Below are 57,671 nucleotides of genomic sequence, written 5' to 3'. Positions count from 1 at the left end.
CTGCAAGTTCCTCACGGAGCTTGTCCAGACGCTCCTTCGACGCGATGTCAGTTTCCTTCTCCAGGGCCATTTCCTCGATTTCGAGGCGGCGCACAATACGTTCCGCGGAGTCGATTTCCTCCGGCGAGGAGTCAATCTCCATACGCAAACGCGATGCGGCCTCATCCACCAGGTCGATAGCCTTATCCGGCAGGAAGCGGGATGTGATGTAGCGATCCGACAGCGTTGCTGCCGCGACTAGCGCGGAGTCCTGGATACGAACACCGTGGTGGACCTCGTAGCGTTCCTTCAGGCCACGCAGAATGCCAATGGCGTCCTCAACGCTCGGCTCACCGACAAAGACCTGCTGGAAACGACGCTCCAGCGCAGCATCCTTCTCGATGTACTTGCGGTACTCATCCAGAGTCGTCGCACCGACCAGGCGCAACTCACCACGAGCCAGCATCGGCTTAATCATATTGCCCGCATCCATCGAGCCATCACCTGTGGCACCAGCGCCAACGATGGTGTGAATCTCGTCAATGAAGGTAATAATCTGACCGTCGGATTCCTTAATCTCGTCCAGAACCGCCTTCAGGCGCTCCTCGAACTCACCGCGGTACTTCGCACCGGCGACCATGGAACCTAGATCCAGGCTCATCAGCGTCTTGCCCTTCAGGGATTCCGGCACGTCACCTGCAACAATGCGGCGTGCGAGCCCTTCTACAATGGCCGTCTTACCAACGCCCGGCTCACCAATGAGCACAGGGTTGTTCTTGGTGCGACGACTTAGGACCTGAACCACGCGACGAATCTCCGCATCGCGGCCAATAACTGGGTCAATCTTGCCCTCACGTGCCCGCGCGGTTAAGTCCGTCGCATACTTTTCCAGAGCCTGGTACTGCTCTTCTGGATTTTCCGTTGTAACCTTCCTCGATCCACGCACGCTAGTCAGCGCGCCCTTTAATGCCTCGGCAGTAGCGCCCGCCGACTGCAGCACAGTTGCCGCCTCCGACTGGCCAGTTGCTACACCGATAAGCAGAATTTCCGTGGAGACATACTCGTCTCCAAGCTCGCCCGCCAGCTCCTCGGCAGCGTTCAGTGCATTAACGGCATCCCTATTAAACTGCGGGTTCGCCATATTCGCCCCGCTTGCCGACGGGTACCCCGCGACCAGCTCCTTAGCGCGGGTCAAAACCCCGGAAGGATTAACACCCGCTGCCTCAAGCAGCGGAGCCGCAATACCCTCCTTTTGCTCCAGCAGCGCTACCAGAATGTGCCCAGGCCGAATATCCGGGTTACCCGCACTGGTCGCGGCCTTCATAGCTTCCTGGAGAACTTCTCCAGTCTTAGTTGTTGGTGTAAAACTCATAACTTGCGCCCCTTTGACTCAACTTTGTCATTCACTACCCATAACGTATTTAGCCTTGAGTCTGTTCCACTCAACTTCAAATTTTACAATTTCATACTGTGATTCACGCCACATCCACAGCGAAAAGGATTGCGCTCGGCAGCGTCGTTAAGCGCAGTAGCGCACCGGAAAGCACTAGAAAACATTGGAGAGCTCCAGAAACCACGCGCGGACGCACTCCAATACACCGTCCGACGCCCTCACCAGCGCACTCCCGCCTGCTTCGACTTCCCCCATGTGAGTGATGGGCGGGCAGCGCACTCATACTGTTTTGGTTACCCTGGTAGATGACATTCCTTCATTCTCACGAAAGGACTCGAATGAACATCGAGCAGGCACGTCAGATGACTGAGGGCAAGGGCTTCATCGCCGCTCTCGACCAGTCCGGTGGATCCACCCCGAAGGCTCTGCGCCTGTACGGCATCAACGAGGATCAGTACTCGAACGAAGATGAAATGTTCGACCTGGTTCACGAGATGCGTACCCGCATCATCACTTCCCCGTCCTTCAACTCTGAGCAGATTATTGGCGCGATTCTCTTCGAGCAGACCATGGATCGCGACATTGAGGGAATCCCGACCGCTCAGTACCTGTGGGAAAAGAAGGGCATTGTCCCGTTCCTGAAGACTGACAAGGGTCTCGCCGACAAGGAGAACGGCGTTCAGCTTATGAAGCCGTGCCCGGGTCTGGATGAGCTGCTGGAGCGCGGTGTCGCTAAGGGCATCTTCGGCACCAAGATGCGTTCCTTCATTGCTGAGGCAAACGAAGAGGGCATCAAGGCCAACATTGCTCAGCAGTTCGAGTTCGGCAAGCAGGTTCTGTCCCACGGTCTGGTTCCGATTCTGGAGCCGGAGGTCGACATCAACGCTGCTGACAAGGCAGAGGCTGAGGACATTGTCCTGCGCGAGCTGCTCGCCGGCCTGGATGACCTGGCTGATGACCAGAAGGTCATGATCAAGGTTTCCATCCCCACCAAGGATGACCTGTACAAGCCACTGATTGAGCACCCGAAGGTCATGCGCGTCGTTGCCCTGTCCGGTGGCTACGAGCGCGAGGACGCCAACGAGCGCCTGTCCCGCAACCACGGCATGATTGCTTCCTTCTCCCGTGCACTGTCTGAGGGCCTGTCTGCTCAGCAGTCCGACGAAGACTTCAACGCAACCATGGCTGAGTCCGTCAAGGGCATCTACGAGGCTTCGATTTCCTAATCGTCCGCTGTGCATTTGCGCTTCGCTGTGCATCTGCGCTTGTGGGCGCCTCTAGGTAGCCGCTAGCGCAACTAAAAACTCCCGCACCAGGTTTTCTTGGTGCGGGAGTTTTTTTTTAATCGCGCCCCTGGTAGTCAAATACCGGCAGCGACCAGCCACGCCACAGCGCCGCTAGTCGAATGAACAGCGCCGACAGTACAGCGCAGATAATGTTGATGCTCTCGTGCAGGCCAACCATGTCGAGCACGTAGTAAAGCGTCGCCGCGACGACTGCGATGGAGGCATAGAGCTCCTTTTGGAACACCAGTGGGACGCGGTCACACATCAGGTCGCGGAGCACACCTCCAAACGCACCGGTAAGAACGGCGCCGACAATAGCGATGATGACACCGTGCCCCATCTCCATGGCCACGCGGGCACCGATGATGGAAAACGCCGACAAACCGATCGCGTCAGCGACCAAGAACACGACTCGGAAGTGCTTCATCAGGAAGTCGGCCAACAGCACCGTGATCAGTGCGGCACCGACGATAACCAGCAAATATTGTGGGCTTGCAACCCACACCAACGGATAGTGGCCGAGAATGACATCTCGCAGGGTGCCACCGCCGATGGCAGTCATGCACGCAATTGTTGAAACCCCAAAGAGATCCATGCGCATTCGACCGGCCGCTAGTGCGCCGGTGACGCCTTCGGCCGTAATTCCAATGACCCAGAGGATGTGGAGCAGCATGATAAGAAATATAAAGGACTTCGCCCGAATCGGTAGAACTGTCGGCTAAATACCCGCTGTCTTCGCTCCCCCACTCCTGCTTTCAGCTCGGCTCGGCCCTCTTCATTGCTTCCCAGCTAGCCCTGATCGCGAATCTCCAGCACCGGAATCGAGCGGCGAATCCGCTCCACCTCCGCCACATCCGCATCAGCCACGAGTAGCTGCGGACCGTAGCCCGCCGATGCAATAACCCCGCCGTCCGCATTGACCAGCATGGAGTGCCCCGCACCGGTAGGCCCCTCATCCTTACCCGCGGCCTTAGCCCCACCAGGCCGCGCCGCATCAACGGCCGCGATCACGCAAGTGCTGTCCAAGGCACGTGCCGAGACCAGAGTCTGCCACTGCGTCACCTTGCCCGGACCATCATTCCACGATGCAGGCAGCGCGATGACCTCCGCGCCCAGGATGGCCAGTTGAATGAATTGCTCCGGAAACCTGATGTCAAAGCATGTCGCAAGGCCGAGGGCGACCGACGATCCGTCGGCAAGCGGGACATCACACACCACGTGCGCGTTGCCCGGCGCGACGGTATCGGATTCGCGAAACCCGAAAGCGTCGAAGAGGTGGAGCTTGTCGTAGAACTCGACACCGGGGCCGTCCTCATCACGCCAAGCCAGGAGCAGCGAATTGAAGACGCGGTGCATCGTCTTACCGTCGCGCTCCACTTCATCTGCCGGGCGGAACATGCCGACTACCACGCTGATTCCGGCATCGTGAGCGGCCTGCGAGACCTCTGCTACAAACTTATCGCTGCTGGACTCCGCCACCACGTCAAGACGACCGGAATTGAACGCCTTCATCGTGGCCTCGGGGAAGACTACCAAATCGGCATTTTCCTGTACCGCCCGCGCGATGGTCTCCTTCACTGCGTCTAGATTTTCTTCAACCGATGCTGACAATTCTAACTGAGCCAGTGCAATACGCATGCCTAAATGCTACCGACTACCCCGGATTGACTGTCCTGAAGTTATCCACAGGACGTCGCCGTGCGTTGCTATCGCTCAGAGTTATCCACAGTTCGCTGAAGATGCTCTTCCGCTGCCTTTCGCCACCCAGCAGAATCAAAAACATGGCCGAACACATCACAGTCAATCCAGCTCAACTATCCGCCTTAAGCCGCTCTTACCAGCAGATTTCCACTCGTATTGATGGTCTTTCCACCATCGTCGCAGCTGCCCCGGGAAGTGCCGACCTCACCTCTGCCTTGCCCGGCTCACGGATTGTCCCCGCTGCCTCCACTACTTGTGGGAAGTGGTCGGAATCATTGCTTGCCGCGTGCACAAACATCGACGTTATTGCGCAGGCTGCCGATGCCCTCGCGGTCAGCGCTCTCGCGCACGAGCATGACCAGTCCGCCGCCTTGGAAAAGCCGTCATGGTCACGGTAGGCGAAGCGCTGCTGTGGCGTGTGGATTCGCTGGAGATCCTCGCCCGGGCGCTGCGTTCCGGGGCGCGCGCCCTCACCGATTCCGCCGACAGTTCCCAGGGCGCACTCAACGCGCTTTCAGAGGATGACTTCGCCGGCGACAACCGCAGCGCCGCCGAGGCTTCTGTCACCCGCAGCTCCACGCGTCTGCGCCGGAGCAGCGTAGCGCTCGAACGTCTCGCCGCCTGCTGCAGCGATACCGCCGCCATGCTTAACGACGTCATCCGCGAACTTACCGACGCGGTAAACCAGGCAACCAACCTGGGGTTTCAGGTGAATCTGGTTTCTGGTGCGGTGACTCCGCCGGAGGGCATGCTGTCTACGATTGCGCGCAGCCTCGTTCATCCCAAAATTCCTTCCGGGCCTTTCACCATGGCCGAATGGCGTGCAACCTCGCAGCTTCGGATTCAGTCGGCCTTGGCTGAACTCAACCGACTCGATGAGAAGGCGGCGGACGCAATCTCAGCTCTTTCACCACTGGTGGCAAGCGGAGCTAGTGGCTCGGGTAGATTGCAGCGATCGCAGGCTGGTAGTGGTACTGGCATCACTAGCGACAAAGGGATTGACGGTGGTTGGGACTTGGAAGTTGGGAGCGGATTGGCTGGGGCGTATTCGAGTAGCCCGCTATCAGAGATAGATGCCGCCATGTCCACTCGCGCCCGGGCTTTGGGGCTGCCTCCTGGACAACTATTGGAGTCCTCGCCTGGACATTCTGCGATTGCGTTCGGTGACGTTGAGCGAGCATCGACTGTGATCACTCTCGTCCCCGGTACCAGCTCTAGCGCGGAGGACGCTAGCAGGCAGTTCGAGCGTGTAGCCGCGACCTTCCACGCCGCCGGTGGAGATCCGGAGGATGTGGCGGTGGTGTTGTTTTCCTATGACGCGCCACCCAACCTCCGTGAGGCCATACGCACCGAGTATCACAATTTTGCTGCAGAGCGGCTGCAGCACTTGCAAGCCGGTTTGATTGAGCGTTCCGGTGGTGTCGATAGCGGTGACACTGCAATTGCCGGCGGCACTACCGCCCATGCCCAGTCTCCTACTCAGCGGCACGTTGTCGCCGGCTATAGCTATGGGGCGACGGTGGTCTCGCAGGCCTCTCTTGGTAGTGGCCTCTACGCGGATAGGGTGCTGCTCATAGCTCCGCCAGGTGTTGGCCCTGGACTGGAGCGTGCAAACGACATGAAACTGCTCAAGCCGGACGGTACAGCCCGACCCGAATATGAAAATAGCCACCGTGTGGCGGTGGCGACGTCCCCGATGGACCCCATTCGTATTCCTGCCGAACTGGGGATTCATGGGAAAAACCCGGCGGATAAAGACTTCGGCGCATACACACTCAACCTGAGTGAGCGTGGCCTGTCCATGCGAGACTTGGCCGAATTCATGGTCACTCCCGTGCAGGATATTCCTCAAAAGTATCGGCACGTTCAGGGCAACCCACACATCGAACACTACTTTGACGATGAAGTTTTCACCCGCGAGACCAACCGGTGGCTAACTGATAGCTGACCGGCGTCTCAGATCAACAGTTGCTTATCCGCGGCCCAAATTAACAAGCCAAGAGAAAACGGACTAAGCAGCCGACGCTGCTTAGTCCGTTCAATCACCCGTGTGGGTTATCCTCCCCAACACGATCACCTCTGCGCCCGCGCCGCGTGCGCGGCTCCCACATCACCACGGCCGTAGAGCGTGGGACGTGAACCAGTTCGCCACGCGAGCGGCGAGCCTGTGCCTTTGCCTGGTAGAGCTGCTCTCTCAGTTCTGCATTTTCCTGCTCAAGCGAATCCACCCTCTCAGTCAGGTCGATGATGGCCTTAATACCGGCCAGGTTGACGCCGTCTTCCTGACTCAGACGCTGAATCTCACGCAGCAGCGCCACATCGCGTTTAGTGTAGCGCCGACCTCCGCCGGAGGTGCGCTGCGGAGTTACTAACCCGAGTCGGTCATAATTACGCAGCGTTTGCGCATGCATGCCGGCGAGATTCGCAGCTACGGAAATGACATAGACCTCAGTGTTGTCGGACATTACTTCGCACCTGCCCAACCCTCACGAGGATTGAACCCGCTAGCACGCTCCGCTTCGACGTAGGAGCGCAATGTCGAAGTGGCATTGTCATCCAAATTGGTCGGTACCTTCACGCGCACGGTCACTAGCAGATCACCCGGAGTGCCATTGCGCTTTGGGATACCCCGACCGCGCACACGCAGTGTTCGGCCATCGGCTGTGCCAGCCGGCACACGCACGCGAATCTTGTCACCCAACGTCGGCACAGTAATGGTGCCGCCGAGTGCGAGTTCGCCGAAGCTCACCGGCACCGTGACCTCAAGGTCATTGCCGCTGCGGGTGAAGACTTCATCCGGGCGAACATGAACGGTGACAAAGAGGTCACCGGCCGGACGCCCTCGCAGTCCCGCTTCACCTTGGCCAGCAAGACGAACCTTCTGGCCGTCCACCACCCCTGCGGGGACGCGAACGGTGATGGTACGACGGCGGGTGGTCACACCGGTGCCGTTACACTGCGAGCAGGGATTCTCAATGCGAGTGCCCTGGCCACCACAGTCCGCACACGGACTGGAGAAGCCGAAGGCCCCCTTTTGCTCCTTGACATACCCCGAACCGTGACAGGTCGTGCACGTCACCGGCGAGGTTCCCGGCGCTGCACCCGAACCATTGCAGTTCGTGCATGGCGACGGGTTGGTGAGCTGCAGCGGGATGGTGACACCTTGGGCGGCCTCGCGGAAATCGAGCGTAATCTCTGTCTCCACATCCGCACCACGGCGGGCCTTCTGCCGCCCGGCAGCACCAGCGCCACCATTGCGGTTTACGAAGCCGCCCAGGAAATCACCTAGGCCACCTGCACCACCAGCATTGCCACCGAATCCGGCACCTCCGCCGAAGAGATCCGACACGTCGAAGTCGAATCCACGTCCACCGGCAGCACCGGCTCCGCCGGCACCTGCGGCACCGGGGAATCGGAAACCACCTGCGAGCGCTGCACGCAGCTCATCGTATTCGCGGCGCTTGTCCTCGTCACCGACCACCGAGTATGCCTCGGAGATTCGCTTGAACTTATCTTCAGCAGCCTTGTTGCCCGGGTTCTTATCCGGGTGGTTCTCCCGGGCTAACTTGCGGTAGGCCTTTTTAATCTCGTCGAGTGACGCAGACTTAGAGACGCCCAAGTCAGCGTAATAGTCCTTATCTGCCCATTCCCGTTGAGTCATGGTGCATCTCCTCCTTTCAAAAAACTAATTCAAAGAAATCTGCGTCACTTGTGTCTCCGCTACTGCGGATCGCCGATGATTACCATCGCCGTACGGATGACACGGTCATTAATGCGGTAGCCCTTGCGCAGCACATTGGCTAGAACCTTGTCATCCCCCTCGGAGAGATCCTGGACAGCCTCGTGGATGTCCGGGTCGAATTCCTCTCCTGCAGCACCAAACTCCTCAACACCCTGTGCGGTCAGCACGCCGCGGAACTTATCCGCGAAAGCCTTCAGCGGGGTGCCGTCTGCCAAGTCGCCGTGCTCTTCAGCCCGGTCGAGGTCATCAGCCAAAACCAGCAGTTCTCCAGCCAGCTTTGCCTTTGCCTGTACGCGCTCGGCCTCACGGTCTCGGTCAACTCGACGACGGTAGTTTGCGAACTCCGCCGACAGGCGCTGCAGGTCCTCCGTACGCTCATCCAACTCACGCTGGATGGCTGCGACTGGGTCTGCAGCTTCCTCCGCGGCGGTGTCGCCGGCGGCATTTTCGGTCGCCGGCTCCACGTCGTCGTCAAGCTTGGCCTGCTCGAAGACCTCGTTGACCTGATCGGCCAGGTTGGCCGGCTCCTCCGGGGTGGGCTGGTTTCCCTGATCCTGGTCAGTCATTCTTACTTGTCCTTCTCATCCTCGTCGACGACCTCAGCGTCAACGACGTTGTCGTCAGCGTCAGCGGCCTCAGCACCCTCGGCTGCGGTTGCACCCTCAGCTGCCTGAGCCTCGTAGATAGCCTTACCCATCTCCTGGCTCTCAGTGGACAGCTTCTCGACGGCGGACTTGATGGCCTCGATGTCGGAGCCCTTCAGAGCCTCGTCGACTTCCTTGGCAGCCTCTTCAACGCGGTCGCGGATGTCCTGGGAGACCTTGTCCTCGTTCTCCGATGCGAACTTGCGGGTCTGGTAAGCCATGGACTCAGCCGAGTTGCGGACTTCCTGCTCCTCGCGGCGCTTCTTGTCCTCGTCAGCGTGCTTCTCAGCGTCCTTGATCATCTGGTCGATCTCCTCCTTGGAGAGGCCGGAGCCGTCCTGGATGGTGATCGTGTTTTCCTTACCAGTGCCCTTGTCCTTAGCGGTGACGTGGACAATGCCGTTGGCGTCGATGTCGAAGGTGACCTCAATCTGCGGGACACCACGCGGTGCCGGAGCGATTCCGCCCAGCTCGAAAGAGCCCAGCAGCTTGTTGGCAGCAGCCATCTCACGCTCACCCTGGAAGACCTGAATCTGAACGCTCGGCTGGTTGTCTTCAGCAGTGGTGAAGGTCTCCGAACGCTTGGTCGGGATAGTGGTGTTGCGCTCGATCAGCTTGGTCATGACACCGCCCTTGGTCTCAATACCCAGCGACAGCGGGGTAACGTCGAGCAGCAGCACGTCCTTGACCTCACCGCGCAGAACGCCGGCCTGCAGAGCAGCACCAACTGCGACAACCTCGTCCGGGTTAACGCCCTTGTTCGGCTCACGACCACCGGTCAGTTCCTTGACCAGCTCAGAGACTGCCGGCATACGGGTGGAGCCACCGACCAGCACAACGTGGTCAATGTCGGAAACCGCAACATCAGCATCAGCAATGACCTGCTGGAACGGCTTACGAGTGCGGTCAAGCAAATCGGAGGTGATGCGCTGGAACTCAGTACGGGACAGGGTCTCGTCCAGGAACAGCGGGTTCTTGTCAGCATCAACGGTGATGTACGGCAGGTTGATAGATGCCTGCTGCGAGGAGGACAGCTCAATCTTGGCCTTCTCAGCAGCCTCGCGCAGACGCTGCAGAGCCATCTTGTCCTTGGTCAGGTCAATGCCGTTGCTGGACTGGAACTTCTCAACCAACCAGTCAACGATGCGCTGATCCCAGTCATCGCCACCGAGCTTGTTGTCACCAGCAGTTGCGCGAACCTCAACAACACCATCGCCAATCTCCAGCAGGGAGACGTCGAAGGTACCGCCACCGAGGTCGAAGACCAGAATGGTCTGCTCCTTGTCGGACTTCTCCAGACCGTAAGCGAGTGCAGCAGCAGTCGGCTCATTAACAATGCGCAGGACGTTCAGGCCAGCAATCTGACCTGCTTCCTTGGTTGCCTGACGCTCAGCGTCGTTGAAGTAAGCCGGAACGGTAATAACCGCATCAGTGACGTCATCACCCAGGTAAGACTCAGCGTCGCGCTTCAGCTTCATCAGCGTACGAGCGGAAATCTCCTGCGGAGTGTACTTCTTGTCATCAATCTCGATGTTCCAGTCAGTACCCATATGGCGCTTGACCGAACGAATAGTGCGATCAACGTTGGTGACAGCCTGGTTCTTAGCGGACTGGCCAACCAGGACCTCACCATTCTTTGCAAATGCAACCACCGACGGAGTGGTGCGCGAACCCTCAGCGTTCGCAATCACCTGAGCCTCGCCGCCCTCGAGGACGGAGACACAGGAGTTCGTCGTACCCAAGTCAATACCAACAGCGCGTCCCATGATGAACACCTTTCTAGAAGAGTAAAAGAATTGCCCTTAAGTCTTACGCGCTCAAGTCTGCATTGCCGTAGAAAATCTGTCAAGCAAACTTGAGTGTGTCCGACTCAATGTTTGTCATGCTATGCAACGGACTATGGGGCAAAGTTATTCCTACCCGACTCAACTTTCCTAGAATAATTCGCATTAATGCAGGTCAGCGCGATAAAAAATTTTTTCAAACCATGTCCGAAAATCATCCACGGTGTCTGACAGCAAAAATTTTCCATGCAAAATCCCACCTCTGGCCTCCAGGGGGGGGAATTCCTTAGCACTAGCCCTGGGAACTTTCCTGCAAAGCGAACCGACTAATCCCCTGACGTGTTTTGCGGCCACCGGCTCATCAACAGGCCATGTCGTTGTTAACCCCATGGCCTGACACCGAATCAGCTCTGGCGGCTCCACTAATACATGTCCAACTTCTCCCCACCTACGGGGCGATTGAGCCAAGAATTCATCCCACTTATTCAGGAGTTTTTCGTGCCTCAGAATGCACAGCGACACCATTTCCCCTTTTCCCGTGGGCTCGCAGTAGCGTCGGCAAGCGCCGCACTAACCCTCACCTTCCCCGCCATTGCATCCGCACACGTGCATGCAACCCCGTCGTCTGCCCCGATTGGCGGCTACACGGATCTAGCTTTCGGGGTCGGTCATGGCTGCGACGGTTCGCCGACGACGAAGGTCGAGTTCACCATCCCGGAGGAGTTCGAAAAGGTCACGCCGAACATGAACGCGAACTGGGATGTCACGAAGGAGTCGACTGGTTCCGATGAAAATGAAAAGGTGCAGAAGGTCATCTACACCGCAAAGACGCCACTGCCGTCCGACCTGAAGGATTCACTGACACTCAGCGTGAAGGTGGCTGATGACGCGAAGCCGTCGACGGTTGAGGTGCCAACGCTGCAGACCTGTGAAAAGGGGTCGATGAACTGGGCCGAAAAGGATCACGATAGCGATTACCCAGTTCCAACCGTGGAGCTGATTGAGAAGTCTGCAGACGATGAACATAGCCACGGTCACGACCACAGCCACAACCATGGCACCAGCGAAACAGACCACGGCGATAACCACTCGGACGACGTAGAGCATTCCGCAGCTGCCACCAGCGAAGATTCGAGCAACACGCTTGGCGGCTGGGGCCTGGGACTCGGCCTTGTGGGCGCGCTCACCGGCATTGCCGCATTGGTGATTTCACTGCGCAAGCGAGGTTAAGACCACAGGCGGATTGCCACTCGGGAATCCGCCTTCACCGCGGCGCTGCCGTCCATGCCTTCACAGAGCTTACCCCATGCGAGCACATAGAGCCGGCCGATCTTGACCATGCACGCCGGAGGATAATCCGTACTGTCGGCTCGTCATTTCGGTCAACGTAGTGAACGGACAAAGCAAAGCCCTCTGCAATGACGGCTGAATCACGCGTCTAGGCTCGGATTGAGTTAGGCGATGCTTTATGGCGTTTCGATAACCGCTCGAAAGCGCCCCCGCACACATAAATATAAAAGCCGAACTAGCACTTCAGATGAACGTAGAAAACTGGATGCCGATAAGGCTGGAACAGCCCCCCCCCCAAAAAAAAGTGATACCTCAAGGCAGTGGGAGATTATGCTGGCAAAACTGCAAAAACTCTAGCCGGGAAGCCTGTCCCATCCTTTGGCTTCGGCCAGGATGCAACGACGAGAGCCCCTGTTTCTGGCACCTGGTCGAGTCCTGCCAGCAGCTCAATCTGCCAGCGGTCACGCCCTAATAGATAGAGCTCCGTCGGCAAGCTTCCACCGTGAGCCACGATGCCAGGGTCCGTATCAGTGGTCTCATGCCCAATCGCCACAATGCCACGGTTGTCTATCAACCATTCGACAACCTCAACGTTCCATCCTGGATAATGGGTCACGCCCTCTTCATCCGCATTGGCCATTGCCTCAGCGTCAGGCCATCGCTTTGACCAATCACTGCGAAATGCGACGAACGCACCGTCCGGGATAGAGCCATTGCGCTCCTCCCACGCTTCCACATCAGCAATCGAAGGAGAGAAATCATTATCCCGAGCGACTTCAGTAGTGAAATCTAGGACGACCAAAGGCAGAATCATCTGCTCGACGCCAATATTGTCAAGAGTTCTCGTCTCTTGGACGAAATGCACAGGCGGATCCACATGCGTACCCCACTGGCCAACAAATTGGTATTGGTCGATTTCAAATCCATGCTCAGCAACGGTGAAAAGCCGTGTTCGCTGTTCGTCGGGAAGCGCCGGGAATTTCGGCTGACCGGCGTGAAACGCGTGCGTCAAATCAACATAGGTGTGGTTTTCCCGAAGCTTGCGAGCAATGTTCCATAGTTCGTGCGTATTTGCGATGTTCTCGTTTGACATAAGGCAAAGTATATAGACAAAGCTGTCTAGTTGGCCAACATAACTACCGACACATCGAGCACCAAAAGACACCAACTCGCCCCACACGGCATCCATCAGCCCAAACAGCCTGACGACACCCGCCACCCCAGGTACCCTCGCACACAGGAAAGACTTTCCAATCCGCAGCCAAATTCTTCAGATTATGAAGTGCTGGGCTACGCATCCGGCTTTCACCAAAAATTAAGCCATCACGAAGGAGCATTTGATGACCACCTACGAAAACATCCTTACCGAAACCCGCGGTCGCGTCGGCATTATTACCCTGAACCGCCCGAAGGCGCTGAACGCCCTCAATCACAAGACCATGGAAGAGATCGGTGCAGCAGCCACCGCTTTCGACAGCGATGCAGGCATTGGCGCGATTATCATCACCGGCTCCGAGAAGGCGTTTGCCGCAGGTGCGGACATTAAGGAGATGGCGGACAAGTCCGGAACCGAGATGTACATCTCCGATTGGTTCGCACGTTGGGATGTTCTGACTTCCGTCCGCACTCCAGTTATCGCCGCCGTTAACGGCTACGCCCTGGGCGGTGGCTGCGAGGTCGCCATGATGGCGGACTTCATCATCGCTGGCGCTAAAGCCAAGTTCGGTCAGCCTGAGGTTAACCTCGGCATCTCTCCGGGTATGGGCGGCTCGCAGCGTCTCACCCGCGCAATCGGCAAGGCTAAGGCAATGGAGATGTGCCTCACCGGCCGCATGATGGGCGCCGAAGAAGCCGAGTGCGCAGGCCTGGTCGCCCGCGTCGTCGAGCCGGAGGCGCTTCTCGACGAGGCCCTGAAGGTCGCCGACACCATTGCGTCGAAGTCACTGGTTGCCACTACCCAGATTAAGGAACAGATTAACCAGGCCTACGAAATGACGCTGTCGCAGGGACTGCTCTTTGAGCGTCGCACCTTCCACTCCCTATTCTCCTCCAATGACCAGAAGGAAGGCATGGCCGCTTTCACCGAAAAGCGTGAGGCAAACTTCACTAATTCCTAAGAGTGCGCGGGGCGCGGGGGCGCAGGCGTGTGCGTGCAGGAGGTGCGGGGTGCGGGGCGTGTGCGTGCAGGAGGTGCGGGGTGCGGGGCGTGTGCGCGGTAAATGTCGGCGCGAACGCCCACCAGCGCACCACACGCACGTTTTTGCCAGCTTTTTGTAGGAAGTAGCGCCGAATTCGCGGTTACTTCCTACAAAAAGCTGGCAAAAACATTTCAGGGGGGGAGGCAAGGCCGCACCGGGGCCAAGACCGCCCAGGGAGGGGCCGACGCTGACCGCCGACCTCCCGCCTACCGCCCTACCCCTTCAGACCGGGGAAGTCAGTGTCCGCGTACTCGGTCGAGGCCTTGGACTCGCCGCCATCACTGGCGTGGATCTCACCTTCGCGTTTACGCAGGTCAACACGGCGAATTTTGCCGGACACCGTCTTCGGCAGTTCGTAGAACTCAAGGCGGCAAATCCTCTTGTACGGCGCCAGATTGTCGTGGCAGTACTTGAGGATCGACTCCGCCACCTCAGCGGACGGCTCGGCGGACGCCACCAACGCAACATATGCCTTAGGCACTGCCAGACGAATCGGGTCCGGCGACGGCACTACCGCCACCTCCGCCACCAAGGGATGCTCGATCACCACGGATTCGAGCTCAAACGGCGATAATCGATAGTCCGACGCCTTGAAGACGTCGTCGGCACGCCCAATGTAGGAGATGTACCCGTCGGCGTCGCGCTCGGCGATATCGCCCGAGTGGTAGTAGCCATCGGCGAAGACTTCGTCATTCTTCTCCGGCGCTCCGTAGTAACCCGGCGTGAGGCCCACGGGCCGGGGGCGAGGTTCAGGCAGATCTCGCCGGTGTCTCCGATTTCGCCGGTCGCGGGGTCAATCAGAACCACATCCATGCCTGGCAGCGGGCGACCCATCGACCCCGGCTTGACCTTCTGGCCCGGCGTGTTGGCAATCTGAACGCTGGATTCCGTCTGCCCGAAACCATCGCGAATGGAGGTCTTCCACGCCTGCTCCACAATGTTGATGAGCTCAGGATTCAGCGGCTCACCTGCAGCAACGAGCTTCTTCGGCGGGGTCTTGAGCCGGGTCAGGTCCGCCTGTACCAGCATTCGCCACACGGTCGGCGGGGCGCAGAAGCTGGTGACGCCCTCCTCGGCCATCTTGTCCATGAGCGCGGCGGCGTCGAAACGCGTGTAGTTGTACAGGAAGATTGTCGCCCCCGCAATCCACGGCGCGAAGAAGTTCGACCAGGCGTGCTTCGCCCAGCCGGGCGCGGCTACGTTGAGGTGCACATCGCCGGGCTCCAGGCCAATCCAGTACATGGTGGACAGGTGCCCCACTGGGTAGGAGGTGTGCGCGTGTTCGACAAGCTTCGCCTTGGATGTCGTGCCGGAGGTGAAGTACAGCAGCAGCGTATCGTCGGCCGCGGTCTCCTGCTGCGAGGTGAAGCCCTCCGGTGCGGTGTGCGATTCACGGTAGAAGACGGTCGGGTGCGCGCCTTGCGCCAGCTTCGCTTCCGAGCCGACCTGAATGACGGTGATGTCTGCGTCGACGCCGTCGAACTTCGTGGCATCGTCCGGGTTGACCACCACCCAGCGCACCTCGGCGCGCTCCACGCGATTTTGCAGGTCCGCTGTGCCGAGCATTGCGGTCGCAGGGTTGAGCACCAGCCCCGCCTTGATGCAGGCGAGCATTGATTCCCAGAGTTCGACCTGGTTGTTCAGCATCAACATGACGCAGTCGCCACGGCGGGCGCCGAGCCCGAGCAGCCAGTTCGCCAGCTGGTCGGAGCGCCGTGACAGTTCCGCGAAGGTGCGCCGAGTAGCACCGCCGTCGATTTCGGTGATAACCAACGCTTCCTTGTCCGCAGTCGCGGGGTCGGCGCCGAGATGGTCGAACCAGTCAAGCGCGAAGTTGAAGTGGCTAAAGCGGGGCCACTCGAAGTTTGCTCGGGCACTTTCGTAGTCCTCCCGGTGCTTAACTAGCAGGTCTCGGGCGGCGCGGAATTGCTCGGTTACCGTTGTCATCCTGGGATTCCTTAACTGTGGTGCGACAGGTGATTTCCAGGGCCGTATCCGGCGGCGCCACGCCTCATCGCGACACCAAGAACTAGCCAAATATGACCCAGCTCTCATTTTCATGCTAGCCGTTCATTTCTTCGCCAAAACCATCTATCGACCGCAATTTCCCCCGCTTGTCGACGCCCCCAACATCTCGGCCGCCAGGCGACCAAAGGGGCAACTGTACGATTACGTGCTAAAACGTACACTCGGCCACCAACGCACGTCGCCACCGCCGACACCCCGAAGAGCCCTCGAATTTTCATTTTGGGGGGGGGTAAACAAATGGGGGGGGAGAAAAAGGCACACACAGGTCGCCGCTACGTGCCCCGGGGAGGCAATACCGCCCCGAAGCCAGGCCGAAACCACCCCACCGGACATTCAGACCATCGGCATCGTAGGCGTCGGCAAGCTGGGCTCCGCGCTCGGCCAGGTCGCCGCCGCGGCCGGCTTCAAAATTCTCGCCACCTCCCGCCCAGGCCCCATGCGCGAGGCAATCATCTCCACCGTGCTGCCCACCACCACCGTCGTCGACTATGAAGAGCTAGCTTCGCTTGCCGATGTCGTCATCTTCGCGGTCCCGAATACAGAGGTGGCAAACTTCGACCTCTCCAAAGTGCGCGGAACAATTATCGACGCCACCAACCCCTGGGAGGCCACCGGAACCAACTCCGCAGAGTCCGTAACAACGGCGGACCTCGCCAAGCGATCCCCAGGGGCCCACATCGCCAAGACGCTAAACCACGTCTCCTATGAAGAACTGATTAGCGACTACCGAACCCCGGAAGAGATCGCCGAGGGCGCACCGCGCCGAGCAATCGCGGTCATGTCGACTGACCCGGCGGCCCTCGAGGCCGCACGAGCAACAGTCGAAGCCTTCGGATTTGAACCCGTGCCCGTTGACGTGAGCGTCGGCAAGCGATTTAGGCCCGACGGCGACCTTTTCGGAGCGTGTCTATCTGCAGATCAGATGAGGCAGGCGGTCGAGGAATAGAAGCGCCAACTAACTCCTGGGGCTAGTAGCGAATGGCCATGCGACCATCGATCTTGCCCTGGCGCATCAGCTCGAAGACGTCATTAATCTCATGCAGCGAGCACTCCTTAACGGTCGGCTTGACCAGCCCGCGGGCGTAGAAGTCGAGAGCCTCGGCCATATCCTGGCGCGTGCCGACAAGTGAACCACGAATAGTGAGATTGCGGAAGACAATGTCGAACACACTCGCCGGGAACTCCCCCGGCGGAAGGCCATTGAAGACAATGGTTCCATCGCGGCGCGCCATACCAAGAGCCTGGCCGAACGCATCCCTATGGACAGCAGTGACCAGAATGCCGTGAGCTCCACCATCAGTATAGGCCTGAACCGCCTGGACCGGATCCTCATCCTTGGCGTTTACCACGAACTCGGCACCCCACTCCTTTGCGTGGTCGAGTTTGTCTTCCGCGATATCCACGGCGATTACACGCATACCCATCGCCTTGGCGTACTGGATCGCCAAATGCCCCAATCCACCGACGCCGGAGACCACCATAAACTGACCCGGCTTCGTCTCGGAAACCTTGAGGCCCTTATATACAGTCACGCCGGCGCAGAGAATCGGCGCAGCCTCCAGGTAGTCCACGCCCTCCGGTATGCGAGCGGCATACCGCGTGTCGACCAGCATGTACTCGCCAAAGGAACCGTCCTGGGTATAGCCGCCATACTCGGCGTCGTTGCACTGAGTCTCACGACCGGTCCGGCAGTACTCACAGTCACCACACGCGGACCACAGCCATGCATTGCCGACAATGTCACCCACGCTGACCGAATGCTTTCCAGGACCGAGCTCGATCACCTCACCGATTCCCTCATGCCCCGGAATGAAGGGCGGCTCCGGCTTCACCGGCCAGTCCCCCTCTGTCGCATGCAAGTCAGTGTGGCAGACGCCGGAGGCAATCAATTTCACGAGCGCCTGATTCAGCCCCGGCTTTGGCAGATCGACGTCGCGAACATTGAGGTTTGACCCGAATTCATCAACAACTGCGGCAGTGAACTGGGAGGACTGCCCAGAACGGACACGGTCTGGCTGCACGGAGGTCATAATCAATCAACTCCTTGACTGGTCGGAAAACAACTGACGTGCAACCCCACGCTTTTTGAAAACGGTTTGCATTAGAATATTTCGTTTCGTTTGTAAAACTATGGGGCGCAAAAGTCAGCATACAGTGACGCACGCCACGCTGTACACCCTTATTTTTCTAATGGAACATATTTAGAGCATGATCAGCGGACGGAATTAAGAAACCCATTCGTTGCGAAAATCGCCGAAAACGCGCAGGTTACACCGCATAGCCATGATTTCAGCACTAATTACGGCGTTAGTTATGTACACGTCCATGGCTCGTGATACAACTCACAAGAGAACTATTTTCACTCAGCCATCACCCTGGCTGAGCCAGCCCAGAAGGAACATCATGAGCGTGCTCAACCTCGCCGAGGCGGCGACTGAGACGGCAATGATTCCGGAATCTACCGGTTTCACCATCGCGGTCGGCGTCATTGGCGTCCTCTTGTCCCTGCCCTGCTGGTTCGTCTTCATCAAGGGCTTCACCCATATGGTGAAGACCATCATGGTGGGCCAGAAGACCTACGGTCACACCGGTGACTGGGGATCACGAATCTGGACCACGATCCGCGAGATCGTTGGCCACACCAAGATGAGCAAGAAGCCGGGCGTAGCCGTGGCCCACTGGTTCGTCATGGTCGGATTCCTCCTCGGATCACTGGTCTGGTTCGAGGCATACATCCAGACCTTCTGGCCTGCCGGCGGCTGGCCAATCCTGAAGGATCTGACGCTGTGGCATTTCGTCGATGAAATCCTGGGTGTCGGTACGACCCTGGGCATCCTGACACTGATCCTCGTCCGCCAGACCAACCTGGGCAAGGAGCGCCTGAGCCGCTTCTACGGCTCCAACGCCAAGGCTGCCTACTTCGTAGAGGCTGTCGTCCTCATCGAGGGCCTGGGCATGATGTTCGTCAAGGCTGCCAAGCTGGCTACCTACGGCGACCACGGTCACACTGGCGCCGAGGTCTGGAACTGGGCGAACTTCGTCACCGGTGGTATCGCACAGATTCTGCCGGCCTCCGAAGTCATGGTGTCCATCTTCGCGCTGATTAAGCTGCTGTCCGGTATGGTCTGGCTCTTCGTTGTTGGCCGCAACCTGACTTGGGGTGTCGCATGGCACCGCTTCCTGGCATTCGCCAACATCCTGCTCAAGCGCAACGCTGATGGCTACAACGCCCTCGCTGGCGCTAAGCCGATGACCTCTAACGGCGAGATTTTGAACCTGGAAGAAGCTGACCCAGAAGTTGACTCCATGGGTACCGGTGTGGTCACCGACCACTCCTGGAAGGCTCTGCTGGACTTCACCTCTTGTACTGAGTGTGGTCGCTGCCAGGAGCAGTGCCCGGCATGGAACACTTCCAAGCCACTGTCCCCGAAGCTGCTGGTTAACCAGCTGCGTGACCACGCTTACGCTTCCGCCCCGTACCTGCTGGCTGGCGAGACCATCGAAACCGCTCGCGAGGGCGAAGGCGCTGGCGCCGCACTGCTGACCAAGCCGCTGGTTGGCGACGGCGACGAGGGCATCATCGACCAGGATGTCCTGTGGTCCTGTACCAACTGTGGTGCCTGTGTCGAGCAGTGCCCGGTTGACATTGAGCACATCGACCACATCGTTGATATGCGCCGCTACCAGGTTCTGGTTGAGTCGGACTTCCCGACCGAGCTGGCTGGCCTGTTCAAGAACCTCGAGACCAAGGGCAACCCGTGGGGCCAGAACGCTTCCACTCGTGCCGACTGGATCAACGAGGTCCGCAAGGAAGGCGTCGTCGTCCCGATTTGGGGCGAGGATGTCGAGAGCTTCGACGACACCGAGTACCTGTTCTGGGTCGGTTGTGCCGGTGCTTACGACGACAATGCGAAGAAGACCACCAAGGCTGTTGCGGAGATGCTTTACACCGCCGGTGTGAAGTACGCTGTGCTCTCCCAGGCTGAGGGTTGTACTGGTGATTCCGCTCGCCGCGCTGGTAACGAGTTCCTCTTCCAGATGCTGGCTGAGCAGAACATCGAACAGCTCGATGAGGTCTTCGACGGTGTCCCACCGAAGCAGCGCAAGATTGTCGTCACCTGTGCGCACTGCTTCAACACCTTCAAGAACGAGTACCCAGAGCTGGGCGGGCAGTACGAAGTTGTCCACCACACCCAGCTGCTAAATAAGCTGGTTCGCGCTAACCGTCTGCAGCCGGTTGCTTCCGGCCAGGGCCGCCAGGTCACCTACCACGACCCATGCTTCCTGGGCCGCCACAACAAGGTATTCGAGGCTCCGCGTGAGCTGATTGGCGCGTCCGGCGCTAACCTCGTCGAAATGCCTCGTAATAAGAACACCGGCTTCTGCTGTGGTGCTGGTGGCGCGCGTATGTGGATGGAAGAGACCATCGGTCAGCGCATCAACGTGAACCGCACCGAAGAGGCTGTCGGAACCGGTGCTGAGGCAATTGCCATCGGCTGCCCGTTCTGTAAGACGATGATGAACGATGGCGTCAACAACGTCATCGAGGACGACGAGAAGAAGCCGGAGGTCCTGGACATCGCCCAGATGCTCCGTGACTCCGTGAAGGTCGACGGCGAGCTGCCGCAGGCACGCGAACCGGAGTGGATTGAGCAGCCAGAGCGTGGCTGGGTCGATCCGAAGAAGGCTGAAGAGGAAGAGCGCCTGCGCCTCGAGGAAGAGGACGCTAAGCGCAAGAAGGCTGAGGCTGCCGAGAAGAAGAAGGCAGAGAAGGCTGCTGCCGGCGCTGGTGCCGCAGCTGCTGGTGCTGCTGCAGGCGCTGCCACCAAGGGCGGCGCTCCGACTCCGGGTGGTGCCAAGAAGGGCGCTCCATCTCCAGGTGGAGCTCCAAAGCCTGGCGGCGCTAAGGCCGGTGCTCCAACTCCGGGCAGCGCCAAGAAGGGTGCCCCGACCCCAGGTGGCGCCAAGTCCGGTGCCCCGACCCCAGGTGGCGCGAAGAAGGGCGCCCCGACCCCAGGTGGCGCGAAGAAGGGTGCTCCGGTTCCGGGCGGCGCCAAGGCTGCTAAGCCGGCCACGCAGGCAGAGCCAGCAGCTGCGGAAACCGAAGCTCCGGCTGAGACCCCGAAGGCAACCAAGGGCGCACCGATTCCGGGTGGCGCACGCAAGGGCGCCCCTGTCCCAGGTGGCGCTAAGAAGGCAGCTCCAGCCGCCAAGCCGAAGGCCGAGGAAGCTACTCCTGCCGAGGACACCGCTGCCGAGGTAGCGGCCACCGAGTCCAAGCAGCCAGCAGCTGAGCAGCCGAAGACCGCATCCGGTGCTCCGGTTCCGGGTGGCGCACGTAAGGGTGCTCCGATTCCGGGTGGCGCACGCAAGGCCAAGCCAGTCGCTAGCGCCCCTGCCCCGGCAGTCAAGGAAACCGAGGCTCAGGAAGCATCTGCCCAGCCAGAGGCGGAGCAGGCTCCGGAACAGCCAAAGGTTACCGAAGAGCAGGCGACGGAAGAAGCCACCTCCACCGAGCAGGCTGCTGATGCTCCTACCGAGGAGACGCAGGCACCGTCGGCAAGCGCAAAGAACCTTCCGCGCAACCAGCACGGAGTTCCGCTGCCAGGATCGGCGCGACGTAAGTAACACTCGCTAAGTAAGCAAGGATCCGCCCGAGAGATTATTCTCTTCGGGCGGATTTTTTGTGCTTTACGACGACCCCTGCGCCGCGGCATTAATCATGCAAATGGCACTCTCAATCGTGCTGACAATATATTGGTTACTGATTCTCGACAGAGGTGACCGCGTTGTGGTGTGGAAAGGGGTCTTGGCGTCGTGATTAAAAAATCGCTGTCACAGATAAGAGACTTTCTGAGGACTCCGGGGTCATTGGAGATGGTCATTGCGCTGGTCCTCACCGCGCTCGATGCACTGGTTTTCCGCGAGAGCAACTCTGACCTATTGTTGTCGTCCATTATCGGCGGCCTGCAGGTCATTCTCGTTGCAGTAGCGACGTATTTGCCTCTCTTTGCCATGGTGGTCGTCCCAGCGAATTTCTTGGCACTGGCTTTCCTTCCTACGGAGCAAGCGCCAATGCAGATTTTCTGTGCGCTTCTCATCGTGGAAGTATTGCGTGCTAACAACAACAAGACGCCGGCGAAAATTACTGTGCTACTGCTGTTGGTGATTTCAAATTACGACGTAAACACAAATACTTTCGCACGCGATCATGTCGCGACCTTCGTAACAACGCTGCTTTTTGTAATTGCCTACGCCATCGGCATGATGCGCAGTCGCTACAAAGAGCAACGCCAGCAGGCAAGGATTGAATCTAACCGCGCTCTGGAAGAGCAACGCCTCGAGTTGGCGACCGTACTGCACGACTCCACCGCCAAGTCTTTTACTCGCGTAACCATGCTCGCGCAGGCGCTCGCCATCGAGCGGGAAGGAACAGATGAAAAACTTGAAGAATCCCTGGAGGACATTGCAGCGACCTCCCGTGAAGGGCTACTGCAGCTGCGTCAGCTGCTTTCACTGTTAAAGTCCGCCGACGAAGAGAGTTCTTTGACATCTGCGATCGGCCAGGATGAGCGAGTTCCCAGCATGAACAGGGTGCTCCAACAGGCCAAGGATGAACTGCAGGAGGCTGGGTTTAACGTTTCGCTGGCCACGAGGATTGAAACCGAACCCTCGTTGGCGCAGATTTCAGAAGTTATCTCACCGGCGCTTTCAGAGTTCTGCACAAACATTCAAAAGTACGGCGAACCACAAACGAACGTACACATTCTGGCGCTGGGCAATGTGGAGGATGGCTTCACGCTCGACATCAGCAATCAGATATCTAAAGCGCTACCGCATTTTCTACCACGGGCGATGCTCTCGAGTGGCTTGGGGCTTTCCTCACTGCATCATCGAGTGCGGCCGTGGGACGGTTCAATCACGACAGAACGAGAAGGAAATGTGTGGAATACCAAACTCCACATGCCACTTACCAACCAGTAGGTTACGCTAGCGTAGGATTGATACTGTAGCTCATTGTGGCGAATATGACTCTCGAAAAGTCCTGGTTAGCGTAGTACTATCGCACGAAGACAGATATTGTTCGGTTTTTATGAAATCACTGAAAGGTTCGCGGATGTCTGACATTAAGGTTCTCATTGTCGATGACGACCCACTCGTACTCTCGACGCTGCGAACCTACTTCAAGAAGGCACCGCACATTACCGTGGTCGATGAAGCCTGCGATGGACACGAGGCCCTCAACATCATTGCCCGCGGTGGCATTGACGTAGTTTTGACCGATATTCATATGCCCAACATGGACGGCGTTGAGCTGCTTGAGCGCATTAAGAAGGTGGAGAATCCGCCAAAATTCATCGCTATCACCTCATTTGATACCGATGAAACAATGCTGAAAATCTTGAGCCTCGGCGGAAATGGCTACATCCTCAAGACCGCCCGCCCGGAGTCAGTCATCGGCACCGTCGAAGATGTCTTCCAGGGCGGTACCGTCATCTCGCCAATTTCTGCGACTCGACTGATTAAAACCCTGCCGTCCCGCAATATCTCCTCGTACAAGATCACTCACGCCGAAAGAGAGGTTCTCGGCCTGATCTGTCGCGGAAAGTCGAACCACGACATCGCCAAGGAACTGGGCAAGTCGCCGGGCACCATCAAGAAGCATCTCTCCAGCATGTTCAATAAGTTTGGGGCTACCTCGCGGCTGGACTTGGCCCTGAAAGCAATAGACGCAGGCTTCCAGCCGCCGGCATCCGCCGCCGCGCAGTAGCAAAACAGCGGGTAGCAAAACAGCGGGTAGCAAAAAGGGGCCTATTCACTTTCGTGAATAGGCCCCTTTCACCCGTGCTGTGTGTGGAGAGAGAACTGTGTAACTACTGAATGGTCACCTCGACATGTCGCTCACGGGGAGCCACGCCGAAGTAGCTGCGACCAGTGGGCTGCCACGTCTTCGAGTTGGCGTTGCAGCGGACTGTCTGTCCGGCGAACTCGTCAACCAGGAATCCCCAGCTCAGACGACCAGTTTCACCCTTGCGTACTTCGTATGGTCCGATCTTCTGCCCGAGGCTCCAAACCATCTCTCGGGAGTATTCCCAGGAGTATTTGCGGTTAAGCTCCTTGCTGACCTTCACACTGACGGAGATGTTGGTCCACCACTTCTTGGTCTTAGACTCCTTGATGGTCTGAGTCAGCGGAATCGGCTCATCGCCGATGTCATTTTTCGTAGAAACAACGCCCTCAACGTCGTAGCGTGAGCCGGTGATTTCCACGAACTCGGCCACCGAACCCGGCGCTTCACAAGTGGTTCCCGGCGCCGGACCGCGGTCAACTGCCGCTGGCTTGGGCACAGGCACCCACTCCTCCGGAGCAAACGGCTCGCCAGCTCCTGGATTCGGGGCGGCCACTGCTGTCGGAGCGCCAAGTCCGAGCGCAAAGACCGTCGTCAAGCACATGGCGACAACACTCTTTTTCATAACTGCTCCTAGTCGTTGATCGTGGCGGATGCCGGGCCGCCGTCACCTGAGTTACCGCTGACAGGCGCCCACTGCTGACGGTGCTCGCCCTCCTTGGTGGTCTTGTGCCAGACCACGAAGCGAGTCGACGGACCCTTGCCGTTGTACTCACCGAAGTAGGGCTCGCCGCGCCACAGGCCGGTCTTCTGATCGCAGGTGCGGACGCGGCCGATGAAGGACTTCATATGCACGCCGTAATCTGCGCGAACGGTCTCACCGGGGTTGACGGTCACCGGGCCCAGCTTGTCGCCAACAGACCACTGACTGACCTCGACGATGCCGTACTTGTTCTTCACCCCGTGGAGGAACACGTCCCACATATTTCCGGAGCTCATTGCCTTCACGGACTCGTTGACTCCCTCAGTCACCTCGAGGGTGTACTGGATCGGACGGTCGGTGCGGTTGGTGAATGAGTTAGTGCCGTTGTAGCGGTCCCATTCGTCGGTAATCCACTGCTCCCAAGGGTGACGCTTGGCATCGTTGACCGGGTCACACTTATCGGTGTTGATGAAACCGGTGTGGTGCTCATCTTGGTCGGGGGTCTGGGTCAGCGGGGTCGCAGCGACCTGTCCGACGATGCCTGGTGCAAGAAGACTTGCACCCATCACCGCGCAGGCCAGGGCCTTCTTTTTCAGGCTCAACATGGAGAAACTTCCTTCTACTTCGAGGTCTTAAAGAGGCTCAGCCCGTCTTAGACGGCGTACTCCTTGACCTGCGGAGCAGCACCGTCCACGGAGCGATCAGCTTCGTTGGCGCGCATGGAAACGCGAATGTGGCGCTCCTTCGGGATGGTGCCCCAGTACGGACGACCTGCGTCAATCCACTTTCCGCCCTTGCAGGTCAGGTGAGTACCTTCGAAGGACTGGTTCAGGAAGCCATACTCCAGAACACCGGTGTAGCCAGGCTTGACCGGGTACGGGCCGAGGGTCTGGCCAACTTCCCAGGTCTGAGTGGACTGGTAGCCGGCGCTGAAGGTGACATGGAAGAGCTTGAGCAGGTCGAAGTCGACCGAACCGCCGACGTTCCAGGACTTGGTCTTGCCCTCCTTGAGGGTCTGGGTCAGCGGCAGGTCGGTATCGCCGTAGTTAGCGACGGTGGCGGTACCTTCGACCTCGAACTTCGAGCCGGTGATCTTCAGGGACTGGCCGGACTGGCCTTCAACGGAGCAGGTGCCACCGACGGTGCCCGGGGTGGGGGCTGGGGCAGCTTCGGCCATCGGGGCGACAGCCAGCGAGGACATGGTAACCAGGGCTGCAATGGAGCCGGAGAGCAGGGTCTTCTTCACGGCGAAATCCTTTCAGGGCGTGACGAACAACTCGTAAGGAAATACTTGAACTAACACCTGCTAAGGTAAGTCGAAATTCAGCCTTTTGTAATGGAAAATTTTCGACTCTCTTTACGACGGCCACAGCGATTATCCACATAGTAAAAATGGAATCTCACAGATTTCTGCCTTGCGAAAATACGGTATATTACAGCGTGTGACCAGCGATTATGAGCGCCACAATAAAATTTCAGCGATTAATTTAATCGCATTAGAACTACGCCTTTTGAACCAATTCAAAAATGCCTTGGTCAGCCACTTGGTATTAGGCAATCAACATTTCGGCCACTAACCTACCTACATAAAGACACCAGAGAGTAGCCGAGTGGCCACCCCCAGCCGCGGGCAGACGAAGGGTCCCTCACGCTTCACACTCTTGATTAAATAGTTATGATTTCTTTATTAATCACTGGCGAAGTCCGGCAGTCCACAAAGCCCTGACACTTTGCCGAGGCAGATATCTTTCGGAGTACTACCTAATGTTTCGACGCACTTCTGTTCTTGCTACCACCATTGCATCCGCAGCACTTTCCCTAGGCGCGCTGACCGGCACCCCGGCCGCTGCCGCAGCACCGACAGCTACAACCGGCAGCGACGACCTACAGGTTAAGGAATACGCTCTTTCCGATACCTTCTCTTGCGACTACTACAACCTTCCGTGGTGCCGCTAATAGAGCGCCGGTCTCTCCCCTGCCCTCCCCTTCACGCGAGAGCGCGGCTACTTCGCGGTGCCGTCGAGCCCCTCTAGCAGTGTGGCAAAATCCGTGACGTTAGCATCCACCTGCGTGTTCGTACTGCGCCGATGGTTCGGCGCACCAACACCTTGATTGCCCTCACTGACCCCGTCTGCTGAATGTGCTGCACCCTTTTCTTCAGCTTCGTTCCCAAAATCTGGACCAAAACCGACTACGGCCGAGCGAACACCGACAAGGTACTCGGCAAGCTCACGAGCTGCACGCACGACGCGATTACTCATCTCCGCGCCGGATACTCCGCCGGTGCCATCGCCGGCACCATCGCCAGCGCCAAAGTCCTCGGTCGCTGCAAATACAGCAGTCGGCATAACGGTCGCACGAAAGTAGCTAAACAGCGGACGCATCGCATACTCCAGCACCAAAGAATGACGCGCCGTGCCAGCAGTCGCAGCAATGATGACCGGCATGGAGGTCAACGCATCCTTATCCAGGGCATCGAAGAACATCTTGAACAGTCCCGAGTAGGACGCTGCGAACACTGGAGTCGCGGCAATCAATCCATCAGCACCGCTGACAGTATCGAGGGCAGTGCGCAATTTTTCGTCGTAAAGCCCTGTGGACATCCCAGCGCCAAGGCTGACAGCGAGTTCGCGCAGCTCAACCTACTCGATTTCGAGACCTTCGCCACGCTTGGAAACCTGCACGTCGACGGCTTCCGCGATGCGATCAGCGAGAATGCGCGTGGTTGATGGGGCAGAAACGCCGGCACTTACAACGACGAGGTTTTTCACCGCTGATTCCTTTCAGCCGGGCGGACGAGAAGGTGCGGGGAATCTGCACCCTCGGCAGCCAGCGAGGCATGCGTCGGCGGGTCGGAAGGCACGTGCGCCGGACGGCGGCGCTCGAACTCTTCACGCAAGACCGGAACGATTTCGGTTCCCAGGATTTCAACCTGCTCCAACGCCATCTCCAGCGGCAGGCCGGCGTGATCGATGAGGAATAGCTGGCGCTGGTAGTCACCAACGGCATCTGCATAGCCCAGGTAACGTTCGATGATTTGCTCAGGCGTGCCGACGGTCAGCGGTGTAATGTGCTCGAATTCTTCCAATGATGGCCCATGTCCATAGACCGGCGCATTGTCGAAGTACGGGCGGAAAACTTCCTTGGCCTTCTTCTCCGTCTCAGCGGCGAAGACCTGCCCGCCAAGCCCGACGATCGCCTGGTCAGCAGCGCCGTGGCCGTAGTGCTCAAAGCGCTGGCGGTAGAGATTGACCATGGCTGTGGTGTGCTCGATATTCCAGAAAATGTGATTGTGGAAGAAGCCGTCACCATAGAAGGCGGCCTGCTCGGCAATCTCGGTGGACCGAATGGAGCCGTGCCACACGAAAGGCGCTACACCGTCGAGCGGACGCGGGGTGGACGTAAAGGACTGCAGCGGAGTGCGGAATTGACCTTGCCAATCCACATTCTCTTCACGCCAGAGGGTGCGCAGCAGGTGGTAATTCTCAATAGCCAGCGGAATCCCTTTACGGATATCCTTGCCAAACCACGGATAAACCGGCCCAGTGTTGCCACGGCCCATCATAAGATCCATGCGTCCTTCGGAAAGGTGCTGGAGGTAGGCGTAATCCTCGGCGATGCGCACGGGGTCGGTGGTGGTAATCAGCGTTGTCGAGGTCGACAGAATCAGATTTTCGGTCTGTGCTGCAAGGTTCGCTAACAGAATCGGCGGGTTCGCCGGCGCCACAAACGGTGGATTGTGGTGCTGGCCGGTCGCAAAGACATCGAGGCCAACCTCTTCGGCCTTCTTCGCTAGTGCGACAGTTGCCTTAATTCGCTCATGTTCAGTAGGGATTTGTCCGGTCGTGGGGTCTTTTGTGACGTCGCCAATTGTAAAAATTCCGAATTGCATGGCTCCATGTTAAGACCTTTTTGTTGACACGTCATCTCCCTCGGGCTTATAGTTGACACGTCACCACCGGAAGTTGGTTCCGGCGGACAAAAATACTTCGAAACATTCGAGATACTTTTAACTTTTAGGAGATTCGCTATGACTCTTCAGTCTGGTAACTACGTTCTTGATGCACAGCACTCCACTGTTGGATTTACCGTTCGCCACGCAATGATTACTAAGGTCCACGGTCAGTTCACTGAGTTTGAGTCCGTTATTAATTTTGATGCCGACAAGCCGGAGAATTCCACGGCCAAGGCAACCATTCAGGCAGACTCCATCAACACCAACAATGAAGAGCGCGACAACCACCTACGCTCGAAGGACTTCTTCGGCACCGACGAAAACCCGACCTTCGAGTTTGCCTCCACCGCTATCGAGCTCCAGAGCGAAGAAAAGGCCACCGTTACCGGCGACCTGACCATTAACGGCATTACCAAGCCGGTCACCCTGGATGTCGACATTTTCGGCTCCGCTGAAGACCCATGGGGTCAGACTCGCGTTGGTTTCGAGGCAGCTACCAAGATTGACCGCACCGATTTCGGTATCGACTACAACGCTCCTATTAAGACTGGCGGCCTGCTCCTTGGCAATGAGATTTCCCTGCAGATCGACGGCTCCGCAGTTAAGCAGTAACTAGCGCAGCTAACGGTTAAGAAAACCTGATACTAAGCGCCTTGCATGGACATGCAGGGCGCTTTTTCGCACTAAATGGGCAGTTAATCTGCCCCCAATGAAAGAAAAAGCATGGTGTGAGCGCAAAAAGGTGGCATGCTTAGACAGGTGAGTTCCAGTAAAGATACTTCCCAGGGCACCGAAACCACCAACGAGCCAACACAGGACGCACAGGCTGCGCAGGCCGCTCAGGCCGAGCAGTCCCGTGCCGCCCGCGTTGCCGCCCGTCGTGGAAACATCAGGGCGCCTCGCCGCACTCCGCTGAAGACACTGGACCAATCCTCCAAGCTGCAGAATGTCCTCTACGACATCCGCGGTCCGGTGACTACTCTCGCAGAGCAGATGGAGGCCGACGGCCACCGCATTATGATGCTCAACACCGGAAACCCGGCAAAGTTCGGTTTTGATGCACCCGACACCATCGTGCAGGACATGGTCCGCGCCCTTCCTCATGCACAGGGCTACTCCGAGTCCAAGGGCATTTACTCCGCACGCCGTGCCGTCGTCACGCGCTATGAAATGGATCCTGAGTTCCCACGTTTCGACGTCGACGACGTCTGGCTGGGCAACGGCGTCTCCGAGCTGATTTCCATCACTACGCAGGCGCTGCTCAACGAAGGTGACGAAGTCCTCATTCCCGCTCCGGATTACCCGTTGTGGACTGCGGCCACCACCCTCGCCGGCGGCAAGGCCGTCCACTACACGTGCGATGAGGAGAATAACTGGGCGCCGGACGTCGAAGACATTCGTTCGAAGGTGACCGATCGCACGAAGGCGATTGTCATCATCAACCCAAATAACCCGACTGGCGCCGTCTACTCGCGTCAGACACTCGAGGCCATCGTCGAAATCGCTCGCGAGCACTCGTTGCTGCTGCTTTCCGACGAAATCTACGACCGTATCCTCTACGATGATGCACAGCATATTTCCACTGCTTCGCTGGCTCCGGATCTGCTCTGCATCACCTTCAACGGTCTGTCCAAGACCTACCGCGTGGCCGGTTACCGCGCGGGCTGGATGGTGCTGACTGGCCCGAAGCGCCACGCAGAGGGTTTCATCGAGGGCATCAACCTGCTGGCCAGTACTCGTCTGTGCCCGAATGTTCCTGCTCAGCACGGCATTCAGGTCGCGCTTGGCGGCTACCAGTCCATCAACGACCTCGTCCTGCCGGGCGGTCGCCTACTGGAGCAGCGCAATGTCGCCTACGAGGGGCTGACCTCAATTCCGGGTGTGAGCTGCGTGAAGCCGATGGGCGCGATGTACGCATTCCCGAAGCTGGATCCAAACGTCTACGAAATCCACGACGACGAAAAGCTGATGCTCGACATCCTGCGTGAAGAGAAGATTCTGATGGTCGGCGGCTCTGGCTTCAACTACCCGACCCCGGATCACTTCCGCATTGTTACGCTGCCCTGGGCACGCGACCTGAAGGAAGCCATCGAGCGCCTGGGTAACTTCCTGGCCAGCTACAAGCAGTAGCAGGACTTAAGGTTGCGCACGCTGCTGGTTCTGCCCTTCTCACATATCGATGCGCTATTCACTTATGGCCACACTGGAGCGCATCGATGAGTGAGTATTGCATCGATAGGTGGGCCATAGCGCTGATAGCCCCGGCTCGGCGCGCCGGAATGGCGGTACGCCTTCCGGTGCTGGCACAGCGATTAGGTTATTAAGAGTGGGCAGGCATTCAAAAGATTCAATGAACTCTGGTAACCAGCAACCTTTTCGCGTTTCGGCGGGTTCCGACATAGGTGCGCATCTCGACGTACTGAAGAACTCGAACAGCGGCTCCCCTACCGGCCGGTTCCGGGCTGTCAATGCCGCGAATCAACCCAACTCTGAAACCTCGGCTGCCCCAGCACGACATGCGGAACCTGCCGCACATTCAAAACCAGCACCGGCACCGCAAACCGCACCTGCACAAGCCGAATCAAAACTGACGAAACCACGACACAACCCCACAAGAGCACGTCGCTTGCTGGCCACAGTTCTTACAGTTGCTGGCATTGCGACTTTCCTCGCAGTGATTGGGCTCTGGCCATCGGGCGAGGCTCCGAGTCCGGGGCCGGGATTCCTACAGTCACAGACGTCAGCTGCAGAGACGGTCAAAGGATCCGTCGTAAAGCACAGCGTCGGTGCGTGCAATTCGCCTGACAACGGTCGTGTCTTCGACGACCAGCCGCGACCAGGGCTGACGGCTTCCCTCAACGACTCAGCTGCGCCGAAGTGCCAGCTCTCGGTCATTGAACTGACCTCGGGCCCGGACGAGGGCAAGAAGACGCTGCTGGAGGCATCCGGCTTGCCCGGCGAGATTGAGCTGAAGGAGGGCGACAAGGTCGTCCTGGCAATTCACCGTCCGAACGCGGCTGGTACCGGAGCTTTTGACAATGGTGTTGTGCCGGATCCTGGGTTGATGGCGCCACCTCCCGGCATTGTTCCCGCGCCTGCCCCTGAGGGCGCAGAGGATGCGCCTGCACCAGCCCCAGAGACTCCCGCACCGGCTCCGGAACATGCTCCCGAAGCACCACCGGCTCCAGCACCCGAGCAGGAACCAGCGCCTGAGCCCGGTGCAGACACCCCCGCTGCCCCTGCTGCTCCCGTTGCCGACACCAACATCGTCGACCTCGCACCTCATCAGGTTGCCGACACCGCTGACATCGGCAACACTTACACTTTCCTAGACATGGACCGCACCACGACGATCTGGTTGTGGCTCGGCGCGGCGGTGCTGCTCATCGTCCTAGTCGGCATGACCCGCGGTGTCTTGAGCCTCCTCGGTCTCGGCATCACACTGGCCGCAGTGATGGGATTCCTCGTTCCGGCATTGCTACGCGGCGGCGACCCGGTGGCCTTGGCTATCACGACGGGCGCGGCGATTCTCTTCCCGGTGCTCTTCCTCGTGCATGGCATCAATTGGAAGTCAGCTTCCGCGCTGGCGGGGACGCTCACCACGATGGTGCTGGCGGCGGGCTTGGCCAACCTCGCGATCTCGACGTCGCAGCTGCGTGGTCTCGGCAATGAGGACAACCTGCTCATTCAGCTCTACCTGCCTGACGTCTCCGTCACGGGCTTGCTTCTGGCGGGCTTCATCATTGGCGCGTTGGGTGTGCTTAACGACGTCACCATCGCCCAGGCCTCGACCGTCCAGGAGCTCTACGAAGCAGCTCCGCGGTCGCGGCCTATGGAGGTCTTCCGCTCGGCAATGCGCGTCGGCCGCGACCACATCGCGTCGATGGTCTACACGCTGGTACTGGCGTACCTCGGCACCGCACTGCCGCTGTCGATTTTGTTAAGCGTCTCCGACCGGCCGCTAATGCAGTCGTTGACCTCCGACGTGGTGGCCACTGAGCTGCTGCGTTCCATCATCGGTGCGGTGGCCTTGGTACTCGCGGTGCCGATTACCACCCTCATCGCCGCCTATACCGTGGCGCCGGAGGGCATGAAGTTCCCGAAGCGCTCAAGAGAGGCAAGCATTTAGCCGCGACCGAGGCAGGTGACATCCCAGCCTGCGGCACGCCACTTGTCGGCTGGCAGGCAGTTGCGGCCATCGAGAACCGCTGCGCGCTTGACCAGCTTCTTCGCAGCTACCGGGTCGATCTCGCGGAACTGCTGCCACTCGGTGGCGACGACGACCATCTCCGAGCCTTCCAGGGCCGCTTCGATGCTCGGCGCGTACTCCAAGGTTGGGAAATTCTTCTTGGCATTCTCCATGGCCTGCGGGTCATAAACACTCACCGAAGCGCCCGCCAGAGACAGCGAACCGGCAATCGACAGCGCCGGAGAGTCACGCACATCGTCGGAGTTTGGCTTAAAGGCCGCACCCAACACAGTCACAGTGTGACCGAGCAGCGAGCCGCCGAAGCTGCCACGCACCAGGTCAACGGTCTTTTCACGGCGACGCATGTTAATTGCATCGACCTCGCGCAGGAAGGTCAACGCCTGGTCAACGCCCAGCTCACCGGCGCGGGCCATGAATGCGCGGATATCCTTCGGCAGGCAACCACCACCGAAGCCCAGTCCCGCATTGAGGAAGCGCCGGCCAATTCGGGCGTCCATACCGATGGCGTCGGCAAGCGTAGTGATATCCGCACCTGTGACCTCACAGATTTCGGAGACCGCGTTGATGAAGGAAATCTTGGTGGCGAGGAATGCGTTCGCCGACACCTTCACCAGCTCTGCGGTGGCCGTGTCCGCGACGATGAACGGTGTCTCGCGCTCGATGATGGGGCCGAAGCACTCGCGCAGGCCGTCCTCTCCGATGGATTCAACTTCCTGACCTGCACCATTGAGGATCATGCCCGGCTTCTGCACACCCAGTACCACACGGTCCGGCTCCAGGGTGTCCTTTACCGCGAAGCCCTCACGCAGGAACTCCGGGTTCCAGGCGATCTCGAGGCTGGTGTTCTTCAACTGCTCATCACCAGATGCGGCGCGCTCGCTGATTATCTCCGCAGCCAGTTCCTGCAGGCGCGGCGCGGTACCGACGGGCACGGTGGACTTACCAAACACCAAGTGCTTGCCGACGACGCGCTTAGCCAATTCGGTTACAGCGGCGTCCACATAGCGAACGTCAGCAGCGTAAGAGCCCTTAATCTGCGGAGTTCCCACGCCTACAAAGTGGACGTTCGCGAATTCAACGGCCTCGTCGTAGTCAGTGGTGAAACGTAGACGCCCCGACTCAACGTGCTTCTTCAGCAGTTCGGGCAAACCAGGCTCGAAGAAAGGAACTTGACCTGCGGACAATGCCTCAATCTTGGCGGGATCAACATCTACGCCGAGAACCTCGTGCCCCAACTCCGCCATTGCTGCGGCGTGAGTGGCACCAAGGTAACCCGTACCAATAACCGTAATACGCATGAGGGCTATTATTTATCGAAAGATAAAAGGCCTTCAAGCCGATTTAACCCTTAAATGGTGTGAACTAAAGGCTCATCTTTAGGCTTTCCACCTGCGAAAACTCTTTATCGAACAATTGTTTCCGTTTCTTCACCGAGAATTCACTCGGGGCTATTCGCAATTCATTTATGTCCCGAGGTCCCGAAGTCTTATTCCTCATCACGGAAGTTGAGGTACGCACGCGACGGCGTCGGACCGCGCTGCCCCTGGTACTTCGAACCGAGCTTGCCGGAACCGTAAGGCACCTCCGCCGGCGAGGACATCTTGAACAACGCCAGCTGGCCGACCTTCATGTTCGGCCACAGTGCAATGGGCAAGTTTGCGACGTTGGACAGCTCCAGCGTGATGTGGCCAGAAAATCCTGGGTCAATAAAGCCGGCTGTCGAGTGCGTTGCCAAGCCCAGACGCCCCAGCGAGGACTTACCCTCCAGACGGCCTGCCAAATTCGGCGGAATGGTGAAGTACTCCAAGGTCGATGCCAGGACGAACTCGCCCGGGTGAAGAATGAAGGGCTGCCCTTCGGGAACCTCGTGTGGGGATGTCAGCTCTTCCTGTGGCAGCTTCGGATCGATGTGCGTGTATTGGGAGTTGTTGAAGACTCGGAAGAACTTATCCAGGCGCACGTCGATAGACGAAGGCTGAATCATCTTCGGGTCGAAAGGATCAATGCCGAGATGGTCGGAGCCTTCGGCATCGATAGCGGCACGAATATCACGATCTGAGAGCAACACATAGACCAGCTTAACCGCTCTGTAATGCACAGCGTGTGTCGGTTGCAGGATAAACCCCACTAAATTCAGTGGAACGGCTGCCAACCAATTTTTTCGACGCGAATCGAGAGTGCTACATTGAAGTTACAGAGGGCGACTGATTGCCTGCATGTCACATCTACTGTGCCAATCTCGTGGCGTGCTTTTAATCATTCCGCCTACTGTGTGCCGATGTAGTTCAATGGTAGAACTCCTGCTTCCCAAGCAGGCGGCGCGGGTTCGATTCCCGTCATCGGCTCCACTATGACGTCGAAAATGATAAGTAGGCGTTTGCGTTAGCAGGCGTTGATTTGGTCGAGGCGGACGCTATGGTCGGCGACCTCGGTAACGAGTTCAGCGTCGTGGGTGATGACAATGACGACGGCACCAGTGTCAGCGAGTTTACGCATTACCCGGGAAATCGCGACAAGGTGCTTGTAGCCAACACCGGACGTGGGCTCGTCGAAGATGTAAACTTTCTTGTTCGCAGCAAGCGCTGTAGCAATAACCAGGCGTTGGCGTTGCCCGCCAGAGAGTGCTTGGGGATGATCAGCCTCGTGGTCGGCAAGGTCGAGTTCTTCAAGGATCGCGTGGGCATCGATGCGTTGCTTTTCGGCTTTGGTCGTGCCGAGCGTGACTTCGTCAATGACTGTGTCCGAGAACAACTGTCGGGTAGGGTCTTGCATCACAAGGTAGGAGTCACGGCTGGTGAATTTCTGTCCATTGAGTGTGATGGATGTATGCTTGGCCTTTTCAAGTCCGCAGACGATCCGTGCCAGTGTTGATTTGCCCGACCCGCACGGGCCCAACAGTGCAGTGATTTTCCCTTCCGGGAAGAGCACATGGTCGATGTTGAGGACTGTGTTTCCGTGGCGGTAGGCGAAGGTGAGGTTGTCGATCGTGAGCCCATCTCCTGCCGGTTGCGGTAGCTGCGGCATGGGCACGGGCACAAGGGATCGCAGTCCAAGCTGTTTGCGCTCCTCATCCGAGGTAGCGTAGAACTCTTCGCCGGTTGCGGTGAGGGCGATATTGCCTTTGTCGAAGCAGTAGACGCGGTCGACAATCCCGGCGAGGAAACTCAGCCGGTGTTCAGCGATGATGATGGTGTGCCCGTCTTTTTTGAGCCGGGCGATGAGCGTGGCGAGTTGGTCGATAACGTCAGCGGACAAGTTCGCGGTCGGCTCGTCAAAGACGATCAGCGACGTGTTGTTGCACATGGCGACGGCGCAGGCCACGCGTTGCATCTGCCCACCCGACAGTTGTGTGACGCGGGATTCCAACTGGTCGGCGATACCTAACTCGGCGGCAACCTCGTCAATGCGGGCACTAATCTCCTGCGGGTCGCGGCCGAGATTTTCTGGGCCGAAGGCGAGTTCTTGGCGCACGTGAGTGGTGTAGAACTGGGTGCGCGGGTTTTGAAACACTGTCGAACAGTGGTGGGCAAGCTCTGATAGATCTACTCGTGCCACGTCAATGTCGTCGACTGTGACGCTTCCGGTAAGGTCGCCGTCGTGGAAGTGCGGGATCAGCCCGTTAAACAGCCGTAGCGCGGTAGTTTTCCCTGACCCAGACGCGCCGCACAGCAAGGTGACGGTTCCAGGTGTGATGGTGATGGTTGCGTCTGTGATTGAGGGGTGGTCTGCTCCCCGATAGGTGAAGGTGACGCCGGTGGCTTGGGCTGTTGTCATAGGGTGATTCTCCATATCGCGAAGCCGATAACGATGAGCAGAATGACCGCGTCGACCACCCGGAATTTCACGACCGTGACTGAGGTAGGCTTTGCGGTTCCGCCCAGTCCGCGTACAAGGGCAGCAGATGCCAGTTCGTCCCCGCTTCGCACCACGGTCGATAGCAGCGGGATCGTGAAGTACTGGGCCGCGCGCAGGGAAAGCGCGGACATCCCGCGAAGCTTCATCGCATCTGAGATCGCTTTAACCTCGTGGCCGATCACGGGCAGCACCCGTAACGCGACTGAGATAGGGATCGTCAAACAAGTCGGGATTCGTGAGCTGGCTAGTGCTTTTTGCAAGGTGGCAGGTCGGATTACACCGATCGCGTATGCGCCCATGCCTGCGCTGACGCTGAATCGCCACATCCACTGCAGAAACAGCACGAGGAATGCGCTGGCTGTTGATTTCCAGACCAGGGGTATCACATAAACGAGCCCACCGAGGACCGCAAACGTGGCCAGGTAGACGGCCACCCAGCTCGGGCGCACGAGCGTGTTGGGGTTGATCGAGGCGCTCGCCAGCATCACGGCAGCGAATCCGCCCAGAGCACACACGAACCACGGCGAGTAGGAACTGTAGATCGTGGTGGAGACGATGACGAGCGCTACGATAATCGTGCGCGGGTCGGGAAGTTTAGACAAGACCGGCCCGTTCAAAGTGTTTGCGCGCGACCCTGGTTCCCAACAGACCAGCAAGCCAGCCAACGATGAGCATCACGACGAAGAAGCCCAACAGAATCGGGATAGTGACAACCTGGGCCATCTTCGCGGCATACTCGGCGCCCATTTGTTCGGCGATCTGCGACATATATGCCTCTTGGTTCATAAATAGCGGCATCCACGGTGACACGTAGATCGGCAGAATAAACAGTGCGTATGCCAGCGGAACGCGAACCTTCACGCTCTTCGGCCCCTTGGTGATGACTAGGTCGGCGAGCAGGCCGAATACAGCGGCGATCGCGATGCCGCCCACCCAGTGGCCGGTCACGAAGAAGAGGATTTCGATGAGGATCAGCATGATGGTCAATGCCCCCATCTTCGGAGTGCGTGCTGTGAACAGCGCAAAGACGATGCCGTTAACGAGGATAGAAAGCAAGAAGCCGGCATACATGGCGACGGGGATGAACCCGAGCATTCCGAATGCAAACACGATGACGAACATCAAGGCAGTGAAGACGCCGATGTTGATGAAGTCGCGCGTGTTGAGGCGCGAGGATGTGCGTGTGGACATAGTTTTTCCTTTTATGTGCTGATATGCGCTGTGTTTAGACGAGTTGCCATCCGCCTGCGTTGATGCGCTCTTGCCAGAAATCGCGGTATTGACCCGGCTGGTTGACCAGCTCGTCGTGAGGCCCGCGCTGGGCGATACGCCCACCGTGGGAGAGCACAATAATTTGGTCAGCTTGGCGAATGGTTTCCAGTTTGTGGGCGATCACGATCAGCGTGGAGTGCTTGCGTAGCTCGTTCATCGCCGCAACAATGTTGGCTTCATTTTCCGCGTCCAATGCGCTGGTGGCCTCATCGAACAGCACGATCGGGGCCTTCTTCACCAAGGCGCGAGCGATGGACACTCGTTGGCGTTCCCCACCTGACAGTGCACGCCCGCCAGCGCCCGCCAATGAATTCCAGCCATCTGGGAGGCGGTTGACGATTTCCGTCACGCCCGACAGGTCAGCGGCCCACCTGATTTCTTCATCGGTAGCTTCTGGGTTGCCAAGGCGAATGTTGGCCTCAAGCGTGTCATTGAATAAGTAGACGTCTTGGAAGACCAGGGATATCTGGCGCATCAAATCTTCGGTGGTCTGCTCACGCACATCAACCCCGCCAACGCGCACGCTGCCGGACTGCACATCCCAGAAACGTGCAACCAACCGGGCGATCGTCGTCTTCCCGCACCCAGATGGACCAACCAGGGCACACATGCCGCCTTGCGGGACATGGAAGGAAAAATCACGGAGAACCGGGGTGTCCGGATCGTAGCCGAAGGTCACATCATCGAAGCGAACATCACCAGGAGCGCTCACCGGTGTGGAGGTGACAGGTTCGGACAGTTCGGGAGCGTCCATGACCTTGTCGACGTGGTTCATCTGCTGGCGGCGTTCTTCCAGCCCAGATATATTTCCGCCAATGTCTTGGAGCATGGTGGTGAACCGCAGGCACATGCCGATTGTCACCAAGGCGTTCAGCGCATTCATCTGCCCGCCGAGGGTGAGTTGGGCGGTGAGCCAGATCATCACCACAATGAGCGCTTGGACGAACATCCCATTAATCAGGTTCGCTAGTGTTTCGAACCACAATGCTTTGCGGCCCTTGCGGTCAGCCTGGTCGAAAGCCTGATCAAGGGCCGGGTAGTCGTCGGCGACGTGACAGGAACGCAATGCACCTTGGCAGGTGGCGAATTCGACCATGCGAGCCGCCAACTCTGACTCGGCTGGTTCGGAAACCTTCTTGCCCTTATCGAGAAGCACACGGGAGATATGGAGGAAGGCAAGCATGATCGGGAACGCGATCGTCAAGGTCAGTCCCAGCCGCCAATCCCAGAACCAGGTTCCCACAGTGACTACGAGCACGGCTGAGAGTTTTTGGACGAGGGAGAAAATGAAATGTGCCGCCGACTCGCCCAAGTCCATCATTTCCTTGGTGACCATGCGCGACAGTCGGCCAGAGCTACCCGAATCGAACACTCCCAGTGGTAGGCGGGCTACTTTGTTACCTACTGCCTGGTGGACGTCGTGAATGAATCCAAGCGCGCCGATATAGCCGGTGCGCATGCCATAAAACTCCGTGCCCACGCCCAGCACCGCGAACACCGCCAAGGCGATGAGCCAGCCCCAAAACGACAGCCCCCACACCGGCATTCCGGTCGCCAAGGCGCTTGCTGCAGGGAGTAGCGCGAGCAGGGCAAAGCCGTGACACAGTCCTGAGACCGCACCCCACGCTTGACCGACCGAGAGGTCTCGCCACGAGGTGGGTTCCATCAAACGCTTAAAGCGTGGCAGCAATAGTTGATTCATCGTTTCATCTCCTCGCATGCACCTTGGGCAAGAAGTGCCTGATAGTGCGCATTACCCAACAGCTCGTCGTGTTTACCGACCACAGCAATGCCCCCGCGTTCCATGACGACAATTTGGTCTGCCCCTCTGATCGAGGCCAGTCGGTGGGCGATCACAATCACGGTTCTGCCTTTGGCAAGAGTCGAGAGAGCTTGTTGGATTTTCGATTCCGATTCCGGGTCCGCCATCGCCGTCGCCTCGTCCAGCACCAACACTGGGGCATCAACCATGAGCGCCCGGGCGATCGCGATACGGGCTGCCTGCCCGCCCGAAACGTGGGTGTCCTCCCCCAACACAGTGTCGTAACCATCGGGCAGGCTCATGATGAACTCGTCGATCTGCGCTGCTCTCGCTGCCTGCCGCACCTGCTCCAAGGTTGCGTCTCGCGCGCCCAGGGCAATGTTGTTGTGGATGGTGTCGCGAATAAGCTGTGCATCTTGCAGGACGAATGCGACCGTCGAATACAACACATCCTGGGAAATGCTCTTTAGATCAACCCCGCCGATGGTGATCGTGCCAGCGTCCGGGTCATCGAAGCGGGCAATTAAACTCGCCAACGTCGACTTCCCCGCACCCGACGGGCCAACCAGCGCGGTCACCGTGCCTGCCGGAATGCTCAGGCTCACCTCGTCTAATGCCTGGGTGTCGTCATAGGCATACGACACACCCCGAATCTCGATATCATGACCGTGTGGTGTCTGTGGCGCATCGGGCTGACTCAACGCCGGTAGCTCCATGACATTCACCAGCCGTACTGCCGCTGAACCTGCGAGCTGATAAGACCAGGCGATGGTTGCGACTGCCATCAACGCTCCCGGCAGCACCAAGGCGATCAACGTCGTCGTTATCACCTCGTAGATGCTCACCCAACCGGCGTTCATCATCAACGCGCCACCGCCAAGGTTCACGATCAACAGCACCGGGATCGACACCCACGAAAATGAGGCGACCGACATCGACACCAGCGGCATACACCACGCCCGGTAGAACTTAGAAAACTCGTTAGCTGCATCTAAATAGGCTTTATGTGCTTGGCCGACCTTGCCGAACGCTTTCACCACTGAGATACCGGCAACGAACTCGGCCATCGTTGCCGAAACCTGAGCGAGCTTGGTGTCCATTTCCGCGGTCTTCTCATTCATCCCTCGCATCGACATGCCATACATGCCCACATAAACCGGAATCGTTGCAATCGACAGCAGAGCGAGCCGCCAATCCACCACGAACGCATAGGCCAACAAGGCGAGCGGGGAGACGATTGCGTTCAGTTTCTCGATCGGCCCGTGTGCGATCACTGTGTGCACCGTGGCCGTATCATCCTGAATGGTCTTGCGGATCTTCCCTTCGCCCTCGCGGGTAAACCACGACAGCGGAGCAGTCGACATTCGGGCGGCAATTTGCCGACGCATCTGATTACGCAACGACAGGTCAATAAAATGCGTCACGCCCAACGCAACAAAATACAAAGTCAACCGCGCCATGTAAGCAGAAACAAGGAGCATCACGATCCAGTTCACCCGCGCCGGGTCCACCCGGTCTTGCATCAGCGCAGCTCCCAGCTCCACCAAAGCCACATAGGGTGCGATAGCCAACACCCCAGAGGCGAACGTTAAGGCCTGCGCGATAAACAGTTTGCCTTTCACCGGCTGCGATAGCTGACGGATCGCGTTCTGGCCAGCGACTGATTTTTCCTTCGCCGACCCATACTCGCCTTCAACAACCTGATCCGTTGCACTTTCGTTCACGTAAGCACCATCCTTCTTAGGCATGCCTAACCTTACTATATTTCTGGGAGGTGTGTCTACTGTGCACGTCAACTGATACGAACATCACCCTTTCAGGGCAATCCTCACCTGTTCACCGGTGCGGAACACGAACCGGATCGCGTCCTCGGTGACAATGGCGTGGTCGATAAGTGCGGTCCATTGTGCGGGGTGAAACTCGCTCACAGGTTCCCCTGTCAGATCATTCAGGGTTGTGGTGATGGCGGCGTGCTTGGCGGTGTTCGCTGCGATATCTTTTTCCAGGCTTGTTCTACGTGCGAGCGTCTTACGGTAGGTAGTATCGAGTTCGGCGTACGCGGATTGGCAGGCGTCCTGGTCGAGCGCACACCGCTGGTTTTCCGCAATCAGCGCTTCGATCTGCTCGTCTTTCACCGTCGCGCTGCTGCAGGGATGTTCGTCTGTGTATTTATGGTTGCATTGCCAAACTGCGTCTTTGCATTTCGTGTTCGACGCCCACGTTTTACGCCCATACCACGCCCCACACCGAGCACATTCCAGCCGGGTGGAGAACAACCCGACTTTCGCTGACTATATGTTGCCATGCCTGGTGGCGAGTTCGTATTGCATCTGATCCCAGATACGCGGTTCGGTAATCGGCTCATGATTACCTGATACATAGTATTGGGGTACTTCGCCTTCGTTGACCTTCATCTTCTTAGTAAGGAAATCGGTGGTGAACGTCTTTTGCAGCAGGGCGTCGTCCTTGTATTTTTCGTTGGACAGGATGGAGCACACTGTCGAGGTTGACCACACTTCTTTCCCGCGCGGGGTGAGAATCTTGCGGGCAGCGAGCTCGGTTTTAATCTCACTGATCGCTATCCCATCAAGGAACAGCTGGTAGATCAACCGCACGGTCGGAGCCTGCGTCTCGTCGATGACGAGGCTTCCACCCTCGCCTTTCTTATATCCGAGTAGCACCAATTACCCATAATCCCCACGCCGACTCCCGTTTCGGAGGAGTTGGCGTGGGGCTTTTACGTGGTCGCGGTTTACGAGGATGGCGACGGCGCGGTGTACCTCAGCCACCGCAACACGGCTTTGACACGACGGTTTGTATCTTCCGGTTGGAAACCCAGCTTCAAGAACACATTTGCCACATGTTTACTCACAGCGCCTGCGGTTAGTACCAGGCGTTTTTCTATTTCCTTATTACTGAGCCCCTGCGCCATCAGATTGAGCACTTCGCGCTCACGCGGAGTCAGCGTGGCGATACCGTACTGCTTTGCAGTAAGCAGCGTCGCGACCACTTCAGGATCAACCACGGTACCGCCACTTCGTACCTCTTCCAGTGCTGAGACAAAGTGCTCGACATCCGAGACACGTTCTTTCAGCAAGTACCCAAAGCCACCATGCTGCAGCAGGCGATCCAGGTAACTGGCCGCCACGTATTGGCTGAGCACGACAACTGGCTGGTTGGGGTTGCTCTGACGCAATGTGGATACCGCGACCAGGCCGTCGTCACGCATGCTCGGCGGCATCCGAACGTCAGTAACGATGACATCGAACACCTGCCCTTCAGCAGCGGCGAGCAGCTGATCTGCATCGCCGACGGCGACGACCTCGTGCCCCAACGCCCGCAGCAGGCCGGTCAGCCCCTCGCGCAGGAGCACGGAATCCTCGGCCAGCAGTACTTTCATCGTGTCCTTCCTTGACGAACGGGCAGTTCCAACCGCAATTCAGCACCGCCGTCGGCGTTGGCGAGCGACACGGTTCCGCCAAGCGCTGCCGCCCGTTCGCGCAGGCCCGCAATGCCGGTGCCCCGACCATGCTTTACGACGTCTACAGCGCCCGCACTCGTTGGTTCTTCGAGCCCTACGCCATCGTCGCGCACAGTGACCATAAGCGTACCGAGATGCGACACGAGCGCCTTCTTCGGAGTCTGAACCGCGAGAGTGATGTCAGCCCGATGGGCATGGCCATGTTTAGTGGCATTGGTCAGTCCTTCCGCTACACAGTGGTACGCGAGCAACGCTGTGGTCTCATCGAGCGGACCGAAGTCTGAGACACCGTCCTCACGGACAGAAACCTCCATGCCAGAGTGCGCTGCCAGCTCCCTCACGGCAGCGACCAGTCCATTTTCAAACAGTACCGGCGGGGCAATGCCAAGCACCACGGAGCGCAGCTGTGCAAGCGCCTGCGTTGCATTGTTATCGGCGGCGGTGAGCGCCTCGGCTACCTCTTCTTCAGTCTTACCCATGCGAGCAGCGGCAATGTTGAGTTTCAAGGCGGTCAGGTGTTGCTGAGGGCCGTCGTGAAGCTCGCGTTCGATGCGGCGGCGCTCACCGGAGAAGGAGTCAATGAGCACATCACGAGACTGAGTGACTTCCTCACTGGAGGGTGCGAGGATGGCGTGGGAGAGCCAGATGGACAGTAAGCCGGCACCGAGGTTGATGGCAATGGTCAGCACCAAAAAGAGGATTGCGAAAACCCAGCCAACAGTGATCTTCTGCGCGGGATCCGTCAGAGTCCAGCTGAAAAACTCCAGTTCGTCAACCAGGAAAGGTGCAGCGAAGAGCACTCCGACAGTAAAACCACCGCCGACCCAGGCTGTGAAGGTGACGAACCCAATGACCAACTGGACGAGCAGGTTGACGAAGTTGCGGATGTCGAACCAGCGATTGGTCACGCGCTTGGGGATTGGGGTGCCCGACCACGATGCTGCCCAGCGGGAAAGCCAGTCGGCACCGCGGCTGGTGAGCGGAATCCACGGCAGAAGAACGACGGAGACGATCAATCCCGGAATGAACAGCAGGCCGAGGATAAAACTCCAGGCCAGCGCGATTAAATTCTTTTTCTTTGTCATAGTTTCAAAGCTAAATTGGCTCGCGCCTAAAAACAGTGGAGCTAACTCCCCTATATTCAGTCGAGCTGAATGCGCCCCGACTTCTTTTCTCCGATACCACGGTCGGCCAATTCGTCATCGATGAACGTTGGCCGACCGATAATCAGTCCAAGCACTGCAAGCACGACGGTGGTGCCAAGCAGCACAATCAGAATGGGGGTCCATGTTTCCGCGGTTCCGGCGGCCACGCCCACCAGGAATGGCCCGACTGCGGAGAAAATGTAGCCGATTGGCTGCACGAAGCCGGACAACCGCGCGGTCAGCTCATGGCTTCGAGTGCGAGCTGGAATCAGCGCGATAGCCATGGGGAAACAAAAACCCCCCACACCCAGCAGGAACGCAGCGCCGATAGCGTATCCCGCACCAGTTGCTGCCGCTCCTCGCTGGTCGATAAGAATCATCAACAGATAGCCGAGGAAGAAAAGACAGCCGAGACTAAAAGCGACGTAGGACATGGTACGAAGCCGTGCAATCAGCGGCGGCATCAGCAGACCACCGATGATGCCCAACCCTTGGACGAGCATGGATGCTGCGGTGGCTACGCTGACGCTGATGCCAGCGTCGATAAGCATTTTCGGCATCCAGCCCATGAGAACGTAGGCGTTCATAGACTGCACGCCGAAGAAGACCGCCAGTGCAATGGCTGTCGGCGACTTCCAGATTGGTGTATTTGCCGAAGAGCTGACCGGCGCCTTCGGGTAGTCGAATCCAATGCGCGCACGCAGCGGACCCCACACGACGAGCTGCACCAGGGCGGTAATCGCCCATGCGGCAATCGCCCAGCGCCACATGTCGATACTGCCTGCGGACGCTTCGGGTGAATCGCTAATCAAAAACGCCGTCGCCGGCCCCAGGCCGCCACCGAGGGCGAGCATGCTGGAATACAGCATCATCAGCACGACCGTATGACGGCCGCCGTGCACCTTAATCCACGCAGGTAGCAGCACATTTCCCAGCGCGATACCAGCAACTGACAGCGCAGTGAACAGTAGGAATAGCCAGATACTGCTCACCCACGGTCGCACCGCAAGGCCGACGAATAGCAACGCCGCTGACAGTGTGAGCGCGCCGCTTAGCCCCATGCGCTTGCCGACGGACACCGCAGACAACCCAATCGCGAAAAACGCGAGCCCCGGAATGGCCGTAATCAGACCACCAAAGGCGGAGGATGCACCGAGGGTGGAAAGGAGCTGATCGAGCACCGGGCCGATCGACGCGATACTCGGGCGCAAGTTCAGCGCCGCAACGATTACTGCTATGACGAGGATGGGAACGCCGAGTGTAATGGCATTCTTCGAGGTACCAGTAGCTTTTGGTTGTGGTTGCCCCGGTTTTTCTTCTATTGCCATAACAGTGGACGTTACCGCTTCCTGTTAATGCCTCTCTAGCCGGCTACGACTCCCCCGGTCGATTTATCGTTTCCACTTGAATAGGGGATAATTTTCGGTAGTGAAACGGCATTGCCCTCACGCCCCTACCCCTGGCCAGCAGGCAGGTTGGCCGCCCCTCAAGGAGATTGATGAAGTATGTGTCGACCCGTTGAATGCAATGTTTGCCACAAGACGACCTGGGCTGGCTGCGGGCAGCACATCGACCAGGTAAAGGCAACTGTTCCGGCAGATCAGTGGTGCGGCGGAAAGCACACCGATGAAGAAATTAAGGCGGCTGGTGCAAACCGCGGTTTCCTCGGACGCCTGTTCGGCTAGTTCAGTGCTTCTGCCACCAATGGCCGGGAGTAGCCTGAAAAATTGACGTACTCGATGTCGCTGTTGCCCTATCCTGGACTACAGCGACATCTCTTTTTCTGTATCTATTGACAGTCTTCCAGCTATCTCTGACGTAAGGATCGAACTGAAAATGGTTGAACCGATTTCTGATTCCATGCTCATTGCCTACGACGGCTCCGACGAAGCCAAGCGGGCACTGGCCTACGCCGGAAAGTTGCTGCGCGTCAAAACTGCCTACATTCTGACTGTTTGGGAGCCCCTGCAGCGCGCTGCAGCTCGTACCGCTGGCGCCTCAGGCATGATGCAACCTGATTGGGATGCCACTACTGAAGACGGCGATCCGGCTCACGACGAGGCTGTACGCATTTGCCGTGAGGGCGTGCAAATTGCCGCTGAGGCCGGCTTCGTCGCGGAGCCATACCTGGTAGAGACCGAAACTACTATCTGGTCGGCTATCGTCGACGCAGCTCACGACCTCAATGCGGGTGTGATTATCTCCGGTACTCGTGGCGTCACTGGTCTGCGCGGACTATTTACTGCCTCCACCTCCGACGCATTGCTCAAGAATGCTGGTCGCCCAGTCCTCGTAGTTCCAGGGGAAAAGGAATAAATTTCTAGAAAATTTTCAAAAACTTACTTAGCTGATAGAAAATGGTATAACCTCTCAACTAAGAAAACTCAATGACCACTGAAGCCACTCAAAATTCAAGGCAGGGAAAGATTCCCAGCTGTTCCACTGGTTTACAGAAGTCACAGAGTGTAGTTTTATAAACAGTATTGACTTAATGCACACGAGGAGTCCTCAACATGGCATACGAAACTGATTCCGAGCAGCGTCGTAGCGTTGGCCCCGCCCTGGCCTCGGCGCTTATTGGTGCCCTTCTCGGTGGTGCCGCAATTTTCGGCATCGGCCAGGCTCTGACCGAAGACCGAATTCCGGAAGCACAGGCTGTTTCCACCGATGACGCTCTGCTTGGCGGTGTCGAATACGGTCAGCGTTAACCCTTTAACGCTAGCCCTCCTTTAAAGCTATGCCCACCTTTGTTCGAGCGCGTAAGCGCGTGCTTGTACCCTGGTGGGCTTTGCTGTGCCTGCTGGCATTCATTCAGTCCCCCGGCAAAACTGTCGCTGACACCAAGCACGACCTGACGGAAAACCCCATCGGGTTTTTGTCCGCATCGCTTAACATGTGGTCAGACACCATGCCGCTGGGACAGCTCCAGAACCAGGCCTATGGTTACCTCTTTCCGCAGGGCGCATTCTTCGCCCTGTTCAGTTTGCTGCCCGACGTATTAGCGCCCAGTTGGATTATCCAGGCGCTGTGGTGGAGTCTCACTCTCTGCTTGGCTTTTACCGGCGCATATCGTGTGGCCGAAGCTATCGGCGTCGGCACGCATACCTCGCGCGTGCTGGCGGCATTGTTGTACGCATTGTCGCCGCGCGTAATTACGACGTTGGGCGCGATTTCGTCCGAGACCTGGCCTGTGGCGCTAGCGCCATGGATCCTCCTTCCATTACTGCGGGTTGCCGCCCGGCGCGAAGAGCTGCCCTGGCGTGCGACCACCCGCGCTGTGTTGCTTTCCGGTCTAGCTGTACTGTGCACTGGCGCAGTCAACGCCGTCAGTACGGCTGCGGCCTGCATCCCTGCCGGACTGATGCTGCTCTTCTTCGCTTTTACGGGATCCCGCCGTGGGCGCGCATGGGCGATGCTCGGCGGTTGGCTGGCTGCGTGCGCGGCGGTCAGCATGTGGTGGATCGTGCCGCTGCTACTGCTGGGCAAGTACTCACCACCGTTTACGGACTACATTGAGTCCTCCGGTGTGACCACTCGCTGGCTGAGCCTCGGCGAGACGCTGCGCGGCGCTACCTCGTGGACGCCGTTTGTCTCTTTTGAGCGCGTGGGCGGAAATGCGCTGGTCGCGGAGCCAATTCTGATCTACGCCACGATGGCTGTCGCAGCAATCGGACTGCTTGGCCTGGTCATGCGTTCACTGCCGCTGCGCCGGATGTGGCTGCTGATGATGCTCATCGGGCTTGTCATCATGGCGGCCTGGACGGAGCCATTCGGACTGGTGTGGGAATCGGCTCGAGAGATGCTCGATTCCACGCTCGCAGCGGTACGCAACCTGCACAAATTCGACACTATTGTGCGCCTGCCGCTCGTTATCGGTTTCGCTCATGCGACAGCGCAGCTGCCATGGCCGTGGCGGGAACCTGCGATTGACCGTGCGGAGAAGGCGAGTGCTGATGCTGACGCCGAAAACACCGATGCCAAGGTTCCAGCCGTAGCTCAAGCGACCACCGGCTGGCAGCAGTGGCTGCACCCGGAGAAGCACCCGCGCGCTATCGCATCGATGCTGGTTCTGGTGGTTCTCGCTAGCGCCACCGCACCTGCGTGGAGTGCTCGCTTAGCTCCGGCAGGAGGTTTTTCCGAGGTTCCGGGCTACTGGCACGAGGCCGCCGATTGGCTGAACAAGCAGGGCGAGGACACCCGCACGCTGGTCGTACCGTCATCACCGTTTGCCGATCAGACGTGGGGCAATACTCGTGACGAACCACTCCAGCCGCTTGCCGACGTCCCCTGGGCCGTCCGCGATACCGTGCCATTGGCGCCTCCAGAGGCGATTCGCGGCCTCGATGGTCTGCGCAATTCGCTGACTCGTGGGCGTGAAGTACCGGCGCTGGACGCCACACTGCGCAACAATGGCATCGGCTATGTACTGGTCCGCCACGACCTGCGAGTGGCATCAAGAGGCGATTCACTGCGCGCCATTACCTCCACGCTGCAGGACTCCCCGACCATGGAAAAGGTGGCAGAGTTTGCGGACGAGGACGGCCATACTGCTATCCAGATCTGGGGTGCAGGACCGAAGGAACTGCGCAATCACGCTCTGTCACCGCGCTTGGTGGACACCGCGCAGGTGCCGCTGGTCGCCGGTGGTCCCGAGGTGCTCCCGCGGCTTGATGAGGTCGATTCCGATGCCCCAGTGCGCATTCTGTCTGGCAAGGATGCCGGAACGGTCACCGACACTCCTGCACGCCGCGGCCGTAACTACGGTGAAGTCGTTGGCGCGGAGTCGGCAATCCTGGCCGAAGACGAGGATTCATATGTCCGCAACCTCGTTCCGGACTACCCCGTCGCTGGGCTTCCGCTGACGCAGACGGCAACGGGCCGGGCCACAATTGAGGTTTCGTCGTCGGCCTCGGAGCCATACAACGTCGGTGGTGCATCCGCCGACCACTCCGTCAACGCAATGCTCGACGGCGACACTTCCACCTGGTGGGAACCCTTGGCGGGCAAGAGCCAGGCTGAGTGGGTCAAGCTTTCCTGGAAGAAGCCAACCGACAACGCGGTGCTCGTCCTGACCGGTGCTCGCGTTCCAGTGCAACTGCGCATCCAGACTGATACGGCTTCCAGCTCCGTACAGTTGGTCCCGGGTGAGACGACTCGTATTCCACTGCCTGGCGGCAAGACCACATCTGTACTTATCACTGCAAAGATTGCCCCTGTAGGCTTTTCTATTTCCGAGCTGAAGCTGGTGATTCCAAAGCGGGACACTGATTTCGATGCGTACGAAACTACTACCCCAGATTCCGATGCGGAGACCCAGCTTTCCGACAAGGACATAGCGGAGGACCTCACTCCGGTTCGTGTCCCGGTGGTGCCGAATTCCTCATCGCTGGCACAGCGTTGGGTCTTTGGTCAAGAGATTCATGAGGGCACGCTGGTGCGCCTGTTCACTGTTCCGAAGCCGGTAAAGGTGAAGGTCGATGCGGACACCTGCCGCAGCAACATCGGAGATCCGTGGGCCAGCCTCCAGCGCGGTGACGGTTCTGATCACCGTGAGCTGACCTGTGGCGAAGAGATTGAGCTCTCGCCGGGCCCATGGCGCATCGATGCCAAGTCCGATTGGGTATCACTTACCTCGACCGACTACTTCGCGCCGTCAGCCGAGCAGCAGCAGGTCACGCCAATCGATCTGAGTGGCACCATCGGTGCTAGCGACCGCGACCGCATTGTGTGGTTGCCCATCTCCGTCAATGCGGGCCACGAGCTGCGAGTCGGAGGTGCCGCCATGAATCCGGTAACAGTCTCTGGATGGCAGCAGGGTTGGACGATTCCGGCTGGCGTTGGTGGCGCAGTCGAGCTGACCTACCCACCGCAGCAGACCTGGCGGACTGGAATCCTCGCAGGCGGCGCACTCGCAGCCGTGTATGCGCTGGTCACTGTGGGGCTGGCATACGCTTGGCGACGATTCGCTCACCCCTCCCCGATTCCCAGGGCTTCGCTGGGCAATGACCTGCCGCGGGCGGCTATTGGCATTGCCGCTGCCGCGACAGTGACATTGGTATCCAGCTGGCCTGGCGTGGTCGTTGCCCTCGTGGTGGTTACCGCTACCCTTGGTGGGGCTTTCTGGGCACGGAAGCGTGGGGACGTCGTCAAGCCGTGGCTGAACGTGCGAAACGCACTGATTGTGGCGCTTGCTGCGACGATGACGATTGCGGGCATGGTGCTGGCGACGAACCCGTGGCCAAAGGATGACTACGCCGGCGCTGGCTGGCCGCTGCAGTTACTGCTGACGGCGGCGCTGACGATTGTGGCATGCTGCTCGATGTTTTCGGGCAACGGTGCTGATGACAACGCCGACAATGACGCCGACGACACCGGCAATGATGCTGGTTAAAAACTGTTAGCGGTTGACCCAGACTCGTGCGAAGAAGCGACGTGCGGGTTCCTCGACAAGCGCGTAGGAGGCGGCAGCCACCGGAATCGACAGTGCGACCGTGACAATGGTGACGCTGAGAAGATGGCCAGTAAATAGCTTCACACCAAGCAGCGGGAATGCGATGGAGAGCATCGCCACGTGCCAGAGGAAGATACCGTAGGACCAGCGCCCCAGCGCCTGCATGATGGGGTGTTCGAGGAAGCGCGATTCCGGCGCCATCGTCCAGGGGCCGATGATGGCGGCACCGAAGACCAGACCGCACAGCAGGCGGCGGGTGAATTCCCAGTTGGTCAGTTCGACTAGCCCTTCGGGCCCCAGGTAAGAAGCCAGGACCAGCGCACCAACGGCGATCGCCAGCCACAGTGGGCGGCGGCGAGCCCAGCGCTGCATGGTTTCCACCTTCGCGCGTGCGGCATCGGTATCGACGCCTTGGAGCGATTCCAGTTCGGCGAGAATCATGCCAGCGGCGAACCAGGAAAAGTACGCAATTGGCTGGATATGCGGGTTTACGCCTTCCGGGTACGGCAGCGGCAGGTAGGGCCAGCCGAAGCTCAAAATCGCAAGCAGAGTAAGTGCCACTATGCGACGCCCCTGCTGGCGATGCGGGTCCAACCGGCTCAGTGCGATGGCAAACAGCGGCAGCGTGATGTAGAACGCGACCTCCACCGACAGCGACCACAGGTGCGTCAGCCCACCGTGCAGCGAGCCGGAGAAATAAACCTGCGTCAGCGTCAGGTTTGTCATCCAAATTTTGAGATCCGCCCCACGGCCCACCGGCAGTACGATAAGCACAATAAGTACCAGCACCCAGTAGGCAGGCATAATGCGCGCGACGCGCTTCTTGTAGTACTTCGCCCAGCTCTTTTTCCGCCCACCGTCAGCATCAGCCAGCGCTTTCCGACGGGGGATTCCGCCGTAACCCGAGCGGTGAGAACGCCACAGCAAGAATCCGGACAGCACGAAGAAGACGGCCACAAAGAAGTCGAAGCGGCCGAGGACACGCTCCCACAGCGCCCCCACATCATGCCCGGTCTGGAATGCGACGTGCGTGCCGATGATACCCATCGAAGCCACAGCACGAAGGCCCTCCAGCGAGGGCAGGAAGCCCGGACGGAAGGTGGTGGCCGAGCTTGACGACGAGCCTGACCCGGTGTGCGAGCTGGTGCTCGGCGCGGAGTTCGGCGCTACATTTGTCGCGGAGGCTAGCTCGACGTTCGGCGCTGCCTCAGATGCCTTGGACGTCATAGTACTTTCTTACACGGATACCGGAATGAGTAAAATCACTTGTATTTTATTATGAAATAAGTCCTGTTCAGGCCGGTTTTTCCAAAATTCTTTTGTTTTCCTGACAAGTTATTTTTAAAAAACACACCACAACGCTCCTAACTTCCTGCTAGGTTTTGCAGCAGAAAGTTACGTACAGTTAAAGGACTATCCGCTGATGAAGAGAACTCTCGGACATGCACTGATTATCATCGGTGCTGCATTGATTGTCATTGCCGTCCTTCTGCCAACCTTCCTGGTGCCGCGCCTCCGGGTCATCCCGCTTGACACTGTGAGCGATACCATCACGGAGGTGCGCGACGGCACTCTGTTGGACTCCGGCCAGCTGGGCAAGAATGAGCCAACACCAAACCGCAAGAATGACCCGCGCTGTGAGGCAGAAACGGACGAAGAGAAGCGCGACCTCCCGATCCACTGCTTCATCAACGACAAGACTCCTATGCAGTCGAAGCGCCACGTAGAGATTGAGGAGCCGGCTGACGACAAGATCGCAACCCTCCAGGTCGGTACCACTCTGCTGCGCGATGACCGCGAAGAGCCGAAGAACCTCATCAATGCGACCCTTGACCGCATCACTGTCGACCGCAGCACTGCGTACCCGGTAGATGACCCGATTTCCAGCGTTGCTATTAACGCACCGCAGGGCGGTTCGGACACCAAGCCACCGACGTTCACCCGTCCGGGCATCCAGTACCAGTTCCCGTTTGGCGCTGAGAAGAAGTCCTACCCGTACTACGACGTCCAGGCGATGCGTAACTTCGAGATCGACTTCGTCGGTGAGGAAACTCAGGACGGCGTCAAGGTCTACAAGTACTCCATGACGATTCCGCCGCAGAACCTCTACGAGTCCCTGACCGAGCACTTCACTCGTGACGGCCGCAAACTCACCGAGGCCGACAAGTCCTCGCTGGCTTCCATGCGCCTGAGCTTCCCGGCTCACAAGTGGGGCCTGGAGGGTGACGGCGACGTCGAGATGGATCGTTACTACACCAACGTCCGTACTGTTCGCGTCGAGCCGACTTCTGGCGTGATTGTAAACGGTACTGAAGAGATGTTCATGTTCTACGCCAAGGATCAGAAGGAAGCCGAAGAGATTGCTTCTAAGGCTGGCCGTGAGAAGGAGGCCAAGGAGCAAAACCGTACCGCAATGAAGTACACCGCTCAGTGGGACGAAGACTCCAAGGGTCGCCAGATGGACCGCGCGAAGGACGCACGTAAGTCGCTGACTATCGGTGGCACTGTCGCACCGTGGATTCTCGGCATCCTCGGCCTGGTCCTGATCGTGATTGGCTTCCGTATTCGCAGCAAGTCTGCCTAAGAGGCCAAGCTACGGCACCGCTAGGATTCCTCAGACACTCGCTTACACCGAGTTTCACTGAGGGAATCTAAAAATAATTTAATATAGGGCACGTGACGCAACGTTTCCGCACTACTTTGACCCAGTCGGCTCGCTCTCACTCGGAGCGAGTCGCCTGGGTTTTTGTGTTGTCGTGGATTCTTATGCTGACCACTGCCGTGTGCTGGCCGCTCTTTATCCCGCACAAGGCACCGGATGAGGGTCGCTTTGGGGCACCGATGTTTCTGCTGCGCGACATGGTCATCCCCAATCACCCACCGCTTACCGACGCAGCCCTGGGGCTCGGCCCCGCTGCGGCACGAGCAGTTCCGCAGGACACTGCCCTGTGGGCGCTGGGCTACTTTGTGGATGCCAGCCATTGGGTGCGCTTTGCCATGGTTGGCGCCTGCTTAATCGGCGGCCTTGCAGCTGCTGAGCTCGCCCGCAGGCTCACACTCGACAGCGCTGGCGCCGGCGCCAGTGCCACACCTGGTTCGGGGCTTGTTCGAATGACTCCGAGTTTGGTCAGCCAACTGATTGCACCGACGATGCTGCTCTGGAACCCGTTCGTGGTCGAGCGCTTACTGCAGGGGCAGTGGTCACTGGTCATCGCTGTATTGCTACTTCCAGCAGTTGTTCTGGCAACGCAGATGGGCAGTGCTTTGTGGCGCACCAGTGTCATTGCCGCAGCGGGTCTCACACCGACCGGTGCTCTTTTGGCTGGTATCACCGGCCTTGTCGCCGCCCGCAATAACCGCGATCGCGCCTGGATCGCGACCACAACAGTAGCGGTCAGCTCGCCGTGGTTGATCGCATCTTTGCTGAACCCCAGTGCGGCGGGGCCCTCCGATGCGGCTGGCGCTGCCGCATTTGCGGCCAGAGCAGAGGCTCACGTCGGCACGCTCGGCAGCCTGTTGGGGCTGGGTGGCATCTGGAATAAGCAGGCTGTGCCGCTAACTCGCGAGGCCGGTTTTTCAGCGATTATGGTGCTGGTGCTCTTGGTACTCATGGGTCTGGGGTTCCGTCGTGTCTGGGATTCGCGGGAGCGCTGGCGGGGTCTGATGATTGCCGGCGCCGTGAGCATTGTGCTCGTCGCTCTCGCCGCGACAACGCCGGGCATTCTGGTGATGGGCTGGGCGCTGGAGCATATCCCGAGTGCGGGTCTACTTCGCGATGCCCAGAAGTGGATCGCACTCGCCGTCCCCGCCTATGTCATTCTCGCCGCTAGTGGTGCGGAGTACCTGGCGCGCCGCGCGCGTGGCGCCACTGCCGATGTTGGTCAGTGGCTGGCTGCTGGGGTCAGCGCGCTCATCATCATCGCGGCTGTCCCCACGCTACCCGCCGATGTCGCTCCACTGCGCCCCATTCCGTCGTGGGAGGGGTGGTCTGCGGTTTCCGGTGTCGTCGCGCTTGACGACGATAGCGTTGCGGTTCTTCCTGCCGGTTCTTATCGCATCATTAATGGGCGTCCTGTGCTCGATCCGGCTACGAAGATTTTGCCCGCGCCGGTGGTGAGCTCTGGCGAGCTGATCGTCTCGGGGCAATCAGTATCCGGCGAGGGAGCCACAACCGTTGAACGAACGCTACTCGGCGGTGCGACGTCGCCGGCTGAGGTTGATTTAGCCCTCCAGAGCCTTCGAGACCAGGGCATTGGCTGGGTCCTTGTGGAGAATTCGCCCGGCAACTTCGGTGACTCCGCTGACATTGTGGCAGCTTTGGATCCGGTTTATACCACCTCTGACCTGCAGCTATATCATGTTCCCGGTGTTATCGAGCCGACCACGCGACCGAGCCAGGGTGCCTACGCGGCTGCGTGGTTGACCTTTGGAATCTGGGCGCTTTGCCTGCTCGCTGGGCTACTCGCAGCACTGCTGGAAGCGCTGTTGCCCCGCCGCAGGTAGCAGCTTGTCCAGAGTTGGGTTCTCCAAGACTTTCAGGACCGCCTCTCCAGTTTTATCCCAGCCAAATTCCGCAGCACGCGCGACACAGGCCTTGGACATTGCGCGATGCAGTTCACCGTCATCGAGAATCTGGCGCGTCTTGGCAATCAGGTCCGCTTCATCGCTGGCCAGCAGGCCAGTTTCACCGTCGTTGACCGAATCGCGCAAGCCCGCCGAGGAACGGTAACCGACCGTCGGCACGCCGTGCTGCGCCGATTCAATGACGGCGAGCCCCCAACCCTCCTTGCGGGACGGCATCAGGTGCAGGCACGCCCTGGAGAGGATGCGGTGTTTATCCGCCTCGGTGACCTGCCCGTGGAAGACGACGTGGTCAGATACACCCTTGTCACGGGCATATTCCACGAGATTGTCGTGCCACCAGCCCGAGCCAATGACATCGAGAATCGCACCTGGGCGATCCTGAACGAGATCCGCGAGCACGTCGATGGCGTGCTCGATCTGCTTATGCGGAACCAGTCGCGACAGCGTCACCAGATGGGGTGCTGGGCCGTCGCACTCGGACAGGTCAGCCATGATTTCGGTTGACTGCACCTCTTGCGGAATCGGGTCCACTCCATTGCGAATCACCGCAATTCGTCCCGGCGACACTCCGAGTTCTTCCAGCTCAGCGGCACTTGGCTCGGAAACAGTGATGTAGCGGCAGCGGCGGTGAATCATCGGCGACAACCGCGACTCGATGAACCACCCAAGCTTGCTGATAATCGGGCCCGCCACTGGCCACTGCTCGCGGTGGCAGTGATGTGTCAGCAACACCGTCGGCGCGCCGGAGAAGATCCGAGCGAAAAAGGGGACGCCATTTTGGGTATCAACCACGACATCGGGCTTGCCACCAAGCACCTTGGCAATTGGCCCGACGCCAAATCTAGCCCCCAGCATCGCGGTCCAAGAGCGCACGTAGACGGAAAAATCTCCACCGGCGCGGGAGAAAGTCACTCCGTCACGACGCGACAGTGCCGGTGCGCCTGGGTAGCTGGCCGTGCGGAACACCACGGTGTGGCCTTGGCTGGCAAGGTAACCCGCAACGCGTTCCAAATAGCGCTCACTGCCTCCACCTTCGGGGTGGCCAGTGTCACGCCAACACAACAGTAAGATTTTCATAACAATATGAGCTTAACGCTCGGTGGCGATTTCTTTGCCGCTTTAGCTCAAATCCATCTTCCACAGCCCATCTAGTCCATTAGATTGATTGACGTGACCAGCTTTCGCTTCCCCGATTTTATTGTTCCACCTGCTCTAAGGGAGCTGCGCAGCTTCGCCACGCTGTCGCGCTCATTCGGGCTGCTCAACGACTTCAAATACGAGCAAACCGATCCCGACATCTTCTACGGACACCTGGCCGAGGACACCATCGGTCTCCTAGAAGGCATCGCGGCTGGGGCAGATGGTGCGGCGGGGTCGACGGGCGCAGGGGGGCCGGCGGGCACGTCGTCAAGCGTTACGACGAACACCGCACTGCGTGGCAAGCGCATCCTTGATGTCGGCGGCGGCCCTGGGTACTTTGGCCGCGCGTTTGCCCAGCGTGGCGTGGAGTATTACACCTGTGAGCCCGATGTGGGCGAGATGGCGGCGGCGGGTATCAAGCTGGAGTCGTCGGTACGCGGATCGGGACTGGAGCTGCCTTTTCGCGATGATGCTTTTGACCTGACGTACTCGTCGAACGTTGCCGAGCACGTACCCGAGCCATGGACGATGGGTGAGGAAATGCTGCGCGTGACCAAGCCGGGCGGGCTGGTCGTGTACTCGTACACCATTTGGTACGGCCCGTTCGGTGGTCACGAGATGGGGATGACGCATTACCTGGGCGGCGACCGCGCGCGGCGCATGTATGAGAAGAAGCACGGCAAGCGGCCGAAGAACTACTTTGGCGAGTCGCTGTTCAAGGTCGGTTGCGGTGAAGGGTTGAAGTGGGCGCGCGCTGCGGCGGAGGCTGGTGACTGCGAACTGCTGGCCGCTTTCCCGCGCTACCACCCGTGGTGGGCCTGGTGGATGGTGCACGTGCCGGGGCTGCGCGAGTTCGCGGTGTCGAACCTGATGCTGGTGCTGCGGAAGCGATAGGGGGTTGAGGCTGGGGCCACAAGGTAGGTGGCGAGCTTGACGCTTGGTACCTGAGAACTACCTCCGCGTGCGCGGAGAAGAGTCCTGCTCGTGGTCGCGGAGGAAGGCTTGCCAGGAAATACCTGCGCGTGTGCGGAGAAGAGTGGCCGTTATCGCCGACTAGGTACGGTGCTCCGGAAATACCTCCGCGTGTGCGGAGAAGAGCGCAGTACTGGGCGGCGTTCAAGCAGCGTTATGGAAATACCTCCGCGTGTGCGGAGAAGAGCGGCTGAACCCTGCGGGAATCTGTGCGATAGCGGAAATACCTCCGCGTGTGCGGAGAAGA

The 57,671-nt window shown here is 58.7% G+C and carries 47 protein-coding genes, 1 tRNA gene, 2 pseudogenes and 1 CRISPR repeat array (1 of these 51 only partly in view); of the genes and pseudogenes, 21 read left to right on the top strand and 29 right to left on the bottom strand.

Going from position 1 to position 57,671, the window contains the following annotated elements; translation table 11 throughout:
- On the bottom strand, window positions 1-1,351 hold the 5' portion of the coding sequence (gene clpB, locus HMPREF2860_RS00770) for an ATP-dependent chaperone ClpB (RefSeq protein WP_049181753.1). It extends 1,229 nt beyond the left edge of the window; 1,351 of the gene's 2,580 nt are visible here — the first part of the coding sequence; its start codon is at window positions 1,349-1,351; its stop codon lies beyond the left edge, outside the window.
- A 359-nt stretch (window positions 1,352-1,710) separates the two neighbouring features.
- On the opposite strand from clpB, the gene HMPREF2860_RS00765 reads away from it, so the two are divergent.
- The gene (locus HMPREF2860_RS00765) at window positions 1,711-2,598 is read left to right on the top strand and encodes a fructose bisphosphate aldolase (RefSeq protein ID WP_070560409.1); all 888 of its coding nucleotides are present in this window, start codon (window positions 1,711-1,713) and stop codon (window positions 2,596-2,598) included.
- A gap of 115 nt (window positions 2,599-2,713) precedes the next feature.
- On the opposite strand, the gene HMPREF2860_RS00760 is transcribed toward HMPREF2860_RS00765, so the two are convergent.
- Window positions 2,714-3,331 (bottom strand): trimeric intracellular cation channel family protein, encoded by a 618-nt coding sequence (locus HMPREF2860_RS00760; RefSeq protein ID WP_038626783.1) that lies wholly within the window; start codon window positions 3,329-3,331, stop codon window positions 2,714-2,716.
- A 116-nt stretch (window positions 3,332-3,447) separates the two neighbouring features.
- Entirely contained in the window at window positions 3,448-4,296 is an 849-nt protein-coding gene (locus HMPREF2860_RS00755; RefSeq protein ID WP_070560407.1) for a nitrilase-related carbon-nitrogen hydrolase, read from the bottom strand.
- Window positions 4,297-4,439: 143 nt separating this feature from the next.
- Here HMPREF2860_RS00755 and HMPREF2860_RS00750 point away from each other — a divergent pair, with 143 nt between their 5' ends.
- Both HMPREF2860_RS00750 and HMPREF2860_RS00745 read left to right on the top strand, forming a co-directional pair.
- On the top strand, window positions 4,440-4,757 hold the full coding sequence (locus HMPREF2860_RS00750; RefSeq protein ID WP_038626786.1) for a hypothetical protein: 318 nt from the start codon (window positions 4,440-4,442) through the stop codon (window positions 4,755-4,757).
- Window positions 4,745-6,307, top strand: coding sequence for an alpha/beta hydrolase (locus HMPREF2860_RS00745; protein ID WP_038626788.1), 1,563 nt, complete (start codon window positions 4,745-4,747; stop codon window positions 6,305-6,307). Before HMPREF2860_RS00750 ends, HMPREF2860_RS00745 begins: the two co-directional genes overlap by 13 nt.
- 94 nt (window positions 6,308-6,401) lie before the next feature.
- Here the strand turns inward: HMPREF2860_RS00745 and HMPREF2860_RS00740 are convergent, their stop codons facing one another.
- Genes HMPREF2860_RS00740 through dnaK form a run of 4 tightly spaced genes read right to left on the bottom strand, consistent with a single transcriptional unit; the run spans window position 6,402 to window position 10,511 of the window.
- Window positions 6,402-6,824: a heat shock protein transcriptional repressor HspR gene (locus tag HMPREF2860_RS00740; protein ID WP_038626791.1), complete on the bottom strand. Its 423-nt coding sequence runs from the start codon at window positions 6,822-6,824 to the stop codon at window positions 6,402-6,404.
- Window positions 6,824-8,020: a molecular chaperone DnaJ gene (gene dnaJ / locus HMPREF2860_RS00735; RefSeq protein ID WP_038626794.1), complete on the bottom strand. Its 1,197-nt coding sequence runs from the start codon at window positions 8,018-8,020 to the stop codon at window positions 6,824-6,826. The genes HMPREF2860_RS00740 and dnaJ overlap by 1 nt, the downstream gene beginning before the upstream one ends.
- 59 nt (window positions 8,021-8,079) lie before the next feature.
- Window positions 8,080-8,667 carry a nucleotide exchange factor GrpE gene (gene grpE / locus HMPREF2860_RS00730; protein ID WP_038626795.1) on the bottom strand — a complete coding sequence of 196 codons (588 nt, stop codon included), beginning with the start codon at window positions 8,665-8,667 and terminating at the stop codon, window positions 8,080-8,082.
- 2 nt (window positions 8,668-8,669) lie between these two features.
- Window positions 8,670-10,511 carry a molecular chaperone DnaK gene (gene dnaK, locus HMPREF2860_RS00725; RefSeq protein ID WP_038626797.1) on the bottom strand — a complete coding sequence of 614 codons (1,842 nt, stop codon included), beginning with the start codon at window positions 10,509-10,511 and terminating at the stop codon, window positions 8,670-8,672.
- A gap of 516 nt (window positions 10,512-11,027) precedes the next feature.
- On the opposite strand from dnaK, the gene HMPREF2860_RS00720 reads away from it, so the two are divergent.
- Window positions 11,028-11,759 carry a YcnI family protein gene (locus tag HMPREF2860_RS00720; protein WP_038626799.1) on the top strand — a complete coding sequence of 244 codons (732 nt, stop codon included), beginning with the start codon at window positions 11,028-11,030 and terminating at the stop codon, window positions 11,757-11,759.
- A gap of 388 nt (window positions 11,760-12,147) precedes the next feature.
- Here HMPREF2860_RS00720 and HMPREF2860_RS00715 read toward each other — a convergent pair whose 3' ends face one another.
- Entirely contained in the window at window positions 12,148-12,912 is a 765-nt protein-coding gene (locus HMPREF2860_RS00715) for a cyclase family protein (RefSeq protein ID WP_049181762.1), read from the bottom strand.
- A 247-nt stretch (window positions 12,913-13,159) separates the two neighbouring features.
- Between HMPREF2860_RS00715 and HMPREF2860_RS00710 the strand changes: the two genes are divergently transcribed.
- Window positions 13,160-13,936 (top strand): enoyl-CoA hydratase, encoded by a 777-nt coding sequence (locus HMPREF2860_RS00710; RefSeq protein WP_038626800.1) that lies wholly within the window; start codon window positions 13,160-13,162, stop codon window positions 13,934-13,936.
- 295 nt (window positions 13,937-14,231) lie between these two features.
- Here the strand turns inward: HMPREF2860_RS00710 and HMPREF2860_RS00705 are convergent.
- Window positions 14,232-15,964 (bottom strand): annotated as a pseudogene (locus HMPREF2860_RS00705) (AMP-binding protein).
- Window positions 15,965-16,076: 112 nt separating this feature from the next.
- Here HMPREF2860_RS00705 and HMPREF2860_RS00700 point away from each other — a divergent pair.
- On the top strand, window positions 16,077-16,991 hold the full coding sequence (locus tag HMPREF2860_RS00700; RefSeq protein WP_070628456.1) for an NADPH-dependent F420 reductase: 915 nt from the start codon (window positions 16,077-16,079) through the stop codon (window positions 16,989-16,991).
- Between the two features lie 22 nt (window positions 16,992-17,013).
- Here the strand turns inward: HMPREF2860_RS00700 and adhP are convergent, their stop codons facing one another.
- Window positions 17,014-18,075: an alcohol dehydrogenase AdhP gene (gene adhP, locus HMPREF2860_RS00695; protein ID WP_038626805.1), complete on the bottom strand. Its 1,062-nt coding sequence runs from the start codon at window positions 18,073-18,075 to the stop codon at window positions 17,014-17,016.
- Window positions 18,076-18,448: 373 nt separating this feature from the next.
- Between adhP and HMPREF2860_RS00690 the strand changes: the two genes are divergently transcribed.
- The 3 genes from HMPREF2860_RS00690 (at window position 18,449) to HMPREF2860_RS00680 (ending at window position 23,816) form a co-directional block, all read left to right on the top strand.
- Window positions 18,449-21,673: a (Fe-S)-binding protein gene (locus HMPREF2860_RS00690; protein WP_070628455.1), complete on the top strand. Its 3,225-nt coding sequence runs from the start codon at window positions 18,449-18,451 to the stop codon at window positions 21,671-21,673.
- Window positions 21,674-21,862: 189 nt separating this feature from the next.
- Window positions 21,863-23,029 (top strand): histidine kinase, encoded by a 1,167-nt coding sequence (locus HMPREF2860_RS00685; RefSeq protein WP_070628454.1) that lies wholly within the window; start codon window positions 21,863-21,865, stop codon window positions 23,027-23,029.
- A gap of 133 nt (window positions 23,030-23,162) precedes the next feature.
- Window positions 23,163-23,816: a response regulator transcription factor gene (locus tag HMPREF2860_RS00680; protein WP_048760266.1), complete on the top strand. Its 654-nt coding sequence runs from the start codon at window positions 23,163-23,165 to the stop codon at window positions 23,814-23,816.
- Between the two features lie 103 nt (window positions 23,817-23,919).
- On the opposite strand, the gene HMPREF2860_RS00675 is transcribed toward HMPREF2860_RS00680, so the two are convergent.
- From HMPREF2860_RS00675 to HMPREF2860_RS00665, 3 genes are read right to left on the bottom strand one after another with little or no spacing between them, the layout of a single operon-like run.
- Window positions 23,920-24,519, bottom strand: coding sequence for a hypothetical protein (locus HMPREF2860_RS00675; protein WP_048760263.1), 600 nt, complete (start codon window positions 24,517-24,519; stop codon window positions 23,920-23,922).
- Between the two features lie 8 nt (window positions 24,520-24,527).
- Window positions 24,528-25,202 carry a hypothetical protein gene (locus HMPREF2860_RS00670; protein WP_048760262.1) on the bottom strand — a complete coding sequence of 225 codons (675 nt, stop codon included), beginning with the start codon at window positions 25,200-25,202 and terminating at the stop codon, window positions 24,528-24,530.
- 47 nt (window positions 25,203-25,249) lie between these two features.
- Window positions 25,250-25,843: a hypothetical protein gene (locus HMPREF2860_RS00665; RefSeq protein WP_016421574.1), complete on the bottom strand. Its 594-nt coding sequence runs from the start codon at window positions 25,841-25,843 to the stop codon at window positions 25,250-25,252.
- Between the two features lie 518 nt (window positions 25,844-26,361).
- Here HMPREF2860_RS00665 and HMPREF2860_RS00660 point away from each other — a divergent pair.
- On the top strand, window positions 26,362-26,553 hold the full coding sequence (locus tag HMPREF2860_RS00660; protein WP_038626815.1) for a hypothetical protein: 192 nt from the start codon (window positions 26,362-26,364) through the stop codon (window positions 26,551-26,553).
- Between the two features lie 47 nt (window positions 26,554-26,600).
- Here the strand turns inward: HMPREF2860_RS00660 and HMPREF2860_RS00655 are convergent.
- Together HMPREF2860_RS00655 and HMPREF2860_RS00650 are read right to left on the bottom strand one after the other, a co-directional pair.
- Window positions 26,601-27,368, bottom strand: a pseudogene (locus HMPREF2860_RS00655) (CE1759 family FMN reductase).
- Entirely contained in the window at window positions 27,365-28,489 is a 1,125-nt protein-coding gene (locus tag HMPREF2860_RS00650) for a CE1758 family FMN-dependent luciferase-like monooxygenase (RefSeq protein ID WP_048760253.1), read from the bottom strand. Before HMPREF2860_RS00650 ends, HMPREF2860_RS00655 begins: the two are co-directional and overlap by 4 nt.
- A 138-nt stretch (window positions 28,490-28,627) precedes the next feature.
- Here HMPREF2860_RS00650 and HMPREF2860_RS00645 point away from each other — a divergent pair, with 138 nt between their 5' ends.
- The 3 genes from HMPREF2860_RS00645 (at window position 28,628) to HMPREF2860_RS00635 (ending at window position 32,681) form a co-directional block, all read left to right on the top strand.
- Window positions 28,628-29,164 carry a YceI family protein gene (locus HMPREF2860_RS00645; protein ID WP_048760250.1) on the top strand — a complete coding sequence of 179 codons (537 nt, stop codon included), beginning with the start codon at window positions 28,628-28,630 and terminating at the stop codon, window positions 29,162-29,164.
- A gap of 147 nt (window positions 29,165-29,311) precedes the next feature.
- Window positions 29,312-30,682: a pyridoxal phosphate-dependent aminotransferase gene (locus HMPREF2860_RS00640; RefSeq protein ID WP_284847042.1), complete on the top strand. Its 1,371-nt coding sequence runs from the start codon at window positions 29,312-29,314 to the stop codon at window positions 30,680-30,682.
- 496 nt (window positions 30,683-31,178) lie between these two features.
- Window positions 31,179-32,681 (top strand): YibE/F family protein, encoded by a 1,503-nt coding sequence (locus HMPREF2860_RS00635; protein ID WP_048760247.1) that lies wholly within the window; start codon window positions 31,179-31,181, stop codon window positions 32,679-32,681.
- Here HMPREF2860_RS00635 and HMPREF2860_RS00630 read toward each other — a convergent pair.
- On the bottom strand, window positions 32,678-34,060 hold the full coding sequence (locus HMPREF2860_RS00630; RefSeq protein WP_048760243.1) for a UDP-glucose dehydrogenase family protein: 1,383 nt from the start codon (window positions 34,058-34,060) through the stop codon (window positions 32,678-32,680). The genes HMPREF2860_RS00635 and HMPREF2860_RS00630 overlap by 4 nt on opposite strands.
- A 188-nt stretch (window positions 34,061-34,248) precedes the next feature.
- Window positions 34,249-34,830, bottom strand: a complete 582-nt coding sequence (gene dcd, locus HMPREF2860_RS00625) for a dCTP deaminase (protein WP_042388964.1) — start codon at window positions 34,828-34,830, stop codon at window positions 34,249-34,251.
- Between the two features lie 206 nt (window positions 34,831-35,036).
- On the opposite strand from dcd, the gene HMPREF2860_RS00620 reads away from it, so the two are divergent.
- Window positions 35,037-35,110 (top strand) — tRNA-Gly (locus tag HMPREF2860_RS00620).
- Between the two features lie 34 nt (window positions 35,111-35,144).
- Here the strand turns inward: HMPREF2860_RS00620 and HMPREF2860_RS00615 are convergent.
- From HMPREF2860_RS00615 to HMPREF2860_RS00570, 10 genes are all read right to left on the bottom strand, one after another.
- On the bottom strand, window positions 35,145-36,536 hold the full coding sequence (locus tag HMPREF2860_RS00615; RefSeq protein ID WP_016421583.1) for an ABC transporter ATP-binding protein: 1,392 nt from the start codon (window positions 36,534-36,536) through the stop codon (window positions 35,145-35,147).
- Window positions 36,533-37,219, bottom strand: coding sequence for an energy-coupling factor transporter transmembrane component T family protein (locus HMPREF2860_RS00610; protein WP_070429406.1), 687 nt, complete (start codon window positions 37,217-37,219; stop codon window positions 36,533-36,535). The genes HMPREF2860_RS00615 and HMPREF2860_RS00610 overlap by 4 nt, the downstream gene beginning before the upstream one ends.
- Window positions 37,212-37,808: an MptD family putative ECF transporter S component gene (locus tag HMPREF2860_RS00605; RefSeq protein ID WP_016421585.1), complete on the bottom strand. Its 597-nt coding sequence runs from the start codon at window positions 37,806-37,808 to the stop codon at window positions 37,212-37,214. The genes HMPREF2860_RS00610 and HMPREF2860_RS00605 overlap by 8 nt, the downstream gene beginning before the upstream one ends.
- A 34-nt stretch (window positions 37,809-37,842) precedes the next feature.
- Window positions 37,843-39,591, bottom strand: coding sequence for an ABC transporter ATP-binding protein (locus tag HMPREF2860_RS00600; protein WP_016421586.1), 1,749 nt, complete (start codon window positions 39,589-39,591; stop codon window positions 37,843-37,845).
- Window positions 39,588-41,375: an ABC transporter ATP-binding protein gene (locus tag HMPREF2860_RS00595; RefSeq protein ID WP_070429427.1), complete on the bottom strand. Its 1,788-nt coding sequence runs from the start codon at window positions 41,373-41,375 to the stop codon at window positions 39,588-39,590. Before HMPREF2860_RS00595 ends, HMPREF2860_RS00600 begins: the two co-directional genes overlap by 4 nt.
- 84 nt (window positions 41,376-41,459) lie before the next feature.
- Window positions 41,460-41,927, bottom strand: a complete 468-nt coding sequence (locus tag HMPREF2860_RS11220; RefSeq protein WP_255712742.1) for a recombinase zinc ribbon domain-containing protein — start codon at window positions 41,925-41,927, stop codon at window positions 41,460-41,462.
- Window positions 41,928-41,942: 15 nt separating this feature from the next.
- On the bottom strand, window positions 41,943-42,332 hold the full coding sequence (locus HMPREF2860_RS11210; protein ID WP_070429408.1) for a recombinase family protein: 390 nt from the start codon (window positions 42,330-42,332) through the stop codon (window positions 41,943-41,945).
- 71 nt (window positions 42,333-42,403) lie between these two features.
- Window positions 42,404-43,051, bottom strand: coding sequence for a response regulator transcription factor (locus tag HMPREF2860_RS00580; RefSeq protein ID WP_016421590.1), 648 nt, complete (start codon window positions 43,049-43,051; stop codon window positions 42,404-42,406).
- The gene (locus HMPREF2860_RS00575) at window positions 43,048-44,217 is read right to left on the bottom strand and encodes a sensor histidine kinase (protein ID WP_070628451.1); all 1,170 of its coding nucleotides are present in this window, start codon (window positions 44,215-44,217) and stop codon (window positions 43,048-43,050) included. Before HMPREF2860_RS00575 ends, HMPREF2860_RS00580 begins: the two co-directional genes overlap by 4 nt.
- 56 nt (window positions 44,218-44,273) lie before the next feature.
- Window positions 44,274-45,605, bottom strand: a complete 1,332-nt coding sequence (locus HMPREF2860_RS00570; protein ID WP_016421592.1) for an MFS transporter — start codon at window positions 45,603-45,605, stop codon at window positions 44,274-44,276.
- Between the two features lie 177 nt (window positions 45,606-45,782).
- Between HMPREF2860_RS00570 and HMPREF2860_RS00565 the strand changes: the two genes are divergently transcribed.
- The 4 genes from HMPREF2860_RS00565 (at window position 45,783) to HMPREF2860_RS00550 (ending at window position 50,668) form a co-directional block, all read left to right on the top strand.
- Complete coding sequence (locus tag HMPREF2860_RS00565) at window positions 45,783-45,962, top strand: hypothetical protein (RefSeq protein WP_016421593.1); 180 nt, start codon at window positions 45,783-45,785, stop codon at window positions 45,960-45,962.
- Window positions 45,963-46,113: 151 nt separating this feature from the next.
- Window positions 46,114-46,593: a universal stress protein gene (locus tag HMPREF2860_RS00560; RefSeq protein WP_070628450.1), complete on the top strand. Its 480-nt coding sequence runs from the start codon at window positions 46,114-46,116 to the stop codon at window positions 46,591-46,593.
- A 197-nt stretch (window positions 46,594-46,790) separates the two neighbouring features.
- Window positions 46,791-46,985: a DUF2613 domain-containing protein gene (locus HMPREF2860_RS00555; RefSeq protein WP_005510537.1), complete on the top strand. Its 195-nt coding sequence runs from the start codon at window positions 46,791-46,793 to the stop codon at window positions 46,983-46,985.
- 29 nt (window positions 46,986-47,014) lie between these two features.
- Window positions 47,015-50,668: an alpha-(1->3)-arabinofuranosyltransferase domain-containing protein gene (locus HMPREF2860_RS00550; protein WP_070628449.1), complete on the top strand. Its 3,654-nt coding sequence runs from the start codon at window positions 47,015-47,017 to the stop codon at window positions 50,666-50,668.
- A gap of 6 nt (window positions 50,669-50,674) precedes the next feature.
- Here HMPREF2860_RS00550 and HMPREF2860_RS00545 read toward each other — a convergent pair whose 3' ends face one another.
- The gene (locus HMPREF2860_RS00545) at window positions 50,675-51,955 is read right to left on the bottom strand and encodes an acyltransferase family protein (RefSeq protein ID WP_070628448.1); all 1,281 of its coding nucleotides are present in this window, start codon (window positions 51,953-51,955) and stop codon (window positions 50,675-50,677) included.
- Window positions 51,956-52,151: 196 nt separating this feature from the next.
- Between HMPREF2860_RS00545 and HMPREF2860_RS00540 the strand changes: the two genes are divergently transcribed.
- Together HMPREF2860_RS00540 and HMPREF2860_RS00535 are read left to right on the top strand one after the other, a co-directional pair.
- Complete coding sequence (locus HMPREF2860_RS00540; RefSeq protein WP_070628447.1) at window positions 52,152-53,312, top strand: cell envelope lipid trafficking protein PgfA; 1,161 nt, start codon at window positions 52,152-52,154, stop codon at window positions 53,310-53,312.
- Between the two features lie 92 nt (window positions 53,313-53,404).
- Window positions 53,405-55,231, top strand: a complete 1,827-nt coding sequence (locus HMPREF2860_RS00535) for an MmpA family trehalose lipid delivery protein (RefSeq protein WP_070628446.1) — start codon at window positions 53,405-53,407, stop codon at window positions 55,229-55,231.
- On the opposite strand, the gene HMPREF2860_RS00530 is transcribed toward HMPREF2860_RS00535, so the two are convergent.
- Entirely contained in the window at window positions 55,187-56,389 is a 1,203-nt protein-coding gene (locus HMPREF2860_RS00530; protein ID WP_070628445.1) for a glycosyltransferase family 4 protein, read from the bottom strand. The genes HMPREF2860_RS00535 and HMPREF2860_RS00530 overlap by 45 nt on opposite strands.
- Before the next feature lie 93 nt (window positions 56,390-56,482).
- Between HMPREF2860_RS00530 and HMPREF2860_RS00525 the strand changes: the two genes are divergently transcribed.
- Window positions 56,483-57,346: a class I SAM-dependent methyltransferase gene (locus HMPREF2860_RS00525; RefSeq protein ID WP_239393066.1), complete on the top strand. Its 864-nt coding sequence runs from the start codon at window positions 56,483-56,485 to the stop codon at window positions 57,344-57,346.
- Between the two features lie 53 nt (window positions 57,347-57,399).
- A CRISPR array of direct repeats spans window positions 57,400-57,671; the repeat unit is 28 nt; unit sequence GGAAATACCTCCGCGTGTGCGGAGAAGA.

The organism is Corynebacterium sp. HMSC064E10 (assembly GCF_001812505.1).
GTDB classification, from domain to species: Bacteria; Actinomycetota; Actinomycetes; order Mycobacteriales; family Mycobacteriaceae; genus Corynebacterium; species Corynebacterium amycolatum.
The sequence above is the reverse complement of the archived record's forward strand: the minus strand, read 5'-3'. Positions and strand labels throughout refer to the sequence as shown.

Bases quoted from the DNA above. Each gene is read 5' to 3' on its own strand.
- HMPREF2860_RS00765 (WP_070560409.1), top strand. From the start codon at position 1,711: ATGAACATCGAGCAGGCACGTCAGATGACTGAGGGCAAGGGCTTCATC.
- HMPREF2860_RS00760 (WP_038626783.1), bottom strand. From the start codon at position 3,331: ATGCTGCTCCACATCCTCTGGGTCATTGGAATTACGGCCGAAGGCGTC.
- HMPREF2860_RS00755 (WP_070560407.1), bottom strand. From the start codon at position 4,296: ATGCGTATTGCACTGGCTCAGTTAGAATTGTCAGCATCGGTTGAAGAA.
- HMPREF2860_RS00750 (WP_038626786.1), top strand. From the start codon at position 4,440: ATGGCCGAACACATCACAGTCAATCCAGCTCAACTATCCGCCTTAAGC.
- HMPREF2860_RS00745 (WP_038626788.1), top strand. From the start codon at position 4,745: ATGGTCACGGTAGGCGAAGCGCTGCTGTGGCGTGTGGATTCGCTGGAG.
- HMPREF2860_RS00740 (WP_038626791.1), bottom strand. From the start codon at position 6,824: ATGTCCGACAACACTGAGGTCTATGTCATTTCCGTAGCTGCGAATCTC.
- dnaJ (WP_038626794.1), bottom strand. From the start codon at position 8,020: ATGACTCAACGGGAATGGGCAGATAAGGACTATTACGCTGACTTGGGC.
- grpE (WP_038626795.1), bottom strand. From the start codon at position 8,667: ATGACTGACCAGGATCAGGGAAACCAGCCCACCCCGGAGGAGCCGGCC.
- dnaK (WP_038626797.1), bottom strand. From the start codon at position 10,511: ATGGGACGCGCTGTTGGTATTGACTTGGGTACGACGAACTCCTGTGTC.
- HMPREF2860_RS00715 (WP_049181762.1), bottom strand. From the start codon at position 12,912: ATGTCAAACGAGAACATCGCAAATACGCACGAACTATGGAACATTGCT.
- HMPREF2860_RS00710 (WP_038626800.1), top strand. From the start codon at position 13,160: ATGACCACCTACGAAAACATCCTTACCGAAACCCGCGGTCGCGTCGGC.
- HMPREF2860_RS00700 (WP_070628456.1), top strand. From the start codon at position 16,077: ATGCTAGCCGTTCATTTCTTCGCCAAAACCATCTATCGACCGCAATTT.
- adhP (WP_038626805.1), bottom strand. From the start codon at position 18,075: ATGACCTCCGTGCAGCCAGACCGTGTCCGTTCTGGGCAGTCCTCCCAG.
- HMPREF2860_RS00690 (WP_070628455.1), top strand. From the start codon at position 18,449: ATGAGCGTGCTCAACCTCGCCGAGGCGGCGACTGAGACGGCAATGATT.
- HMPREF2860_RS00680 (WP_048760266.1), top strand. From the start codon at position 23,163: ATGTCTGACATTAAGGTTCTCATTGTCGATGACGACCCACTCGTACTC.
- HMPREF2860_RS00675 (WP_048760263.1), bottom strand. From the start codon at position 24,519: ATGAAAAAGAGTGTTGTCGCCATGTGCTTGACGACGGTCTTTGCGCTC.
- HMPREF2860_RS00670 (WP_048760262.1), bottom strand. From the start codon at position 25,202: ATGTTGAGCCTGAAAAAGAAGGCCCTGGCCTGCGCGGTGATGGGTGCA.
- HMPREF2860_RS00660 (WP_038626815.1), top strand. From the start codon at position 26,362: ATGTTTCGACGCACTTCTGTTCTTGCTACCACCATTGCATCCGCAGCA.
- HMPREF2860_RS00650 (WP_048760253.1), bottom strand. From the start codon at position 28,489: ATGCAATTCGGAATTTTTACAATTGGCGACGTCACAAAAGACCCCACG.
- HMPREF2860_RS00645 (WP_048760250.1), top strand. From the start codon at position 28,628: ATGACTCTTCAGTCTGGTAACTACGTTCTTGATGCACAGCACTCCACT.
- HMPREF2860_RS00630 (WP_048760243.1), bottom strand. From the start codon at position 34,060: ATGCGTATTACGGTTATTGGTACGGGTTACCTTGGTGCCACTCACGCC.
- HMPREF2860_RS00615 (WP_016421583.1), bottom strand. From the start codon at position 36,536: ATGACAACAGCCCAAGCCACCGGCGTCACCTTCACCTATCGGGGAGCA.
- HMPREF2860_RS00605 (WP_016421585.1), bottom strand. From the start codon at position 37,808: ATGTCCACACGCACATCCTCGCGCCTCAACACGCGCGACTTCATCAAC.
- HMPREF2860_RS00600 (WP_016421586.1), bottom strand. From the start codon at position 39,591: ATGAATCAACTATTGCTGCCACGCTTTAAGCGTTTGATGGAACCCACC.
- HMPREF2860_RS00580 (WP_016421590.1), bottom strand. From the start codon at position 43,051: ATGAAAGTACTGCTGGCCGAGGATTCCGTGCTCCTGCGCGAGGGGCTG.
- HMPREF2860_RS00575 (WP_070628451.1), bottom strand. From the start codon at position 44,217: ATGACAAAGAAAAAGAATTTAATCGCGCTGGCCTGGAGTTTTATCCTC.
- HMPREF2860_RS00570 (WP_016421592.1), bottom strand. From the start codon at position 45,605: ATGGCAATAGAAGAAAAACCGGGGCAACCACAACCAAAAGCTACTGGT.
- HMPREF2860_RS00565 (WP_016421593.1), top strand. From the start codon at position 45,783: ATGTGTCGACCCGTTGAATGCAATGTTTGCCACAAGACGACCTGGGCT.
- HMPREF2860_RS00560 (WP_070628450.1), top strand. From the start codon at position 46,114: ATGGTTGAACCGATTTCTGATTCCATGCTCATTGCCTACGACGGCTCC.
- HMPREF2860_RS00555 (WP_005510537.1), top strand. From the start codon at position 46,791: ATGGCATACGAAACTGATTCCGAGCAGCGTCGTAGCGTTGGCCCCGCC.
- HMPREF2860_RS00550 (WP_070628449.1), top strand. From the start codon at position 47,015: ATGCCCACCTTTGTTCGAGCGCGTAAGCGCGTGCTTGTACCCTGGTGG.
- HMPREF2860_RS00545 (WP_070628448.1), bottom strand. From the start codon at position 51,955: ATGACGTCCAAGGCATCTGAGGCAGCGCCGAACGTCGAGCTAGCCTCC.
- HMPREF2860_RS00540 (WP_070628447.1), top strand. From the start codon at position 52,152: ATGAAGAGAACTCTCGGACATGCACTGATTATCATCGGTGCTGCATTG.
- HMPREF2860_RS00530 (WP_070628445.1), bottom strand. From the start codon at position 56,389: ATGAAAATCTTACTGTTGTGTTGGCGTGACACTGGCCACCCCGAAGGT.